Origin of the sequence: Burkholderia sp. BDU5 (genome assembly GCF_001522845.1) — a bacterium.
Classification (GTDB): Bacteria; Pseudomonadota; Gammaproteobacteria; order Burkholderiales; family Burkholderiaceae; genus Burkholderia; species Burkholderia mayonis.
On the sequence record NZ_LOWC01000121.1, the window covers coordinates 1 to 57,671 of the forward strand.

Annotated in this window: 41 protein-coding genes and 1 pseudogene (1 of these 42 running past the window's edge); 7 read left to right on the forward strand and 35 right to left on the reverse strand. The window is 67.4% G+C overall.

What is annotated here, in order from left to right; genetic code table 11:
* Positions 1–67 precede the first annotated feature (67 nt).
* The gene (locus WS69_RS19170; protein ID WP_059472273.1) at positions 68–1,240 is read right to left on the reverse strand and encodes a porin; all 1,173 of its coding nucleotides are present in this window, start codon (positions 1,238–1,240) and stop codon (positions 68–70) included.
* Between the two features lie 156 nt (positions 1,241–1,396).
* On the opposite strand from WS69_RS19170, the gene WS69_RS19175 reads away from it, so the two are divergent.
* Positions 1,397–1,948, forward strand: a complete 552-nt coding sequence (locus WS69_RS19175) for a cupin domain-containing protein (protein WP_059472274.1) — start codon at positions 1,397–1,399, stop codon at positions 1,946–1,948.
* A gap of 234 nt (positions 1,949–2,182) precedes the next feature.
* Here WS69_RS19175 and WS69_RS19180 read toward each other — a convergent pair whose 3' ends face one another.
* The 16 genes and pseudogenes from WS69_RS19180 to WS69_RS19250 all read right to left on the reverse strand — a co-directional run bounded on the left by WS69_RS19180 (position 2,183) and on the right by WS69_RS19250 (position 21,577).
* On the reverse strand, positions 2,183–3,769 hold the full coding sequence (locus tag WS69_RS19180) for an amidase (protein ID WP_059472275.1): 1,587 nt from the start codon (positions 3,767–3,769) through the stop codon (positions 2,183–2,185).
* A gap of 20 nt (positions 3,770–3,789) precedes the next feature.
* Positions 3,790–4,284: a hypothetical protein gene (locus tag WS69_RS34215; RefSeq protein ID WP_197419287.1), complete on the reverse strand. Its 495-nt coding sequence runs from the start codon at positions 4,282–4,284 to the stop codon at positions 3,790–3,792.
* 133 nt (positions 4,285–4,417) lie between these two features.
* Positions 4,418–4,993, reverse strand: a pseudogene (locus tag WS69_RS31500) (efflux RND transporter permease subunit); the annotation flags it as partial.
* Positions 4,994–5,063: 70 nt separating this feature from the next.
* Positions 5,064–6,425, reverse strand: coding sequence for a metallopeptidase TldD-related protein (locus tag WS69_RS19190; RefSeq protein WP_059472276.1), 1,362 nt, complete (start codon positions 6,423–6,425; stop codon positions 5,064–5,066).
* Positions 6,425–7,858 (reverse strand): TldD/PmbA family protein, encoded by a 1,434-nt coding sequence (locus tag WS69_RS19195; protein WP_059472277.1) that lies wholly within the window; start codon positions 7,856–7,858, stop codon positions 6,425–6,427. The genes WS69_RS19190 and WS69_RS19195 overlap by 1 nt, the downstream gene beginning before the upstream one ends.
* Positions 7,851–9,485 (reverse strand): ABC transporter ATP-binding protein, encoded by a 1,635-nt coding sequence (locus WS69_RS19200; protein WP_059472278.1) that lies wholly within the window; start codon positions 9,483–9,485, stop codon positions 7,851–7,853. The genes WS69_RS19195 and WS69_RS19200 overlap by 8 nt, the downstream gene beginning before the upstream one ends.
* Positions 9,482–10,597 (reverse strand): ABC transporter permease, encoded by a 1,116-nt coding sequence (locus WS69_RS19205; protein ID WP_059472279.1) that lies wholly within the window; start codon positions 10,595–10,597, stop codon positions 9,482–9,484. Before WS69_RS19205 ends, WS69_RS19200 begins: the two co-directional genes overlap by 4 nt.
* Positions 10,551–11,603, reverse strand: coding sequence for a microcin C ABC transporter permease YejB (locus tag WS69_RS19210; protein ID WP_059472280.1), 1,053 nt, complete (start codon positions 11,601–11,603; stop codon positions 10,551–10,553). The genes WS69_RS19205 and WS69_RS19210 overlap by 47 nt, the downstream gene beginning before the upstream one ends.
* A gap of 12 nt (positions 11,604–11,615) precedes the next feature.
* Positions 11,616–13,526, reverse strand: a complete 1,911-nt coding sequence (locus WS69_RS19215; protein ID WP_059472281.1) for an extracellular solute-binding protein — start codon at positions 13,524–13,526, stop codon at positions 11,616–11,618.
* Between the two features lie 237 nt (positions 13,527–13,763).
* On the reverse strand, positions 13,764–16,589 hold the full coding sequence (locus tag WS69_RS19220; protein WP_059472282.1) for a TonB-dependent receptor: 2,826 nt from the start codon (positions 16,587–16,589) through the stop codon (positions 13,764–13,766).
* Positions 16,590–16,903: 314 nt separating this feature from the next.
* Positions 16,904–17,479 carry a helix-turn-helix domain-containing protein gene (locus tag WS69_RS19225; RefSeq protein WP_059472312.1) on the reverse strand — a complete coding sequence of 192 codons (576 nt, stop codon included), beginning with the start codon at positions 17,477–17,479 and terminating at the stop codon, positions 16,904–16,906.
* A gap of 340 nt (positions 17,480–17,819) precedes the next feature.
* Entirely contained in the window at positions 17,820–19,019 is a 1,200-nt protein-coding gene (locus tag WS69_RS19230; protein WP_059472283.1) for a tetratricopeptide repeat protein, read from the reverse strand.
* A gap of 16 nt (positions 19,020–19,035) precedes the next feature.
* Positions 19,036–19,461 carry an ExbD/TolR family protein gene (locus tag WS69_RS19235; RefSeq protein WP_059472284.1) on the reverse strand — a complete coding sequence of 142 codons (426 nt, stop codon included), beginning with the start codon at positions 19,459–19,461 and terminating at the stop codon, positions 19,036–19,038.
* 9 nt (positions 19,462–19,470) lie between these two features.
* Complete coding sequence (locus WS69_RS19240; protein WP_059472285.1) at positions 19,471–19,893, reverse strand: ExbD/TolR family protein; 423 nt, start codon at positions 19,891–19,893, stop codon at positions 19,471–19,473.
* Between the two features lie 13 nt (positions 19,894–19,906).
* Positions 19,907–20,806, reverse strand: a complete 900-nt coding sequence (locus WS69_RS19245) for a MotA/TolQ/ExbB proton channel family protein (RefSeq protein WP_059472286.1) — start codon at positions 20,804–20,806, stop codon at positions 19,907–19,909.
* A gap of 72 nt (positions 20,807–20,878) precedes the next feature.
* On the reverse strand, positions 20,879–21,577 hold the full coding sequence (locus WS69_RS19250; RefSeq protein ID WP_059472287.1) for an energy transducer TonB: 699 nt from the start codon (positions 21,575–21,577) through the stop codon (positions 20,879–20,881).
* Between the two features lie 76 nt (positions 21,578–21,653).
* On the opposite strand from WS69_RS19250, the gene WS69_RS33535 reads away from it, so the two are divergent.
* The 3 genes from WS69_RS33535 to WS69_RS19260 all read left to right on the forward strand — a co-directional run bounded on the left by WS69_RS33535 (position 21,654) and on the right by WS69_RS19260 (position 24,752).
* Complete coding sequence (locus WS69_RS33535; protein WP_156438249.1) at positions 21,654–22,013, forward strand: hypothetical protein; 360 nt, start codon at positions 21,654–21,656, stop codon at positions 22,011–22,013.
* Positions 22,014–22,707: 694 nt separating this feature from the next.
* A complete protein-coding gene (locus WS69_RS19255; RefSeq protein ID WP_059472288.1) occupies positions 22,708–24,108 on the forward strand; it encodes a cache domain-containing protein in 1,401 nt (466 codons plus the stop codon).
* Positions 24,105–24,752: a response regulator gene (locus WS69_RS19260; protein WP_059472289.1), complete on the forward strand. Its 648-nt coding sequence runs from the start codon at positions 24,105–24,107 to the stop codon at positions 24,750–24,752. The genes WS69_RS19255 and WS69_RS19260 overlap by 4 nt, the downstream gene beginning before the upstream one ends.
* A gap of 92 nt (positions 24,753–24,844) precedes the next feature.
* Here WS69_RS19260 and WS69_RS19265 read toward each other — a convergent pair whose 3' ends face one another.
* The 3 genes from WS69_RS19265 to WS69_RS19275 all read right to left on the reverse strand — a co-directional run bounded on the left by WS69_RS19265 (position 24,845) and on the right by WS69_RS19275 (position 28,937).
* Positions 24,845–25,441, reverse strand: coding sequence for an MlaC/ttg2D family ABC transporter substrate-binding protein (locus WS69_RS19265; protein ID WP_059472290.1), 597 nt, complete (start codon positions 25,439–25,441; stop codon positions 24,845–24,847).
* Between the two features lie 298 nt (positions 25,442–25,739).
* A complete protein-coding gene (locus WS69_RS19270) occupies positions 25,740–26,480 on the reverse strand; it encodes a TenA family transcriptional regulator (RefSeq protein WP_059472291.1) in 741 nt (246 codons plus the stop codon).
* Positions 26,481–26,513: 33 nt separating this feature from the next.
* Positions 26,514–28,937 carry a putative bifunctional diguanylate cyclase/phosphodiesterase gene (locus tag WS69_RS19275; protein ID WP_059472292.1) on the reverse strand — a complete coding sequence of 808 codons (2,424 nt, stop codon included), beginning with the start codon at positions 28,935–28,937 and terminating at the stop codon, positions 26,514–26,516.
* Here WS69_RS19275 and WS69_RS34910 point away from each other — a divergent pair.
* Positions 28,936–29,169, forward strand: coding sequence for a hypothetical protein (locus WS69_RS34910; protein ID WP_059472293.1), 234 nt, complete (start codon positions 28,936–28,938; stop codon positions 29,167–29,169). The genes WS69_RS19275 and WS69_RS34910 overlap by 2 nt on opposite strands.
* A 99-nt stretch (positions 29,170–29,268) precedes the next feature.
* Here the strand turns inward: WS69_RS34910 and WS69_RS19285 are convergent, their stop codons facing one another.
* The 11 genes from WS69_RS19285 to WS69_RS19335 form a co-directional block, all read right to left on the reverse strand.
* Positions 29,269–30,375, reverse strand: a complete 1,107-nt coding sequence (locus WS69_RS19285) for a triacylglycerol lipase (protein WP_059472294.1) — start codon at positions 30,373–30,375, stop codon at positions 29,269–29,271.
* Between the two features lie 79 nt (positions 30,376–30,454).
* Positions 30,455–31,219, reverse strand: a complete 765-nt coding sequence (locus WS69_RS19290; protein ID WP_059472295.1) for a 4'-phosphopantetheinyl transferase family protein — start codon at positions 31,217–31,219, stop codon at positions 30,455–30,457.
* Positions 31,220–31,290: 71 nt separating this feature from the next.
* On the reverse strand, positions 31,291–31,689 hold the full coding sequence (locus WS69_RS19295) for a DUF4345 domain-containing protein (RefSeq protein WP_059472296.1): 399 nt from the start codon (positions 31,687–31,689) through the stop codon (positions 31,291–31,293).
* Between the two features lie 38 nt (positions 31,690–31,727).
* Positions 31,728–33,038: a hypothetical protein gene (locus WS69_RS19300; protein WP_059472297.1), complete on the reverse strand. Its 1,311-nt coding sequence runs from the start codon at positions 33,036–33,038 to the stop codon at positions 31,728–31,730.
* Positions 33,035–33,817, reverse strand: coding sequence for an outer membrane lipoprotein-sorting protein (locus WS69_RS19305; protein ID WP_059472298.1), 783 nt, complete (start codon positions 33,815–33,817; stop codon positions 33,035–33,037). The genes WS69_RS19300 and WS69_RS19305 overlap by 4 nt, the downstream gene beginning before the upstream one ends.
* A 56-nt stretch (positions 33,818–33,873) precedes the next feature.
* A complete protein-coding gene (locus WS69_RS19310) occupies positions 33,874–35,301 on the reverse strand; it encodes an ABC transporter permease (RefSeq protein ID WP_059472299.1) in 1,428 nt (475 codons plus the stop codon).
* A 5-nt stretch (positions 35,302–35,306) separates the two neighbouring features.
* Positions 35,307–36,002, reverse strand: a complete 696-nt coding sequence (locus WS69_RS19315; protein ID WP_059472300.1) for an ABC transporter ATP-binding protein — start codon at positions 36,000–36,002, stop codon at positions 35,307–35,309.
* On the reverse strand, positions 36,002–37,471 hold the full coding sequence (locus WS69_RS19320; protein WP_059472301.1) for a flavin-containing monooxygenase: 1,470 nt from the start codon (positions 37,469–37,471) through the stop codon (positions 36,002–36,004). The genes WS69_RS19315 and WS69_RS19320 overlap by 1 nt, the downstream gene beginning before the upstream one ends.
* A gap of 32 nt (positions 37,472–37,503) precedes the next feature.
* The gene (locus tag WS69_RS19325; RefSeq protein ID WP_059472302.1) at positions 37,504–41,619 is read right to left on the reverse strand and encodes a cytochrome P450; all 4,116 of its coding nucleotides are present in this window, start codon (positions 41,617–41,619) and stop codon (positions 37,504–37,506) included.
* On the reverse strand, positions 41,616–47,999 hold the full coding sequence (locus WS69_RS19330) for an SDR family oxidoreductase (protein ID WP_059472303.1): 6,384 nt from the start codon (positions 47,997–47,999) through the stop codon (positions 41,616–41,618). Before WS69_RS19330 ends, WS69_RS19325 begins: the two co-directional genes overlap by 4 nt.
* Before the next feature lie 102 nt (positions 48,000–48,101).
* The gene (locus WS69_RS19335) at positions 48,102–49,658 is read right to left on the reverse strand and encodes an acyltransferase domain-containing protein (RefSeq protein ID WP_059472304.1); all 1,557 of its coding nucleotides are present in this window, start codon (positions 49,656–49,658) and stop codon (positions 48,102–48,104) included.
* A 586-nt stretch (positions 49,659–50,244) separates the two neighbouring features.
* Between WS69_RS19335 and WS69_RS19340 the strand changes: the two genes are divergently transcribed.
* Entirely contained in the window at positions 50,245–52,878 is a 2,634-nt protein-coding gene (locus WS69_RS19340) for an MMPL family transporter (protein WP_059472305.1), read from the forward strand.
* 1 nt (position 52,879) lies between these two features.
* Positions 52,880–53,872, forward strand: coding sequence for an MlaA family lipoprotein (locus WS69_RS19345; protein WP_059472306.1), 993 nt, complete (start codon positions 52,880–52,882; stop codon positions 53,870–53,872).
* 117 nt (positions 53,873–53,989) lie between these two features.
* Here the strand turns inward: WS69_RS19345 and WS69_RS19350 are convergent, their stop codons facing one another.
* The 4 genes in view from WS69_RS19350 to glnQ are tightly spaced (at most 42 nt apart) and all read right to left on the reverse strand, a layout consistent with a single transcriptional unit that may run on beyond the window.
* Complete coding sequence (locus tag WS69_RS19350; RefSeq protein WP_059472307.1) at positions 53,990–54,553, reverse strand: carboxymuconolactone decarboxylase family protein; 564 nt, start codon at positions 54,551–54,553, stop codon at positions 53,990–53,992.
* A 42-nt stretch (positions 54,554–54,595) separates the two neighbouring features.
* Positions 54,596–55,942: an aspartate aminotransferase family protein gene (locus WS69_RS19355; RefSeq protein WP_059472308.1), complete on the reverse strand. Its 1,347-nt coding sequence runs from the start codon at positions 55,940–55,942 to the stop codon at positions 54,596–54,598.
* Complete coding sequence (locus WS69_RS19360) at positions 55,939–57,009, reverse strand: C45 family autoproteolytic acyltransferase/hydolase (RefSeq protein WP_059472309.1); 1,071 nt, start codon at positions 57,007–57,009, stop codon at positions 55,939–55,941. Before WS69_RS19360 ends, WS69_RS19355 begins: the two co-directional genes overlap by 4 nt.
* 12 nt (positions 57,010–57,021) lie before the next feature.
* Positions 57,022–57,671, reverse strand: the 3' portion of a protein-coding gene (glnQ, locus tag WS69_RS19365; RefSeq protein ID WP_059472310.1) for a glutamine ABC transporter ATP-binding protein GlnQ. It continues 79 nt past the right edge of the window; only the last 650 of its 729 coding nucleotides appear in the window; the start codon falls outside the window, past its right edge; its stop codon occupies positions 57,022–57,024.

Below are 57,671 nucleotides of genomic sequence, written 5' to 3' on the forward strand. Positions count from 1 at the left end.
TGTGGCTCGCTATACCTTCATCGCAGTGGACTTGCACCACTTACTCCTTGCCGGTCTCCCGGCGCACTCAGAACTTGTGCCGAATCCCGACGATCGCGAGCTCCTGCGAATCGGTGCCCGAGTTCGCGCCATACGAGCCGACGGATGCCTGCGCATCGATCACCGAGCCGTTCGCGCCGAGCGTGCGGCCGCTCGCCTTCTGGTAGCCGAGCAGCGCGTACAGATCGGTGCGCTTCGACAGCGCGTAGCCGGCGCCGAGATTCACCTGGTGATAGTGCGCGGAAGCCGGCCCCGTCAGCGACGTGTAGTTGTAACCCAGGCCCGCGCGCAGCGCCGGCGAGAATTGGTAGTTGAAGAACGCGGAGCCGCTGTTGAACTTCGCGGTCTCGTTGAACGTCGACCGCGAATCGCGGCCGTATTGCGTGTTCGAGTACGCGAGGCCGAACGTCGCCGAGCCGAGCACGTACTGACCGCCGACGCGCACGATCTGAATCGACTTCGCGCTCGCGAAGCCCTGGTTGATCACCGTGTTGAACAGCGTGTCCGAGCTGCCCGTCCACGTGCGCACGCCGTTCGCCGCGGTCGTGCCGCCGTCCGCATACAGATAGCCCGCGCCGAGCGACAACGGTCCGTTCGCGTAGCTCGCCGCGAAGCTATACGTGCGGCCGCTGCCCGTCGCGCCCGCGACGCCGCCGAAGCCGTACAGCGCGGCGAACTGGAAGCCCGACAGCACCGGGCTCGTGTACTTCACCGAGTTGCTGACGCGCAGGCTGTTGTCGTAGTTGTCGAGATCGCCCGGCGTCGCGAACACGCCGCCGAAGTAGTTGTCCTCGGTGAGCCCCTGCACGAGATCGACGACCGGATCGTATTGGCGGCCGAGCGTCACGGCGCCCCACGTGTTGCTCGTCAGGCCGACGATCGCCTTCCGGCCGAACTCGCGATTGCCGTTCTGCACGCCGGTGCCGAGATTGAAGCCGTTTTCGAGCTGGAACAGCGCCGCGAGGCCGCCGCCCAGATCCTCGGCGCCCTTCAGGCCCCAGCGGCTGCCCGACAGATTGCCGCTGCTGAATTTCACGAGCGACGACTGATTGCGGCCGTCGGCTCCCTGGATGTTGTGCACGTATGCGATGCCCGCATCGACGATCCCGTACAGCGTGACGCTGCTTTGCGCATGAGCGCCGGCGGACAGCAGGAGGCCGGCCGGCACGGCGAGTGCCGCAAGACGCTTCGTTTGCTTCATGTGGTGGTGTTCCTCGTAGTCGATTTGTCGTTGGAATCGCTGAACGATACGGACAGGACGACGGATCGAAAACCAATTAATTCTGCGATGTTTATGATGGGCGGCCACGCGGCTGGAATGCGCGGGCGGACCGATCCTCACGACCCGAGGCACCTCATGAAAAAGCAGCCCAAGCATCCGAATGTCGTCAACGTCGACGACGTCGACGAGATCGCACACATGAACGGCGATCATTGGGGCGGCGCGTACAAGCCGCTGACGCCGCTGCTCGATGCGAGTGCGGGGCGGCTCGGCGTCAACCTGTCGCGCGTGCCGCCGGGGCGGACGTCTTGTCCGTTCCACACGCATGCGCGCGAAGACGAAGTCTTTTTCATCGTGTCCGGACGCGGCGTGCTCCGGTACGGAGACGCACTCCGCGAAGTCGGCCCAGGCGATTGCATTTCGTGTCCGGCGAACAGCGGCGTCGGACATCAGCTCGCGAATCCGTTCGATAAAGACCTGATCTACCTCGGCATCGGCATGAACGATCCGCACGAGGTCTGCACCTATCCGGACAGCGGCAAAGTGATGGTGCGCAGCCTGCAGAGCGTGGGACGGCTGACGAAGACGGAGTACATGGACGGCGAACCGGATCTGCCGCGGATCTTCGAGCTCGTGCCGGCGGAGCAAGAGAAGCAATCGAAGAAGAAGGCAAAGCGCGGCAAATAGCGGGACGGCTGGCGCGGACGCTCGCCGCGCATGATGCATGCGTGTATCACGCGTCGGATATCCGGCGATAAGGAGAAACGGTCGGCGTGCGTGTCCGGCATCAGACGTGCGCCGAAAACGGCTGCATCGAATCGACGCCGACTCAGCACGCGTCCCGATTCCCCTTCGTCTTCGACGGAACGGCCGGCTGTTTCGCCTCCGTCGCGGAACGGCAAGCGCGTCGATGCTCTCCCATCACGCATCGACCACCGGAACATTCGACCGCTCGACATATCGCGGCTCGCGCCGCCACCGCGTCGCCTGCTCGAACGCATAGCCGAGCGCGAGCAGCCGCGCCTCGCTCCACGGCGCGCCGACGAACGACACGCCGACCGGCAAGCCGCGCACGTGCCCCGCAGGCACCGTCAAATGCGGAAAGCCCGCGACCGCGGCGGGCGTCGAGAAGCCGCCGCCGGCGCTGTCGCCGTTGATCAGATCGATCAGCCACGCGGTGCCTTCCGTCGGCGCGACGAGCGCATCGAGCCGCTGCTCGCGCAGCACGCGCGCGAGCCCCTCGTCACGCGCACGGCGGCCGCAGCGAGCGAGCGCGTCGCGATAAGCGGCGGCGTCGAGTCCGCCTGCCTCCTGCGCGCGCAACAACAGCTCCTGGCCGAAATACGGCATCTCCCGCGCATGCTGCGCTTCGTTGAACGCGATCACATCGGCGAGCGTGCGCACGCGCGCATGCGGCGCGAACGTGCGCAGCCACACCGGCAAGCCGTGTTTGAACTCGTGCAGCAGCACGGTTTTCTCGTCGTCTTCGTAATCGGGCTTCGGCAGATCGACCGGATCGATCACGACCGCGCCGAGCCGCTTCATCTCCGCGATCGCGCGCTCGATCTGCGCGTCGACTTCGTCATGCCCGGTGAAGTACGCGCGCGCGACGCCGATCCGCGCGCCGCGCAGCGCATTCGCGTCGAGCGCGCCGACGTAGCCGGCAGGCGCCGGCGCGTTCGCCGTCGCGGAATCGTTCGCGTCGCGGCCCGCGAGCGCGCCGAGCAGCAGCGCCGCGTCGCGGACCGTGCGCGCGATCGGCCCCGCCGTATCCTGCGTGTGCGACAGCGGCACGATCCCGTCGCGGCTCACGCGTCCGACCGTCGGCTTCAGCCCGACGCAGCCGTTGATCGCGGCGGGCGATACGATCGAGCCGTCGGTCTCGGTGCCGACCGCCATCGCGACGAGCCCCGCCGCAACCGCCACCGCCGAGCCGGAGCTCGAGCCGCTCGTCGTCCGGTCGAGCGCGTACGGATTGCGCGACAGCCCGCCGCGCGCGCTCCAGCCGCTCGTCGAGCGCGTCGAGCGAAAGTTCGCCCACTCGCTCAGATTGGTCTTCGCGACGATCACCGCGCCCGCGCGCCGCAGCCGCGCGACGAGATGCGCATCGCGCGTCGCGCGCACGCCGTCGAGCGCGAGCGAACCGGCCGTCGTCGCCATCCGGTCGCCCGTCGCGATGTTGTCCTTCAGCGCGACGGTCACGCCGTGTAGCGGACCGCGCACGGTGCCCGCGTCCCGTTCGGCGTCGAGCGCGCGCGCGATCGCTTCGGCGTCCGGATTCAATTCGACGATCGCGTTCAGGCGCGGGCCGTCGCGATCGATGCGCGCGATGCGATCGAGCGTCTCGCGCACCGCCTGCGACGCGCCCGGCCCCTCGTGCAAGGACATCGGCACCGATTCGCCGCTGCGATCGTTGGAAGCCCGCGCTGCCGATGCATGCGTATCCGCGAGAACGGATTGCGCCGAACCCAGCGCGCCGAGCGTATGAAGGAATTGACGTCGTTTCATTCGAGCACGTCCTATTGTCGTTATGCCGCCACGCGAGCGGGGCGGGCGGTGCGATCATCGCGCACCGTCGAACGCACGCGCCGGTGGAGTGTAGGCGAACGGCGATCGATGCGCGCACAACGATTGCCTGACGAGCGAAGCGATGCCGCCGTCTCGTCTCGTCTCGTCTTGTCTCGTCTTGTCTCGCCGCCCGCAGTGAACTTCCGCGACGAATCGCGATCCCTGTATCTCACGCCGTCGCCGCACGACGGCGCATGCGCGTGAGCCGCGCGCGGCCGGCCGGCTTCGACGACAATGCTCGCCGCGTCCGCCCGCAGCCCGCGACCGACCATCGAAGCCTTTGTTTTTAGAAGGACGCCATGAAGAAGATTCTCGCTGTCAACGCTTTTCTCGCCGTCGTCGGCTGGCTCGCCGCGACGACGACCATCCTGCTCGCCCCGACCGCGCAACCGGGCACCGAAGCCTGGTTCGACGCGATCGACAAGCAATTCAACATCACCGACGACGGCGGGCACGGCCCCGATCCGGGCAGCAGCGAATGGCTCGGCGCGGTCGAGCGCAAAGCGAAGCTGCCCGAAAACGACCGTCTGACCGAGCAGCAGCGCTGCGAGGCGATCCAGCGCGAGCTTGCGCAACGCACGTACATCGTGAACCGGCATCTCGGCCTGAAATTCGCACTCTGATCACGCCGCGGGCGCGCGCAGCACCCACGCGCGCGACGTCCGCGAGCCGCACGACGGAGCCGTCCGGTTTCGACTTCAGCACGATCTGGCCGAATTCGGCGGGCGACGCGAGCTGGCCCTTCACGATCACCGACGCGGTCAGCTGCTGGCCGGCGGTGAACGGCGCATCGCCGATCGCGCCCGCCGTCACCGCCGCGTTCTGCGCGGCGACGCCCGCGATCACGTCGTCGACGCCGAGCTCGTACTCGCGCAGCTTCATCGGATCGAGCCAGATCCGCAGCGCCTCGTCTGCGTCCCATAGCTGCGCGGAGCCGACGCCCGGCGCGCGCTTCAGTTCGCGCAGCACGTAGCGGCTCAGGTAATCGCTCAATTGCGCGGAATCGCGCGTGCCGTCGGTCGACGTCAGCGCGACGAGCATCAGGAACGTGTTGGCCGCCTTGAACACGCCGATCCCCTGCTGGACGACCTGCCGCGGCAGGCGCGGCTCGATCTGCCTCAGCCGGTTCTGCACGTCGACGAGCGCGAGGTCCGGATCGGTGCCGGTCAATGCGTGCGCGCCGGCGAGCCGCGCCATGCGCAGCACATCGACCCGTTCGCCGTCGCGGCTCACGTTACAGCGTCAACTCGAACGACCGCGCGAGCAGCCCCGGCAGCCTCGCGCCGCCCGTCGCGCGCTCGCCCCACGACTGATCGTTCAGCAGCAGTTCCGGCTCCGCGCCGAGCTGCTCGAGCTCGTCGCCGAACAGCCGGTACAGGCTGTCGTCGAAGCGCATCGCGTCGACGGGCGCGACGATCCTGCCGCCTTCGACCCAGAACGTCGCGAAGCGCGTCATGCCGGTCATCCGGCAATTCATCTTGTCCGAGAAATTCAGATACCAGAGATTGCCGACGTACAGGCCGGTGTCGAGCGCCGCGAGCACGTCGGCGTCAGCAAGCGCGCCGCCCGCGATCGACAGCGTCTCCGGCACTTCATATGCGGTCGCGCCGTTCGGATTCAGGCCGTGCTCGCGGGCGGTGCGCGCGCTGACGAGCTGCCCGGCGCTGCGCCCATCGACGACGAGCGGCACGCTGTCGCGCCGATAGCCGTCCGCGTTGAACGCCGGAGCGACGCCGAGCGAAAAGTCCTCTGCGATCGTCACGCGCGGATCGAGCGCCGCTTCGCCTGCGTGCAGCCGATGCAGGCTGCTGCGCGCGCTCGCGTTCGCACGCGCGGAAAAACCGTCCCAGCCGAGCAGGCTCACGATCTCCTGCACCGCGGCGGGCGCGAGATACGCGCGATAGCGGCCGGGCGCGAGCGCCTTCGGCGTGCGGCGCAGCACCGGCAGCCGCGCGGCGGCCGCGTCGATCTTGTGCGCGAGCGCCGCGTCGCTCCAGGCGTCGCCCGCGTAGACGGTCTTGATCGCGCGGCCGCTCGGGTCGTACAGCGACCAGCTGAAGTCGAAATTCTCGACCTCGTGCCAGCCGCGGCTGCCCGTCGACGAAGCGAAGCCGCGCACGAGCGCGCCGCCCGCGTAAAAGCCGACGAAATCGAGCCCGCGCGCGGCGTCCGCGACGAGTCGCGCGAGCGCGTCCGGGTCCGGCAGGCGGCCGGTGCGGCGGGTCGACTGCCGCCACGACGACGTGTCGAACAACAGATGCGGATCGTCCGGCGCGTCGCGCAGGCCGTCGCGCAGCGTCGCGAGCGCAGCCGCGAGCGCGGGCAGATCCGTGGCCGGATCGCCGCACACGGTCTGCGTGACGGACGCCTGCCGCGCGCCGCCGACGAGCCGCACGCCGAGCTTGCCCTGCAGCACGCGCCCGGTCTGGCGGATCTTGCCCGCGTTGAAACGGATGAAATCGGACGTCTCGCCGGCGAACCACAGCAACACCGTCTCGCCCGGCTGCTTGAGCCGCTCGGCTTCGTCCGCGAGCCGCGCGAAATGCGCGTGCCAATCGATCGGGGCGGCGCGCCACGGCTTCATGAAGTCGGTCATCACGCGCCTCCGAACACGTCGACGTCCGCGAACACGCAAGCGGGAGACGCGTGGCCGACTCGGATGATCTGCGCGGGCTCGCCCTTGCCGCAGTACGGCGTGCCGTACACGCCGAACGTGCTCGCGTCGCCGACCGCGCGCAGGCTGCGCCAGAAGCCCGCGGAGATGCCGCGATAGTTCGGCCGCTTGACGACCTGCGTCAGCTCGCCATTCTCGATCAGCTGGCCGAACTCGCAGCCGAACTGGAACTTGTTGCGATGATCGTCGATCGACCACGACGTGTTCGTGCGCATCAGGATGCCGCGCTCGATGCCGGCGACGAGCTCGCCGAACGACTGCGAGCCGGGCTCGACGTTCAGGTTCGCCATCCGGTCGATCGGCGGCCGGTTCCAGCTCGACGCGCGCGCGTTCGCGACGCCCGGCAAGCCCGCGCGCGCCTGCGACAGCGCGCCGCCGAGCGGCCGCTCGAGCACGCCGTCGCGGATCAGGTACTGCTTGCGCGCGGCGCTGCCGTCGTCATCGAACGCGTACGACGCCGCCTCGCCGTGCAGCGTGGGATCGAACGTCACGTTCAAGAGCGGCGAGCCGTATCGATACGAGCCGAACATCTCCGGCTTCACGAAACTCCAGCCGGCGAAGTTGCGCTCGTCGCCGAGAATCCGGTCGAGTTCGAGCGGATGGCCGATCGATTCGTGGATCTGCAGCATCATCTGGTCCGGCATCAGCAGCAGGTCGCGGCGGACGGACGGGCAGTTCGGCGCGGCGAGCAATTGCAGCGCCTCGTCCGCGACCCGCGCGCCCGCGCCGTCGAAGCCGTAGCGCGCGAGCACGTCGAGGCCGCCCTGCGCGAGCGTGCCGGCGTTGCCGAGCGTGCGCACCTGCGTGTCGCCGTCCGCATGCGCGACGACGCTCAACTGCGGCATCACGTGGCGAAAGCGCTGGTCGATCCGCACGCCGTCGCTCGTCACGTAGAGTTGATCGGTGTGCACGAGCATCACGCCCGCGGTGCGCTCGACGATCCGCGCATCGACGGCCGCCGCCGCGCATTCGTGCGCGAGGCGCTCGATCCATTCGGCGCGGGACGGCAGCGCGTCGTCCGCGTGCGGCGACACGTAGCTGCCGCTCGCGTCCGGCCGCGCGACCGCGCGATGGTCGATCAGCGACAGCGCAGCGCTCGCCTTCGCGCGCGCGGCGGCCGCATCGAGCGCCGCCTGCAGGCCGGCGGCCGACAGATCGGCCGTCGCCGCGTAGCCGGCGCCCGCGCCGGACCACGCGAGCAGCATCGCGCCGCGATCGCGCACGCTCGCGAGCGGTTGCGCGACGTCGTTGCGCACTGCGTGTTCGTCGATCCGTTCGTCGACGACGCGCAGCGACCAGAACCCGGCGTCGCTGCGCAACTGTCGGGCGGCCTGCGCCCAGCGTTCGTCAATCATCTGCTCTCTCTCGCGGACTGCGCCTTGGCGTCAGCATAGACGACGCCAGCAGCGATTGCGTGTACGGGTGCGACGGCGCGTCCAGCACGTCCAGCGTGTCGCCCGCCTCGACCACGCGCCCTTCCTTCATCACGATCACCCGATGGGCCATCGCCCGCATCACCGCCAGGTCGTGCGTGATGAACAAGTAGCTGAGTTTGTACTTTTTTTGCAGATTCGTCAGCAGATTCAGCACCTGCTTCTGGATCGACACGTCGAGCGCGCTCGTCGGCTCATCGAGCACGAGCAGCTCGGGCTCGACCGCGAGCGCGCGCGCGATCGCGATCCGCTGCCGCTGGCCACCCGAAAATTCGTGCGGATAGCGCAGCATCGCCTCGGCCGGCAAGCCGACTTCCTGCAAGAGCCCCGCGACGCGGGCGCGCTTCGCGTCGCCGGCGATCTCCGGCCGGTGCACGACGAGCCCCTCGCCGACGATCTGCTCGATCGTCATTCGCGGCGACAGCGAGCCGAACGGGTCCTGGAACACGACCTGCATCCGCCGGTACAGGTCGCGACGGCCGCGCGACGACCGCGACGCATCAAGCGGCAGCCCGTCGATGTCGATCTCGCCCGCCGCCGGCCGCTGCAGCCCGAGCACGGCGGAGGCGAGCGTCGACTTGCCCGACCCCGATTCGCCGACGATGCCGATCGTCTCGCCGCGGTGCAGCGTGAACTGCGCGTCGTGCACCGCGCGAAACGTCGTCTTGCCGAACAGCGCGCGCCAGCCTTTCGGCGCGATCCGGTAATCGACCGCGAGCGACTTGACGTCGAGGATCATCCGCGCGGACGGCGCGACCGCCTCGATCGCGCGCTGAGGCCCGCTGTCGAGCAGGCGCTGCGTGTACGGATGCTGCGGATCCGCGAACAGCGCGCCGGTGTCGCCCGTCTCGACGAGCACGCCGTGCTCCATCACCGCGACGCGCTGCGCGAAGCGCCGCACGAGATTCAGGTCGTGCGTGATCAGCAGCACCGCCATCCCGCGCTCGGCCGCCTCCTGCTCCTGCAGCTCGATCAGCAGATCGACGATCTGCTCGCGCACCGTCACGTCGAGCGCGGTCGTCGGCTCGTCGGCGAGCAACAGGCGCGGCCGGCACGCGAGCGCCATCGCGATCATCGCGCGCTGCCGCTGGCCGCCCGACAGTTGATGCGGAAAGCTGTCGATCCTTCGTTCGGGCTCCGGAATGCCGGTGCGCCGCAGCAGCTCGATCCCGCGCAGCCGCGCCTCGCCCGGCCGCAATCCTTCGTGCAGCCGCAGGCTCTCGGCGATCTGCTTGCCGATCGTGTAGAGCGGATTGAGCGCCGTCATCGGCTCCTGGAACACCATCGCGATGTCCGCGCCGCGGATGCCGCGCATCTGCTGCTCGGTCTTCGCCAGCAGGTCTTCGCCGTCGAACAGCATCCGGCCGGACAGCGTCGCGTGCTGGACGAGCCGCAGGATCGACAGCGCGGTGACGCTCTTGCCCGACCCGGATTCGCCGACGAGCGCGACGCGCTCGCCGCGCGCGATCGACAGGCTGAGCTCGTGCACCGCGATCATGCCGCCGAACGCCGCGGAGAAGCGGTCGATTTCGAGCAGCGGCCGGGTCATCGCGGACCTCCGCCGAACGCCGAGCCGCGCGTGCGCGTGTCGAGCGCGTTGCGCAGCGCGTCGCCCATGAACGTCAGCAGCAGCAGCGTAACGACGAGCGCCGCGAACGCCGACATCGAGATCCACCACGCGTCGAGATTGTTCTTGCCTTCCTGCAGCAGCTCGCCGAGGCTCGGCGTCGGCGGCGGCACGCCGAGCCCGAGGAAGTCGAGGCTCGTCAGCGACAGGATCGCCGCGCTCATCCGGAACGGCAGGAACGTGATGACGGGCGTCAGGCTGTTCGGCAGCACGTGCCGCCAGATGATCTGCCCGTTCGTGAGCCCCATCGTGCGCGCGGCCCTCACGTAGTCGAGCGCGCGGTTGCGCAGGAACTCGGCGCGCACGTAGTCGGACAGCACGAGCCAGCCGAACATCGACAGCAGGATGAACAGCAGCCACAGCGACGGCTCGAAGATCGCCGCGAAGATGATCAGCAGATACAGGTCGGGCAGCGCGCTCCAGATCTCGATCAGCCGCTGTCCGATCAGATCGGCGCGGCCGCCGTAGAAGCCCTGCAGCGCGCCCGTCAGCACCCCGATCGCGACGCCCGACACCGTCAGCGCGACCGCCATCAGCACCGACAGCCGGAAGCCGTACAGCAGCCGCGAAAGCACGTCGCGCCCGAACTGATCGGTGCCGAGCCAGTTGCTCGCCGACGGCGGCGCCGGATACGGACGCGACGCGAAATAGTCGATCGTGTCGTAGCGGTAGCGGTTCGGCGGATAGATCGCGAAATTGCCGTTCGACTCGATCTTCGAACGGATGTACGGATCGAGGTAGTTCGCCTTCGCCGGAAAATCGCCGCCGAATTGCGTCTCCGGATAATCCTTCGCGATCGGGAAGTAGTAGCGCCCTTCGTAGCGGACGACGAGCGGCCGGTCGTTGGACAGCACGTCGGCGAACAGGCTGACCGCGAACAGCACGGTGAAGATCACGAGGCTCCAGTAACCGAGCCGCTGGCCGCGAAAGCGCAGCCACGTGCGCCGCCACGGCGACGGCGACGCCGCGCACGCGACGCACGCGGGATCAGTGGTCCACGCGGTGGAATTGGATGCGGGGGTCGACGAGGACATAGCAGACGTCAGCGAAAAGTTTGGTCACGAGACCGATCAGCGTGAACAGGAACAGCGAGCCGAGCACGACCGGATAGTCGCGGCGGATCACCGAGTCGTACGACAGTTGCCCCATGCCGTCGAGCGAGAACAGCGTCTCGATCAGCAGGTTGCCGTTCAGGAACGCGCCGACGAACGCGGCGGGCAGGCCGGTGACGAGCGGAATCGCCGCGTTGCGCAGCACGTGCTTCCACAGCACGTCGCGTTCCGGCACGCCCTTCGCGCGCGCGGTCAGCACGTATTGCCGGCCGATCTCTTCGAGGAACGTGTTCTTCGTCAGGATCGTGACGATCGCGAAGTTGCCGACGACCGACGCGGTGACGGGCAGCACGACGTGCCACAGATAATTGAGCACCTTGCCGAGCGCGGACAGCTCGTCGAAGTTGTCCGACGTGAGGCCGCGCATCGGGAACACCTGCCAGAACGTGCCGCCGCCGAACAGCATCAGCAGCAGCACGCCCAGCACGAAGCCGGGAATCGCATAGCCGGCGAGCACGAGCACGCTCGTCACGGTGTCGAAGCGCGAGCCGTTGCGAACCGCCTTCGCGATGCCGAGCGGCACCGAGATCAGGTACGTGAGGATCACCGTCCACAAGCCGAGCGTGATCGACACCGGCAGCTTCGAGCGGATCACGCTCCACACGCTCGCATGCGCGTAGTACGACTGACCGAGATTGAACGTCGCGTAGCTCTTCAGCATCATCACGTAGCGCGTGAGCGGCGGCTTGTCGAAACCGAACTGCTTCTTGATCTGCTCGATCTGCTGCGGATCGACGCCCTGGCTGCCGTGATACCCGCCCCCGCCGCCGCCCGCCTCGCCGCCGCGCGCGGTGCCGTGGCGCAGTTGCGTCAGCACCTGCTCGACCGGGCCGCCCGGCACGAATTGCGTGACGACGAACGTGATCGTCACGACGCCGACGAGCGTCGGCACCATCAGCAGCAATCGTCTGAGAATGTATGCAAGCATCGTCGCTCCCCGCTACGCGGCCGGGCCCGGCTTCGACGCCGGCGCCGGGCCGGCCGCCGGCTTCTTCCGGTACCAGTAGTCGATGATCCAGTCCTCGTATTGATAGGACGCCGGAATGACGGACGGATGCCCGTACGTCGTCTTGTAGGCGATCCGCGCGTTCGGCAGGTAGTACTGCGGCACGAGGATGTACAGGTTGATCAGCACGCGGTCGAGCGCGTGCGTCGCCGTTTGCAGATCGTCGAGCGTGTCCGCCGCGAGCGCCGCGCGGATCAGCGCGTCGACTGCCTTCGAGCGCACGCCCGGATAGTTCTCCGAACCGACCTCCGACGCCGCCGCGCTGCCGAAGCGGCGCACGAGCTCCGCGCCGGGAATCGTGACGGGCGGATAGATGAGCGTCGTCATGTCGTACTGGAAGTTGTCGAGGCGCTTCTGGTACAGCGCGCTGTCGATCTCGTGCATGTGCGCCTGGATGCCCAGCATCCCGAGCGCCTGGATGTACGGCAGGATCAGTCGATCCATGCCGGGTTCGTCGTCCATGATCTCGATCGTCATCGGCGCGCCGCCCGCGTCGCGCAGCGCGCCGTCGCGATAATGCCAGCCGGCCTGCGCGAGCAGGTCGCGCGCCTGTTTCAGGTTCTCGCGCAACGAGCCGGGCGGCAGCGTCGTCGGCTGCTTGACCATCGGACCGAACACTTCGGGCGGCAGCTCCGCACGATGCGGCTCGAGCAGCGCGAGCTCCCTCTCGCTAGGCATGCCGGACGCGCCGAACGGGCTCGCCTCCCAGAAACTGTTCGTGCGCCGGTATTGACCGTAGAACATCATCCGGTTCATCCAGTCGTAATCGAACGCGAGCGCCAGCGCGTGGCGCACGCGCACGTCCCGGAATTTCGGCTCGCGCATGTTGATGAGAAAACCCTGCATCTGCGCGGGGCCGTCCGGAAACTCGCCCTTCTTCAGCATGCCGTTGCGGAAGTTCTTGCCGACGTAGCGGCGCGCCCACTGCGTCGAGCTGTATTCCATCCGCACGTCGACGTCGCCCGCCTTGAACGCTTCGAGCATCGTGTATTGATCGAGATACAGCTTGAACGACACGCGCGCGAACCGGAACATCCCGCGCCGCGTCGGCAGATCGACCGCCCAGTAATGCGGATTGCGCGCGTAGACGATCTGCTTGTCGTTCTTGCGCTGCTCGATCAGATACGCGCCGCTCGCGATCGGCGGGTCGCTCACGATCTGGTCGAACGGCGGCCGCGTGCCGTCCGGCCGCCTGCCCCATTTCGGCGAGAACACCGGCAGATCGCCCGCGATCAGCGGCGCGGCGCGCTCGGAGCGCTTGAAGTCGAAGCGGATCGTCAGCCGATCGACGACCGTCGCGCGCTTGACGATCGCGAACTGCGCGTTGACGAGCGGCGACGCCTGCGGGCTCGTCAGCATATCGAACGAATACTTGACGTCGGCCGCGGTGATCGGATCGCCATTCGAGAAGCGCGCGGCCGGATCAATGTGGAACGTCGCCGAGCTGCGGTCCGGCGCGACATCGACGGCGTCCGCGATCAACGGATATTCGGACGCGAGCTCGTCCCAGCTCCGCTGCATCAGCGTGTCGAACATCAGGTTCTGGATGTCCGGCGCGGGCGAGCCGCGCACGAGGAACGGATTCAGCGAGTCGTAGCTCTGCGCCTCGTTGTAGTTCTCGAAATTCAGCACGCCGTCGTTCGGCGCGTCGGGGTTCGCATAGTCGAAATGCGTGAAGCTCGGCGGATACTTCGGTTCACCGTATTGTGCGAGCGCCGTGGCGGCGCGCGCGCTCGACGGCGCGATCGCGCACACGATGCATGTTCCGCACGCGACGGCCGCGATCCGCACGGCTGCCCATGCGCGCCTCGCGGAGCGCGCCGCGAACGGCAAACGCAACTTCATTGGTCTCATCGTCACCTGCGTACGATCATATCGGCGTCACGCCGATGCAGAGTCAATTCGAACGTGGCGGATTGACGTGGACGGCTCGCGTCCTGCGCCGCACATCCGGTCCCGTCTCGTCGCTGTTTCGATGCTGCTTCGTCGTCTCCCGGCATCAGGCAAAAAAAGGCCGCTCCAAAGGGGTGGTTAGGGAAGCGGAGCGGCCCGTCGAATGTCGATGGCCGATGCGAAACGGCGTCAGAACTTGTACGTCGCGCCGACCTGAATCACACGGCCGTAGTACATGTAAAGCGACTGGTCATAGCCGTTCTGGTTGAGCGCGTTCTGCCAGACCGGATCGAACGGAGGAGCACGGTCGAAGATGTTGTTGATCCCGCCATACAGCGTCCAGTTCTTGAAGCCGGTGTAGCTCGCGTACAGGTTGAACTGGCTGTACGACCCGACGTGGTCCGCCGCCTGCGTCGGCGCGGCAACGCCGAGCGCCTGCGCGTACGGACCCGTGAACTCCCAGCTCAGCGTCGCGTTCCACTTGCGATACGCCCAGTTCAATGACGTATTGCCCTTCCAGCGCGGGATGCTCGCGCCGAACGGCTGCGTGATCGCGAAGTTGTTGCCCGCCGAATCGACCGTCGCCGCGCCGGGGAAGCCGATGTTGAAGTGATGCACGTACGCCCAGTCGGCCGACAGCGTGAACGTGCCGTACTTCGTCGGCAGCCCCTGACGGAACGTCATCTCGAAGCCGTCGGTCTCGAGCGTGCCGAGATTCTGATACGGCAGCACGACGTACGTGATCTGTCCCGTCGCCGGATCGCGCACGACCTGCGACGGATTGTTCGCCGCGATCACCGAGTTCAGGCTCGCCTGACCGATCACGTTGTCGATGAAGATCTTGTAGAAGTCGAAGCCGAAGTCCGTGTAGCGCGTCGGCGAAGCCTGGAAGCCGATGTTGATGTTGCGCGTGCGCTCGGGCTGCAGGCTGGTGTTGCCGGTCTGCAGCGTGTTGACGAGCGTATTGCCGTAAGTTTGCAGGCCGATGTTCTGCGACGGCGTGTTCTCGACGAACGTCGGCGCGCGGAAGCCGCGATTGTACGAACCGTACATCGTGAATTCCTTGATCGGCTGATAGCGCAGCGCGAAGCGGGGCGAGAACGCGCCGCCGAAGTCGCTGTAATGGTCGTAGCGGCCCGATTGGCTGAACGTCAGGTTCTTGATGATCGGGATGTCGAACTGATAGTAAACCGCCGCGACGTTGCGCGAGCCGTTCACCGATTGCGTCAGCGGATTCAGCACCTGCCCGCTCAGCGCTTCCGAGCCTTGGCCGATGAATTCGCTTTCGTGCAGGAACTGCGCGCCGAGGCCGAAGCCGACGTCGCCCGTGGGCAGCTTGAACAGGTTCGGCGTCGACAGCGTCGCGTCGAGAGCGTCGAGCTTCGATATGCCGAGGTTGCTCGTCGTCATGTACAGGCCGTTGAACGCATTGGGCGTCGCGGACGGATTCGCGAAGTTGAGCGTGCCGTTCTGATAGATGTCGTTGACGACGGACGCGTTCAGCACGTTATGGAACGTATTGGACACGACGCTCTGCGAATGCGTGTAGGCGGTCGACCAGTCCCAGTCGCCATACGGCAGCGCAAACGAACCCTTGACGCCCGTCGCGGCGCGCCAGAAGTTCGAGCTCGTCCGGTCGGACGCCGCCGCCGGGAACGTGTACGCAAGCGGCGTATCGACGCCGAACGGGTTGTACGGATTGCTCGCCGGCACGACCGAATTGAATTGGCTCAGCTTGCCGGTCGTCGGATTGAGAACGAGGCTCGGGGACGTCGGGCTGCCCACCGTGAGCACGCCGTTGTTCTGCACCGTCGTATTGTTGCTTTCCCACAGATCGGCAAACGCGGTCGTCTTGTCGTCGATCTTGAAGTCCGCGTGCACCTTCGCGCTCAGGCGCTCGGTCCATGGCGCGACCGACGTCGTCTCCGCCGAATTGAAGCTGCACACGGTGCCGCCCATGCCGGCGCCCGCGCTCAGATAATTGCTCGCGGCGGGACGCACGGCGCCGCCGAACGGGCAGTTGCTGAGCGCCTGTGCGGTCGCGCCGCCGTTGGTCTGCCAGAACGACGGCGCGAGCAGCGACAGCCCGCCCGCCTGGTTCGTGAAGTCCTGATTCTTCGTCGTGTCGCGATCGGCGATCGTGAAGCCGTTCGATTTGTAGTAGCTCGCGGCCGCCGTGATGTTGAAGCGGTCCGAGTTCAGATCGCCGAAGCCGCCGAGAATGCTGAATTTCGTCGTGCCGTCGCCGCCTTGCGTCGCGCCGGAGTAGCTGCCGTCGAGTTGCAGCCCCTGGAAATTATGCTTCGTGATGATGTTGACGACGCCCGCGATCGCGTCCGAGCCGTACTGCGACACGGCGCCCGTCTTCACGATCTCGATGCGGTCGATGATGTTGAGGGGCAGCGTGTTCAGGTCGAAGAACGTATCGGTGCCATTCGACGCGAACGCGTAAGGCGCGACGCGCTGGCCGTCGACCATCACGAGCGAGTACTTCTCACTCAGGCCGCGCAGCGCGATGCCCGCGCCGCCAGCGGCAAAACCGTTCGTCTGGCCTTCGCTCCAGCTGCTCGCAGAGTTCGCCGACACGCCGCGCAGGAAGTCCGCGACGTTCGTGTAGCCGCTGTCCTGGATGTCCTTCGCGGTGACGGTCTGAACTTGCTGAAAGCCTACCTTGTCGGCGCTGCGGATCAGCGAGCCCGTCACTTCGAAGCGCTTGATCTGCGCGACGCCGCTCTTTGCGACGGGCGCGGCAGACGCGGCGGATGCCGCGCCCGTCGCCTCGGCTGCGCCGGAAGCGGGCGCGGGCGCAGCCGCGGCGGGTGCCGAAACGGCGCCCGCTGCGCTCGCCGCCGCATCCGCTTGCGCGACCGCGATGCTCGAGTTCTGCGCCGACGCCGCGGCGGCGCCGGGTGCCGGCTGGTTCTGTGCGAACGCCGGCGCCGCCAGCGTGGCCGTCAACGCCAACTCGGCCCAGACGATCCGCTTGATCGCCAACGCCAATGCTCTTTGCTTCATTTTTCCCCTCTCACTCGTCAGTAAGACCCCACCCGTTGCGCGCGGCAATCTTTTGAACTCCGCGCCCGACTCGCGGTACTCGCGTACCGCCCCCGCTGCTGCCCGACTGCCCGCCGGACGCCGCCAAACCATCGACGCATGTGCGCCATCACGATTTTTTGCTTCTTTTCAATTTGTTAGGTTGACGAAATTTCAACGGAGCGACGTCCCGCTGCTTCATTTCTTCTCGTTCCGGCTGTCGCGGCCCATCACTGCCCTACGACATCAGGAATCCTACGTTTACCTTCGAAAATCGCCACGCCCGCACGGCCCGCTCAGAACAACCTAGGCACCCCAACCCAGACGATCAGCGCCTCGCTGTCGCCGCCGTTGCGCCACGCATGCGGCGTCGTCGATTCGTAATGCGCGGTGTCGCCCGCCGCCAGCGTGAACGTCACGTCCTCCAGCGTCAGCTCGACCCGGCCGCTCACCACATATAGAAACTCCTCGCCCGCGTGCGTCGTGACTTCCGACAGCGGCTGCGCCGCCGGCATCCGGACGAGGATCGCGTCCAGCTGCCGGCCGTCGACGACGTTCGTCAGGCGCGCGAACGCGTTCGTCGAATTCGCGAGGCTGAAGTACTGAAGTGCTTCGCTGCGGCATACCGAACGCGCTTCAGTCGGCGCATCGACGAAGTACTGCATCGTCACGCCGAGCGCCCGCGCGATTCCGACGAGCGACGTGATCGACGGCGTCGCGCGTCCTCGCTCGACCTGCGACAGAAACGGCTTCGATATGCCGGCCGCTGCCGCGGCCTCGTCGAGCGTGAGCTTGAGTCGCTGACGCAGCGCCCGAATCTTGTTTCCGATCGAGGCTGCGACTACTGCCGATTTGTCGAGTGGCAAAACCATGGCAAGACACAATCCCGCGATCAAGAACCGTTTGTGATGAGGGAGCCTGCTCCGCTGCAAGCGCATCGCACGCGTCGCCGATCCGCGAGCCGGCACGCGCGACGCCGACCGCGCGAACAACGCGGACGTCGCGCGCAAGCAACCCGCGAACGGCCCGGGCACGGATGCGCGGCGCAAGAAGACGCCGTTCGTTTCACCGATCAGCAAAGCCTCTCCTTTCCCGTGTTTCGCCGATAACCGCCGTATTTCGTGCTTCGCGCACGAGTGGCCGCACAATGCCGCACGCCGACGCCAAGGCCGGCCGCGACGCACGCCGAGCCGCGCGCCGCATCCCGTGTCGTTACTTCGCCGCGACGAGCGCCCACAGACGCGCGAGATCCGCCGAGCCATCGCCGCCCTGCACGCCTCGGAAGGTCTGCACGGCGCGCGCCTTGTCGCCCGCGACGTAATACGCTTCGCCGAGCCGCAGCCGCGCCTCGTCGACATGCTCGAGACCGCCCTTCGCGAGCGCCGCCTCCATCGCCGCAATGCCCTGCTTCGTCTGGCCGGCGAACACGAGGTTCATGCCGGCGTCGATCGGCGCGACGGGATTCGCGTTGTCGGCCGGCGACTGCGCGCGCTTCGCCGCAAGCGCCTGCAGCCGCTTCTCGCGATCCGCGCCCGCGTCGCGGCCAAGCGCGCCGGATGCGAAGCCCTGGTCGATCACTTGCTTCGCTTCCGCTGCGGTACCAGCAACGAGCGCGAGCTGCGTCATCTCCATGTACGCGTCGGCGCCGTTCAGCGCCCCCGTCGCGCGCCGAAGCCGATACATGTCGAGATCGAGCGACGACAGATAGCCCGGCTTGTCGCGGATCGAACGGAACAGTTCGTCCCAATACGCGGGATTCGGGTGATACGCGACGAGCTTCTCGAGCGACGCCCGATAGGTCGCGCCGTCCTTCATCTTCTGCGCGCACGTGCCGAGCATCTGCAATTGCGCTTCGTCAGGCGCATGTCCGGCGCGCGCCTGCGCATCGACGCCCGGCTTGAGCTGACCCACCACCGCCGCGCAATCGTTCGACAGGTAGTACGACTGAACCAGCAGCGTGCGCATGTCGGGATCGCCGCCGCCCGCCTTCAGATAGCGCTGCGCGATCCTGATCGCCTGCGGATAGTTCCGCTGCTGGAAATAGACGCCGGCGAGCGCCGCGGTCGTACGCTGTTCGTCGTCCTTCGACAATCGCCCGGAGCCCAGCACCGCCTCGTACGCCTGGATCGCCGCGCCGGTATCGCCCGCCGCCATCGCCGCCGCGCCACGCATCTCTTCGACCATGTAGGTCTCGTACGGCGTCTTGTTCGGCACCGCCGCAGCCTGCGCGATTTTGCCGAGCGCGTCGCGATACTTGTGCGCGCGATACAGATCCTGCGCGGCGCCGAGCGGTCGCGCGACGTCCGGGCGCAGCGCTTCGGCGGCGAGCGCGACGCCGGACGGCACTGCGAGCGCGCAGCAGCCTCCGAGCGCAGCCGCCAATACGGCGCACTTCAACCATCGTTGCATCATGGGATCGCTCGCTTCGTTATTGCATGTACTGCTCGTTGCCGATCAACCCGATCTTCGTCGCGCCGATGCGCTGCGCGGACGCGAGCACCGCGGCGACGTCCTTGTACGGCGCAAGCTTGTTCGGCCGCAGATGGATTTCCGCCTGCACCGGCTCGGCCGCGACCTGCGCGAGCTTCGCTTCGAGCGCCGCGCGGTTCGGGACGGGCGCGCCATTCCATGTCGTCGTGCCGTCGAAATCGATGTCGATCTGCACGATCTCGGGCGGCGTCGCGGGCGGCGGCGGGTTGCCGATCGGCAGGTTCATCTTGATCGAATGCATCTGGATCGGGATCGTGATGATCAACATGATCAGCAGCACCAGCATCACGTCGATGAGCGGCGTCGTGTTGATGTCGACCATCACGCCCGGCTCGCCGCCGCCTGAAGATACGTTCATTCCCATTGTCGCCTCCTAGCCGCCGCGCGCGGGCGGTTCCGTAATGAACGAGACCTTCGCGATGCCGGCCCGCTCGCATGCGGTGATCACGCGGCCGATGAACTCGTAGCGCGTGTTCTGGTCGCCGCGCACGTGCACGTCCGGTTGCGGATTCATCGTCGATACCGTCTTCAGCTTCGAGAGCAGCGTCGACGCATCGACGAGGGTCTCGTTCCAGAAGACGTCACCGTCGCGATTGACCGCGATTTCGACGCTTTTCGGCGTCGTCTGCAGCGGCTGGATCGTTTCCTTCGGCAACTGCAGCTGGATCGTGTGCGTGACGACCGGAATCGTGATCAGGAAGATGATCAGCAGCACCAGCATCACGTCGACGAGCGGCGTCGTGTTGATGTTGGAGATCACCTCGTCGTTATCGTCCTGCCCGACGCTCATGGCCATGGCGCACCTCGCTTCAGCGGACGAGCGACGCGGTCTGCACGTTGTTCGCTCGCGGCAAGCGCTTGCCGCCTGCGAGCAGTACCGTGTGAAGCTGTGCGCCGAAGTTGCGCACGCGCTCCATCACCGACTTGTTGCGACGCACGAGGAAGTTGTAGCCGAGCACGGCGGGCACCGCGACCGCGAGGCCGATCGCTGTCATGATCAGCGCCTCGCCGACCGGGCCCGCGACCTTGTCGATCGACGCCTGGCCCGCGATGCCGATCGCCGTCAGCGCATGATAGATGCCCCACACGGTGCCGAACAGGCCGACGAACGGCGCTGTCGAGCCGACCGTACCGAGGAAGGCGAGCCCGTCTTGCAGGCGATTCGACACGTTCGTGATCGCGCGCTCGACCGACACGTCGATCCACGTATTGCGGTCGACGGCTTCGAGCAGCGCGTTGTCGTGATGCTCGCCCGCCTCGATCGCCGTTTCGGCAATGAAGCGGAACGGCGACGCCTCGTCGAGCCGCTTCGCGCCTTCGGCGAGCGACGGCGCGCTCCACAACTGCTCGTCGGCGACCCTCGCGCGGCGGTTCGCGCGCAGCTGCTCGAGAAACTTGGTGATCATGATGTACCAGCTTCCCATCGACATCACGACGAGCAGCAGCAGCACGAAGCGTGCGACGAAGTCGCCGTTCTTCCACAACGCGCCGAGGCCGTACGGATTCTCGACCGCTTCCGTCGCGGCAGGCGCGGGCGGGGGCGCCGGCTCCGCCGTGGTGTTCGCCGTCTGTGGCGCAGTTGCCGCGGACACCGCGACCGCCGCGTCGCTCGCCTGAGCGAAAGCCTGCTGCGGCGCGACAAGCGCGTCAACCGCAACGACGGAGATCAACATGCTTGCCGCCAGAGCGGCCAGTGAACGCTTGGTCATACCCACTCCAAATTTTTTCGTTAAACTAACTAACAAGATTCGACCCCGATCCTCTCTGGCCCGCATACGGGCTTAGTTCAGGTTGAACGAGAACGGAACCTGCACGCGCACCGACTGCCCTTGCGCCACGCACTTGAACTGCTTGACCGCATTGAACGCCGCACGATCGAGCACCGAATCCGCTGACTGCGCGACGCGCTCGTTCGTGACGTGTCCTTCGGCATCGACGACGAATTCGATCGTCACGTCGCCTGTGATGTTGTTCTCCTGGGCTTCCTTCGGATACTGCATCGAAGCACGGATCTGGTCCGAATTCGGGCACACGACGCCCACTTCGTGGCTGACGGCCTTCGCCGGCGCGGGCGCGGCGGCCACCGGCGCCTGCACGGCGGGCGCGGACGGCACGGGCGCCGCCTGATGCGTGATCGACGGCTGCGTCGGCGCCTGCACCGGCACTTCCGGCGGTGGAACGAACGGCGGGGGCGGCGGCGCGAATTTCGGCGGCGGCAGCTTGATCGTCGGCATCGGCGGCGGAGGCGGCGGCTTCACCGGTTCGATGATGTGCGTCTCGATCGGATGCTGGATGACTTGGACCACTTTCGTCGCTAGACCGTTGAGGAGCGCATAGACCAGCACGATGTGCAGCGCGAGCACGATCGCGAGGCCGCCGAAGCGCCGAGCCGGGTTCTGCTGCCGTTTGCCGAATTCGCGCGGACGACCGAGCCGCGCGAGTCCGTCGTTTGAAACAGCCAAGCCTTCGTCGACTTTCATACCCACTTTCACCCCCAAGCATGATTCGCCCTGCCGTCCAGTTGCGGCTCGATACACTGGATCCGCCATTCGCCCATTGGCTCTCAAGCCTTCAATTTGCTTTGGCATCCAAATTATCAGGCTCGATGCTCGATGCGAATTCAACCGATACAACGCTATTGATTTATTTCCCGCAGGTTCATTGACCGATTTGCCGTTGCAGCAACGCCTTCAGACAGGTTTTCGTCAGGTAGAGGCTCGAACCGCAATCATCAGCCGAAGTGCGCGCCCTTTACTTTCTTCAAGCGCCTGCCTACAAGGCACGCCTTCGGTGCAAACGATAGCAAGGAAAAAATTTTGCCGTCAAACTTTATTTGATGTGCCCACACAAAATTTGGAGCATTTATTCGAAAAACAATTTAGTAAGCATTTTGAATTGAATTTGTCGACAAAGTAATTGATTTGTATGGATCGACGTTTCGGTTATCTGCCAAGCAGCTCGATTAACTTAATTGGTGCACTGCAATTTCGAGATTACGTTTCTGATGCATCTTTGCATTTTCAAAATTTCATGGAGCGTTCGCATCTTCTTAGGCGGTTTCGCTTCGATCTCTTGCTTTGCATATCTAAATAACTTCTCGAAAATCGACGTTGTCGCGGACATGATGCCGCGCGCTCGAATCGCAGGATCGCTCGTCGCGTCGCAGACGGAATTCGCAATCGCCGTCGGCATGGCGGGAACCTCTCGGCATCGCGCGACGTCACGCTTCGCATTATCCGTATCCCGATCGTCTCGCGCTTGAAACGCGAACCGGCGTGCTCGCCGAACATGCATCTCGACGCATCAGCCACACGAGCGAAAAACTTCGGACGACGGCACCGTTTCAGACACGCTCGCCGAACATTCGCCACGCGCGAACTGCGCACCGTCAAATCGACTCGGCGATTCTTCCGCTAGAATGCGCTCGGCGGAACGAGCAGTATCGAACCACAACCACAAGCTGCCCGCCTGCATGAGCCAATCCCGGCGATGGAACCCAGATGAGACTCGCGCGCGACATCATTGAAGGCGGCGCGCCGCCGACCGGACAGACAATCGACGAAGCGTCGCCGCGCGCCGTGCACGCCCCCATGGACGGATACCCGTCGCGATGAAACTGAAATTCAAGATCTTCCTGCTCGCGATCGTCCCCTTCCTCGTGACGATCGCGGCGATCGGCCTCGGCGTGCGCCAGCAGGCGACCGTGCTCGCGCGCACGCAGCACGCGACGATCGAGGCCGCGTATCTGTCGAGCAAGGAAATCGAGCTCGAGCATTACGTCGACCTCGCGACGAGCGCGGTCGAGCCGCTGTACGAGGCGGGCCGCGACAACGCGCGCGACGACGCGCTGCTGCGCCAGCAGGCGCTCGCGATGCTTCAGAAGATGGAATTCGGCCCCGACGGCTACTTCTTCGTCTACGACCTGCACGGCAATTCGCTGATGCATCCGCGCGAGCCCGAACGGGTCGGACACAATTATTGGACGCTGCGCGATCCGCGAGGCTCGCTGACGATTCAGCAACTGATTGCGGCCGCGTCGCGCGGCGGCGGCTACGTGCGCTACGTGTGGCAGCGTCCGTCGACGGGCAAGCTCGCGCCGAAGCTCGGCTACGTCGTCTCGCTGCCGCGCTGGGGCTGGATGGTAGGCACCGGCATCTATCTCGACGACGTCGACACCGCGCTCGCACGGATCGACGAACGCGCATCGGCCAACATCGAGCGCACGATGACGTGGCTCAGCACGATCGCGCTTGCGGGCGCGGCGGTGATCGCACTGTGTGCGCTCGTGCTGAATGTCAGCGAGTCGCGCAGTGCGGACGCGAAGCTCAAACGCCTCGCGCAGCAGGTCGTCGAATCGCAGGAGCAGGAGCGCGCGCGCCTCGCGCGCGAGCTGCACGACGGCATCAGCCAGATGATGGTGTCGGCGAAGCTGATGTTCGAATCGGCGCTCGAACGCTTCGCGCGCTTGCCGGCGCGCGAGGACACGGCGGAAGCCGCGCTGTCGAAAGGCATCGCACGGCTCGGCGACACGCTGCGCGAAGTGCGCCGCATCTCGCACGCGCTGCGCCCGACGATGCTCGACGACCTCGGCCTCGCGGCCGCGCTCGAGCAACTGGTGCGCGAGCTCGGCGCGGAGACGGGCGTCGAGCTCGGCTTCACGCAGGTCGATCACGGCGGCGCGCCGCCGCTGCCCGCGCCCGTGAAGACCGCGCTCTTCCGCATCGCGCAGGAAGCGCTGACGAACATCCTGCGCCACGCGCACGCGACGCGTGCGGCCGTCGCGCTCGACATGTCGTCGCGCGAAGTCGCACTAACGATCGCCGACAACGGCCGCGGCTTCGACGCCGTGCGCGCACAGGCAGACGCGCGCGGCGGCGTCGGCCTGCGCAACATGCGCGAGCGGCTCGACGCACTCGGCGGCACGCTCGCGATCAGCTCGCAACTCGGACACACGGTCGTCGCCGCGCGCGTGCCGTTGTCCGGCGCCGCCCTCACAGGAACCACGCGATGACCACTGCCTCTCCCACGCCCCGCACCGCGCGCCTCTTGCTCGTCGACGACCATCCGCTCGTGCGCGACGGCCTCAAGATGCGCCTCGAAGCGGCGCCCGGCCTCGCCGTCGTCGGCGAAGCGGGCAATGCCGACGAAGCGCTCGCACTCGCCGAATCGCTCGAACCCGATCTCGCGCTAATGGACATCGGCATGCAGGGGATGAACGGGATCGCGCTCGCGGGCGTCTTTCACGAGCGCTTTCCGGCAATCCGCGTGCTGATGCTGTCGATGCACGACAACGTCGAATATGTGATGCAGGCCGTGCGCGCGGGCGCGAGCGGCTATCTGCTGAAGGATTCGCCCGCGACCGAAATCGTTCGCGCGATCGGCGCGGTGCTCGCCGGGCAGACGTTCTTCAGCGAGGGCCTTGCCGCGCGGATGATTCATGCAAGCGCGGAAGCGTCGCCGCTCGATCGGCTGACGCCGCGCGAGCGCGACATCCTCGATGCGCTTGCACAAGGGTTGTCGAGCAAGCAGATCGCGCAACAGAACGGCCTGTCGGTGCGCACGGTCGAGACGCATCGGCTGAATCTCAAACGCAAGCTCGACATCGAGGGCCAGGCGGAGCTGATCAAGTTCGCGGTCGAGCATCACAGGCGCTGAGCGTCAGGCGCCGTGCGCAAGCGCGCGCAACGCAACAAAAAGGGCGCCGCGGCGCCCTTTTTGCATGACGAATGCCGAAACGGCCGGCGCACTCAGTTCGTGCGCGCGTTGTGCTTCGTCAGGAATGCGATCAGACCGTCGATGCCGCCCTGCGTGAGCTGCGCCTTGAACTGGCCCTGGTAGACCTGGATCAGCCACGCGCCCGACATGTCGATGTCGTAAATCTTCCAATCGTTGCCGATCTTGCCGAGCCGGTAGCCGACCGACTGGCTGTCGCCCGGCGTCGTCACCGTCGAGCGCACGAGCGCGTCGGCGCCGCCCGCGCCCGCCGCCTTGAACGAGAACTTCGCGTCCTGGCTGCCGAGCTGTGCGAGCGATGCCGCATACGTGCGCGTCATCAGAATCCGGAACTGCTTGTAAAGCTCTTGCTGTTGCTGCGGCGTCGCCTGCTTCCACGCGTCGCCGACGGCGATGCGCGTCGTGCGCTCGAAGTTCGTCGCGGGCAGGAAGCGCGCTTCGACGATCTGCGTGATCTTCGCCATGTCGCCGCCGCGCGCGGCGGGATCCGCCCTCATCGCGCCGACGGTGCCCTCGACGGCGTTCTTGACCACCTCGACGGGCGCGGTTTGAGCGAATGCCGAAACGGACACGACGGCCGCAGCCACAAAAGCAAACAAATGACGTTTCATGCGTGTATCGAACCTGGAAGGGAAGAAGCCGGACGCGACACGGCGCCGGCGCAGACGAAACAGTATACCGAGCTTGGCGCGCTCGCGCGGCGCCGTGACGGTCTGTTACCGAATAGGCGAAATATTTACGATGCGGCTGGCGATGCGGCGCATATCGCCGTCGAGGGCACCGCCGACGCGCGCGAACATGCGTGCGCGGCCGATCGACGCATGCCGTCGCGACCCGCTCGCGACGCGCGCTCGCCTCGCCGTCGCAGGCCGGGCTTTCCGGCGCCCGCCGCCAGACGACGCGCGGCGCTCACGCGTCGAGGCAGCAAGAGAGGCTCATCTCGAAATAACGGAAGCTGCGCTCGATGCCGGCCGCGACGTCGCGCACCTGCTCGGTGCTCGGCGATTGGCCGAGGATCGTCGCGACGATGTCGAGCGCTTCCCACGGATGCTTGTCATCGTAGCTCGAATGCAGCTTCAGCCAGCGCATCGCGCGTCCGCGCACGCCTTCGGCGAAGCCACGCTCGTAGACGTCCGAGCGGCACAGGTCCGCGCTCCATTCGCCCGTCACGCCTTCGATCGCATAGTTGGTCGCCGCGATGCTCGCCGCGAGCGCATCCGCGCTGCTGCTCTTCCAGCACCAGTGGCTGAGCGCGAGCGCGGCGGGCGGACTGTCGCCGTCGATCAACTGCCGGCGCGGCACGCCGCTCGCTTCCGCCCAGTTGACCCAATGCTCGACGTGGTTCAGCTCGACGCGGATGTTGCGGATCAGGTAGCGGCGCGCCTTCTCGTCGCCCGACGAGCTCGTGCCGTTCGCCTTCAGCAGGTTCATCGACATGTACTTCGGAAACTGCTCGACGACGGGCCAGCCGTTCACGAAGAACGCAGCCAGTTGCCGTGGCGCGAGACGGCCGTCGCGCATCAACGAGAAGACTTCGTGGAAGCGCACCCGGTCGCGCGCTTCCCGCACCGTGCCGACCACGTCCTGTAGCCAGTGTGGATAGCTCCCGATATCCATCAAATCGCCGTCGCGTTCAAAAGGGATATGCAATTTCCTCTCCTTAGATAAAGTCATCGAACCACGTCAATAGCCGCCTTCGCGCCAAGGCGAAGGCTTGGCAAAGAAATATCCCTGGCAGAAGTCGATGCCGAGCTCGCGCAGCATGCCGAGCTCGACGTCGGATTCGACATGCTCTGCGACGGTGTTGCAACACATCGAGTGCGCGACTTCGTTGATCGCGCTGACGACGCCGTAGCTCACCCGGTCCGACATCATGTTCGACACGAACTCGCCGTCGATCTTCAGGTAATCGATCGGCAAGTTGCGCAGATAGCGGAACGACGACATGCCCGCGCCGAAATCGTCCAGCGCGAAGCGACAACCGATCGTGCGCAGCTCGCTCATGAAGCGCGATGCGAGCTCGAGATTCTTCACGGCGATCGTTTCGGTGATCTCGAAGCAGATCACCGAAGGCTCGAGACCGGAGCTCAGCAGCTCGGCGATCACGAATTCGAGAAAGCGCTCGTCGGAGATCGACGCCCCCGACAGGTTCACGTTGTACTCGTGGTACTCGCGCGTCCGCAGCGCGCTCAGCTTGTGGAACACCGTGCGGATCACCCAGCGGTCGATGAGCCCCATCAGCCCGTAGCGCTCGGCGGCAGGCAGGAACGCGGCGGGCGAGATGTCGCGGCCCGCGCCGTCTATCATCCGCAGCAGCACTTCCGCGCGCTCGGGGGTCTGCGAGTCGGGGCGCGTGTGGACGATCGGCTGCACGAACAGCCGGAAGCCGTCGGTTTCGAGCGCGGTCTTGATCCGCCGGCTCCACTGCACATCGCCGACGTGGCGCGCCTGCTGCAGGTCGCTCGGATCCGCGAGCTGGATGCGGTTGCGGCCGCGCTCCTTCGCGATGTAGCACGCGATGTCGGCGAGCTTGACGGCCATCTCGAGATTACGCGGCGCCTTGCAGAGCTCGAGCACGCCGATGCTGACGCTGACCGTGAAGCGCTCGCCTTCCCACAGGAACACGAAATCCTCGAGGCTGCGACGCAGCCGCTCGGCCTTGTTCTTCGACGGCCACGAGCCCGCGCCGTGCGGCAGCAGCACGCCGAACTCGTCGCCGCCGAGCCGCGCGAGCACGTCCTCGTCGTCGAGACAGCTCTGGAAGCGCTGCGTGACTTCGCGCAGCATCGCGTCGCCCGCCGCGTGGCCGCACGTATCGTTGATCTCCTTGAAGCGATCGAGATCGAGCATCAGCAACATCGAGTCCGTGCGATCCTTGCCGGACGTCGCGTCGACGAGCGCGAGTTCGAGACGGCGCTCGAACTCGACGCGGTTCACGAGACCCGTCAGCACGTCGTGCGTCGCCTGCCAGGCGAGGCTTTCGAGGAACTGCTGCTCGCGCGTCATGTTGCGCAGGATCAGCACGTAGCCGATGTGGCCGTGCACGCGGTCGCCCATCTCGGAAATGGTTGTCTGTACAACTATCTTCGAATGATCGCGGCGCAACAGATGCACTTCGCGCTTGATCGGCGTGCGCACGTCGCGCGCCCAGAATTCGTCGACGATGTCGACCGCGAGCCCCGTCTCCTTGTCGAGCAGCATCAGCACGCTCGACACGGGCGCGCCGACGCACGCGGCCGCCGAATAGCCGAGCAGCTGTTCGGCCGCGTTGTTGATGAAGTCGACGTTCTTCGCGAGCCCGACGGTGATCACCGCCTCCGCGACCGAACTCAGCGCGGCCTCGGCGAACGCCTCGCTGCGGTCGAGCGCGTACTGGATCGACAGCCGTTGCAGCGCGGCCTTGCGCGCCCAGACGAGCGCGAGATACATCAGGAACATCGACGCGGCGAAATAGCAGACGAGCAGCAGCGCGACGCTCGAGCGGAACTCGTCGCTGAACGCCTTCGAGAAGCGGTCGGGCAGCCCGGACACGCGCTCGTTGATGTCCCACGCGTGACGCTCGAGCTCCTTCACGCGCGGATCGTCGCGATGGCCGCTGCTGACGAGCGCGTGCAGCTGGCTCGCGACGTTGCGGAATTCCGCCAGCTCGACGTCCGCCTGCATCCAGCACTGCAGCGCATAGTTGATCTTCGCGACCCAGCTGAGCGCGGGCAGCAGCCACGCGGCCGCCGTCGCGTCGGTCGGATCGATGCCGCTCGCGATGATCGCCTCGCGCGCGGTCACGCGATCAGGCGGCTTGCGCTGCAGCGCGGTGCGTGCGAGGCTCAGGCGATACGGCTTGTCGACCGCGGCCTCGTAGAGCTGGTACGCATGCTCGTCGCCCGTCTCCGCGTAGCGGATCAGATAGATGACCGCGTCCTTCTGCGACTTCGACCACGTGCTCTCGCCGCCGATGTAGACCCGCAGGAAGGACACCACCGTGAGACTCACGATCACAACGCACACGAGCACCGACACCATCAGCAGGATCGGCCATACGTCGAGCGCCGGCCTCAGTTCGGCCGTCTGGCCACTCCCGTCATTCAAGCCGAGCGCGCGTTCGCGCATGCTGGAAGTCCCGTTCATCATCCACCTTGCCTCTGCCCCGCCACCGCGCCGCTTCGTCGCGACGGTTTCGTATTCCCCCGGCGCGCGCGAACGCCGGAAACAAACCGGCGGCGACCCGTTGCCGGTTCGCCGCCAGATGCTCGAAGCGTGGCCTGTCCCGCTGTTCCTTGCGGAAGTCTTGCGTAAACTGGCCGTCTTGCGCGCATTCGTCTGCTCGTCGCGTTACATATGACGCGTTTGCTTGAATGCACGTGCGCGGCCGCCCGCGCAAGCGGCCGCGCAAGCGCGGGATAATCATACGATGCGCGGCGCGCCGCCGCTCAACCTTCTTTCAAACACCCTGCATTTTCAAGCGGTTCGCATGCGTGCGCAGCACCGCGACCGGATCGGCCGCGTACGCGCCGCGGATGCCGAGCAACTGGTTGATCTCGTCGAAGTGGTTCCACTTGTAGTCGGTCGAAATCACTGTTCCGTACAGCGAACTGCAGGTCGACGTGAAGCCGTCGTTCGGCCCCGCCTGCTTGAGCGCCATGATGTTGCCGGCCGTCAGGAACACGAGCGTCGACGGATCGAGCACGTTCGCCGGATCGACGACCGGGATCGTGCTCTTGTCGACGGCGCCCGTCGTGAGGCCGAACACCGTGATCGGCTGGTACGCGCTGCCGCTCCACGAATACAGCAAGTGCACGTTCCCGGCGACCGTCTCGCTCGGCGCACCCGGCGCGCACGCGCCCGGCGCGCCCAGGCCCGCGCTCGGGAACTGGTCGTTGAACTGCGTCGCGTACGGTGTGCTGAGCGCGTTCAGCGCGGCGATCGCATCCTGATTCGTGTTGTGCGCGTGGCTCGTCAGGATCCCGAAAATGTTCAGCAGCTCGCCGAAGATCGGCGTCGACAGGCCGGTCGGATCGAGCTTCAGCGCGCCGAGCACGAAGTCGGCGAACTGCGAGCCGCGATGCGGCGTCGCGATCGTCGTCACCGACGCGACGAGATCCGGCGCGACCGCCGCGACGTAGCGCGACGACAGTCCGCCCTGGCTGTGGCCGATCAGGTTGACCTTCTGCGCGCCGGTGACGGCGAGCACTTGCTTCACGTACGCGAGCAGCTGCTCGCCGCGCCCGTTCGGGCCGAGGTCGCTCTGGAATCCCGATAGATCGGCGATGAACACGGTCGCGCCGTGCTGCTGCAGATCGGACTGCATGCCGTACCAGTACGGCAGGATTCCGAAGTAGTCGTCGGTGCCCGTGAGGCCATGGACGAGGATGATCGGATAGCGCGTCGCCGCGTAGTCGTCGACCGCGCCCGCTGCGGTGTCCGCATGTACCGCCGGCGGCGCGGCGACCGCGCAAAACGCGGCGACGATCCCGGCCGCCCACGCTCTCCCCAGTTTTTTCCTCGCGACGCGCGCCGCCGCGGCGACACATTCGAACATCGAATTCATTGTTGATATCCCCTGTTTCAAGCCATACTCGAACGATGCCGCACGCCTGTTCGCCGCAGTCGCGGCGCCGGGCGGCAGCTCACCACCCCAAACAGAATCCGTGCACGTCGGCGCCGCGATTCTCCATCGCGACCGCGGCGCGCCATGCCGCGCCGAGCGCGACGTCGGCGACCGCCCAGCGCACGCCGTCGCTCGCGCATTCGTCACGCGCGGCGGGCAGCGCGGGCCACGGCATCTCCAGCTCGCGCGGATCGCGCCGCAGGCCCGTGCCGTGCGCCTTCAGCAGCGCCTCCTTGCGCGTCCAAAGCTGCAGCAGCAGCCGCTGGCGCGCGCAGGCCGGCGTTTGCGCGAACAGGTCACGCTCGCGTTCGCCAAGGCTGGCGGCCGCGAGCGCATCGACGTCGATCTTTCGATCGAGCGATTCGAGATCGCAACCGACCCGCTGCTTCGCGATCGCCATCAGCACCGCGCCGCTCCCGTGGCTCACGCTGAATTCGAGATCGCGGCCGAACAGCACCGGCTTGCCGCCCGGCTCGACGTCGAACACGAGCCGCGCCGGATCGACGCTCAGGTATTCGCCGAGCACGACCCGCAACATCGCGCGCGAGAACACGAACAGCTCGCGATGCGCGCCGTATTTGAGCCGCGCGGCGCGCTCGTGCTCGCTGAGCGACAGGCAATCGCGCTTCAGATACGATCCCGCCTCGTCGGCGCGTGCACGCCACACGTGCACCTCGCCTCGCATCAACCGCTCCGTCAGCGCAGCCGACGGCCTCGCGACGCTGAACCGCAGCGCCGCCATGTCGTCGTGCAACGTCGCGTGCGGCAATTCTTCCACCATCATTTGTCAGTCAACCTAAGTGTTTCAAACGCGCGCCAGCTGGATCGGCCGCGCTTCCTGCCCCACCTCGTCCGTCAGCCCGCCGTCTCCGCGACGCGAGCCTGCCACCAGACGAACAGCGGCGCACCGACGATCTCGAGTACGGTAAAGCCAATGAACGGCGGAAACGGTGCGCCGAGCGACACGAGCGAGATCAGCCGGCCGATTCCGCCGACGAAGATCATCGTCCACAGCGCACGGAACAGCACGCCGTTGCGCTCGATGTTCGGGATCGTGTAAAACGCGCCGAGCCCAAGCCCGAACCAGACGCCCGCGTAGAAGCGCAGATTGCTGTCGAGCGTCGCATCGGCCGGCAGCGTGACGCCGAGCGACGCATACAGCGGATCGTGGATGCCCATCATGCCGAGCGCGCCAGTGACGACCGGCACGGCCGCGAGAATCGCGGTGGCGATTTGCAGAATGCGTTTGCTCATCGTATGGTGGCCCTCGTTATTGGACGATTGACGACGTCTTATTGATAAAAAATGCCCAGGACCTGAACGCTGCTCGCTTCCGGCATCGCGCCGAAGCGGCTCCACGACGGTCCCGTCTGCCGCAGGAACTGCACGGCGACGTCGAACTTGTCGAAGCGGCGCCGCAGTTCCACCCAGTACTGCTGCCCCGCGCCGAGATCGAGCTGCGCGAAGCCCGTCAGATCGAGGCGGCGCATGAACACGTTGCGCCACGCGGCCATCAGGAACAGCCCATGCCGCGACGGCAGTTCCTGCGCGGCGATCGACGTGCGCACCGCGCGGCCCCACGCATACGGATCGCTCGCTTGCAGCGCGCGCCACTGCGATGCGGACGCGCCGCCGCTGTTGCTCTGCAGCTCCGCCGTCAACGACAGGTCGACCGGCAGCGTCCACGTGAAGCCAACCGCCGAGCGCGTGCGGAACGCACGATCCCGGTTGCCGCCCCCCGTCGCCGCGCCGATCAGCGACGGCCGCCAGCCGCCCGTCCATTCCGCGTACGCGACGACCGCATTGCCGAGCAGCACGCTCAGATTCTGCCCGAACTGCGGCGACTGTCCGCTCTCGCCATACAGCACCCATTGCGGCTGGATCGCCGGCGTGATCCGCTGACTGCCGACGAGCATCCAGCGATCAACGCCGTTCGTGCGCTGCAGGTCCGACGACGCGCGCGGATCGCCCGGCTCGCTGCGGCTCGCGAGCCGCGGCGACAGCATCAGCGCGATCGAGCCCGAGTCCCACACGCGCTGCGCGCGCACGCCGACGCTGCCGAGCCGGTTCGTGTGCCGGCTGTCCGGATCGGGCGGCACGTCCACGCTCACAGCGCCCGCCTTGAAGAAATCGGTCGGGTTGTAGCCGATCGCCGCGCCGATGCGCTCGTTGATCCGGCCCGCATCGATCGCCAGCAACGGCGACGGCTTCCAGCTTGCATACGCCTCCTTCACGAGCATCACGTCGCGGTGCGACGCCGCGCCGGACGACAGCGGATCGAAACGGTCGAACCGCATCGCGAAGTTCACGCTCAGTGTCGGCGTCAATGCCTGCTCGAACTGGCATTCGATCGATAACTGATTACGCCACGATGAAGCAGCATCGCGATCGTCGCTCCAACGCACTGCGTCCTGCACGCTGAACTTCCACGGCCGCGCCGTTTCCGGCGCGGCGACAGGCGTCGCGTCCGCGAGATCGAGCGCCGCGTTCGTCGCGTCGTTCGCCGCGTCCGCGTCGCCGGCGGCCGCGGCGCACGCCGGCATCGCCGCCGACGCGACCGCCGCGACCGCGCAAATCAGGACCGCCAACGATCTGCGCGTCATTGCGCCTGAAAGCGGGCCAGATAATCGCGTTGCAGCCATGCGTCCGGAATATCGCGCCACGCGTATCCGGAAAAACGCATCACAGTCACCCAGTTCGAGTCAAGGCCATCGATGATCACGGTTTCGGTCGGACGCTCGACGCCGAGTTCCGTCGTATAGCGCCGATAGAACGCGCTCTTCAGCAGCCGATCGCTTTCGGAATAGAACTTCGCCTTGACCGGCCGGCTGTTCGACGCGTCGAGCCACATCTCGATCCGATGGTACGTGAGGCCCTGGGCCTTGCCCGTCAGCGACAGCTTGTAGCAATGCCGCGTCTGCCGATCGCCGTCCATCACGTCCTCGGCGCCTTTCAGCTCCGCCTGATAGTCGTGCGCGAGATTGACGGTGACGACGTCGCCGTTCGCCGCCTGCCCGAGCAGACGCTGGTCCGGCGAAATGCGGATGCTCGCCTGGTTCGCCGGATCGTAAAACCACAGGTCGTTGCCGTTCTTCAGCATCAGCTTGCCCTTGTCGCGCGCGGGCGAGACGAAGCGCACCAGCGTGCGGAACGCGCCGCCCGGCGCGTCGGGCTTCGAATAGATCGACAGCGTGTTGCCGTCGACCTGCTTGCCGGAGCGGTATTCGGTCAGCGTCGCGGTCAGCACGAACGACTTCGTCGGCGTCCGGATCGCGTCGCTCTCCGCAAGCAGCTTCTGCGGATCGGGCGGCGTCTGCGCGTGCGCGAGCACAGCCGCGCCGAGACTCAAGCCGATCCACCATGTACGAAACAAGCGACGCACGCTCCACCTCCCGATCGATTCGATCTTTCGTTATTCAAACTGAAAATTGCCGCCGCTCATACGTAGCGCAGCGCGTCGACGATCGACAGCCGCGCCGCGTGGCGCGCGGGCAGCCACGCGGACAGCCCGGCGACGAACGCGAGCCCGACGAACGTCAGTGCGATCAGCCGCCATTCGCCCCAGACGCGCACCGTCAGCGCGACCGAGTCGATCCGCGCGGGCGGCGTCCACGCGAGCCCGCTGTGATTGACCGCGAACGCGAGCCCGAGCGCGACGAGCACGCCGATCGACGCGCCGACGAGGCCAAGCAGCGCGCCTTCGCAGACGAACAGCGCCTGGATGCCGCTGCGGCGCACGCCCATCGAGCGCAGCGTGCCGATCTCGACGGTCCGCTCGAGGATCGCGGTGCTCATCGTGTTGCTGACGACGAACAGCACGATCGCGCCGATCAGCACGAACACGAAGCCGAAGATCATCGAGAACATCCGGTTCGTCTGGTCATAAAACGGATTCAGTGCGGCGAAGTCGAGCACGTCGAGCGGCTGGCCTTCGAAGCGGCCGCCGAACAACTGGTCGATCCGTGCGCGTGCGGCGGGCAGTTGCGTGGTGTGCGCGAGCTGGATCTCGATCGCCGTCACGCGTGGTGCGTCGCCGCCATAGACGAGCCGCTGCGCGCGCGGCAGGTGCATCGCGAGATAGACGTCGTCGAGCTCCTTCACGCCTTGCTGCTCGGCCTTGACGACCGTGAAGCCGCCGACGTTCGGCGCGCCGTACGCGTTCGCCGCGAGCACCTCGATGTGCGTCGCGCTGGCGCGCTCGCCGTTGCCCTCACTCTTTTGCGCGTCCGCTTCGGCCGCCGCGAGCGCGATCACGTCCGCGGGCGCATCGGCTGCGGATGCGCCGGACGCCGCGCTCGCCGCCTCCTTCAAGTTGTCGCCATCGCTGCAGTCGGGCACGTGCAGCGGCGCGCACAGATGCAGCACGCGCGCGACGCCGTGCCCGACGAGCGCCGCATCGGGCACGGTGCCGACGAGCGGATACGGCTTCGGCGCCAGCGGGAAGCCATAGTCGTTCCACTGCTGCATCCGGTTCTGCTCGTCAGCGATCGCACCCTGCGCGAGCACCGTGCGCGACACGCCCGCTTCGAAGTTGCCGGCGATCCCGCCGAACTGCAGCGTCGGCGTGATCACCGCGATCATCGTCGCGAGCACCGGATCATCGCGCAGCTGCGCGATCAGACGCTCATAGCCGCCGATCCCGTACGCGACCGGATTGCCGCTGCCGTACTGGTAATAGCCGTGCCGCTGAATCTGCAAGTGCCCGCTGCGCCGCACGAAATCGGTCTGCAATCCGAACGTGATGTCCTTGCTGAAGCCGCCGAACAGCAGGACCGCGCAAACGCCGGCGATCATCGCGAGCAACGTCGTGATCGAGCGCCGCCGGTTCCGCTGCAGGTTGCGCAGCGCCAACATGAAGGTATGCATCAGCTTTACGCCTCCTGCGCGATGCGGCGACGATCGACGATGCGGCCGTCGCGGATCTGCACGACGTCGTCGGCTGCATCCAGCACCTGCGGATCGTGCGACGACACGATGAACGACACGCCGCTCTCGCGCTGCATCCGGTGCATCAGCGCGATGATCGCCTGGCCCGTGACGCTGTCGAGGTTCGCGGTCGGCTCGTCGGCGAGCACGAGCGACGGCCCCGCCGCAAGCGCGCGCGCGATCGCGACGCGCTGCCGCTGGCCGCCCGACAACTGGCTCGGCCGGTGCGCGTCCTTGCCGTTCAGGCCAACCGCGTCGAGCAGATACGCGACGCGCGACGCGCGTTCGCGCGCGGGCGTGCGCGCCATCAGCAGCGGATATTCGACGTTCTCGTACGCGGACAACACGGGCAGCAGGTTGAACGACTGGAACACGTGGCCAACCTGTCGCGCGCGAAAGTCGGACAGCGCGTCGTCGGACAATGTCGCGGTGTCCTGCCCGGCGACGACGACACGCCCCGCGTCGGGCCGATCGATGCAGCCGATCATGTTGAGCAGCGTCGTCTTGCCGCTGCCGGACGGGCCGCTCAACACGGTGAAGCGGTTCGCGTCGATGTCGACCGACACGCCAGCCAGGCCGGTCACTTTCACGCTGCCGAGCAGATAGGTCTTGCTGATGCTATCGACGGAGACGATCGTCATCACGCCTCTCCCGCTTGCACGCGCACGGCGGAAGGCGTGGCGGGCGTGGCGGACGCCGGCGCCGCGGTCGCGACGGCCACGGGCCGCCCCTGCCGCGCCGCCACGCGCGAATCGGGCAGCGCGCGAATCAGCCGCTTCAGTTGCAGCCGGTAAGCGAAATGCTCGACTTCGATCACGTGCCGCTGCGTGTCGCTGAAATGAATCCCGCCGTTCCAGTTCGAGCGGTCTCGCCGGATCAGCCGATCGATCCGCGCGGCCTTGCGCGGCGCCGCGTCGCGCGCGCGCAGATAGCGCGCGACGAGTTGCGCCTGATAGTCCATCAGCGGCCAGTTGCCGGTCGACGTCTGAAACAGGCCGATGAAGAACAGGTTCGGATGCGCCTGATCGAAGATGTTCAGATACAAGCGCGGCTGCATCTTGTCCCATTGCAGATACGACGGGTCGAGAAACGGAAAGCTGAGCTGGAAGCCCGTTGCGTAGACGATCGCGTCGATCTGCTCTTCGCTGCCGTCCGAGAACGCGACGCGGTCGCTCTTCAGCTCGACGACGTCCGGCTTCGCGACGAGATCGCCGTGTCCGAGGTGATAGAACAGCGTCGAGTTGATGATGAAGTGCGCTTCGAACAGCTTGTGGTCCGGCTTCGGCAGCCCGTAGTCTTCCGGCTGGCCGGCCGTCGTCAGGCGCAGGAGCCGCACGCCGAAGAAGCGCCGCGCCCACAGCGGCAGGCGCAGCTTCAACGGCCACTCGGCCCAGCGATCGGCAGGAATCCCGAATAGAAATTTCGGCCAGTAGTAGTAGCCGCGCCGCGTGCTATGGAACACCGCGCGCGCGTGATGGACCGCCTCGACCGCGATGTCGCAGCCCGAATTGCCCGCGCCGACGACGAGCACCCGCTTGTCCTTCAGCACATCGGGCGTCTTGTACAGCGCCGAATGCAGTTGCAGCCCGTCGAAGCGACCCGGATAGTCGGGCACCTGCGGCTTCGACAGATGGCCGTTGCAGACGAACACGCCCTTGTAGTGGCGCACCTCGTGGCCGTCGAGTTCAACGCGCCACAGCCCGCCGTCCGCGAGCGGCGCGACTTCGAGCACGGTCCGGTTGAACTCCGCGTGCTCGTAGACGCCGAAGCGGCGCGCGTAGTCGCGCAGGTAAGCGAGCGCCTGATCGCCGCGCGCGTACGTCGGATAATCGGCGGGCATCGGGTAGTCCGTGTATTCGGAGAACGCGCGCGAGCTGATCATGTGCACCGACTTGTAGATCGCGCTGCACGGCTTGCCGTAGTACCACGTGCCGCCGATGCCGTCTTCGCGTTCGATCAGATCGAATGCGATGCCATGCTCGCGCAGGTTCTTCGCCGTCGCAATGCCGGCCGCGCCGCCGCCGATGATGCAGTAGCGGTTGCTGCAATCCCGATTCGCCGACGCTGCCGTCGCCGCTGTCGGTTCCGTTGTCGCTTTCGTCGTTGTCATCGTTGTCGTTCTCTCACTTGTGCGGTCGCGTGTCATGCCGTCAGCGGGTCAGCAAGCGCGCCCGCTTCAGGCTGTGTCGCCTGCGCGGCGTCGACGCGCGTGTCGTCGAGGCGCAGCAGCACGTAGCCGCGCGCGTCGATCATCGCGAAGCGGCCGGTCGCATACTCGACGACGCCGTCGGCCGACGATGCCGGCAGCCGTGCGAGCTTCGCGCCGCCGATCCGCCAGACGGCGGGCGCGTCGGATTGCGCCGCACCCCATTCGGCGAGCAGGACGCGCAGCACGTGCTCGACGTGATTGACGGGCAGGCGCAGCTCGAGCGGAAACGGCAGCGTCCACAAGCTCAGCACCGCGGCGGGCGGCACGCGGCCGATCCGCACGATGCCGGCCGACGCGTCGTCGGGCACGCTCCAGTCACCCGCCGGCAGCAGATCGCCGTTCCACGCGGCGTGCGGCGCGCTCGTCAGCCTCGATGGTTCGAGCGTCGCGTCGGGCGGCCGCGCATACGCGGCGCCGATCTGCTCAGGCTCCGTCCGGTAGACGAGCGTCATGCTGAGCAGCTCGGCTTGCGTGCGCGCGTCGCTGCAGCGCACGTCGACGCACCAGGCATCGCCGATCATGTAGCCGGCCGCCTCGCTGCCGATCTCGACGGGCGCGCCGCCGTTCGACACGTCGGGCAGCGCGTCGAGGCGCAGCACGACGTTCGTCATCTCGCTCAGGTCGCGCGGCTCGCCCGTCGGCGGCATCACCCAGTCGCCGACCGCGCACGCATGCTCGAGCACGAGCGATGCGGGAAGCACCGCCCGGCCGTTGAAGCGGAACGCGTGCGCGTATGGCGCGACGGCCGGATCGATCGCATAGCGGCCTTCGAAGCGCTTGAACGGCCGAAAGCGCAGCGGCTCGCCGACGTGATGCCGGCGCGTGACGAGCTCGCCGATGTTCGGCAGCTCGCGAATCGGCAGGAAGCCCTTGATCTGCACGGGCGTCGGCGCGCGACCGACCGCGCCCATGAACATCACTTCGCCGCTGCCCGGCGACGCGAGCTCGCGCAGCCAATGCCGCACGCCCTCGTCGACGTTCATCGGCGTGATGTAGCGCTGCGTGACTGCGAAGTTCGTGATCATTCCGACGCCTTCCCATGTCGGCCACACGAGCGTCTTCACGCCGCACGCGGGCGGAAGCGCATGCTTCGCCGCCCAGAGACCGAGGCGCGCGAGCCCTTCGTTCGCGGCCGCGTAGTCGGTCTCGCCCGTCATTCCGCCCCAGCGGCCCGTCAACGAGCCGACGTTGCAGAACTGCACGAGCCGCGGCCGGGTGCGGACGGCATCGCACAGATTCGCGAAGCCGAGCACCTTCGTGCGGACCGTGCGCGCGAAGTCGTCGGCGCCCTTCTGGATCAGGCGCACCGGTTGGTCGACGCCCGCGTTGTGGATCACCATCCGCAGCGAATCGCCGAGCTCGTCGCACAGCGCGCGCACGGCCGCGCGATCGGTCACGTCGCAGACCCGATAACGAACCGGCAAATCGAGCGCGGCCATCTCGTCGAGCGCCGCCTTCAACTCGCGCCGCCGCTTGAGCCGCTGCAGCATCGCGCGAATCGCCTTCGGCGGATTGTCGGGCGTCGCCGCGCGCAGTTGCTCGAGGCCGTATCGCTTGAAGCCTTCGTCGTCGAGCGCCATCCACGGCTCGCTGCCGTCAGGCGACGCCTCGCGTCCCGTGACGATCACCGTGCAGCCGTGACGCTCGGCGAGCGCACGCGCGCACAACAGGCCGATTCCGCGCGCGCCGCCCGAGAACAGCACGGTGTCGCCCGGCGCGAGCGAAGCGCGCGCGTCCACGGCAAGCGGCGGCAGTTCATTGCGCCGCGCGTGCAGCGTGTAGCGCACGCCCTGCCGGTAGCCGACCTCGAAGAAGCCCCAACGATAGAGCTCGTTGACGACGAGCCGGTCGACGCGGCCCGTCTCGTCGGGCGCGATGTCGAGCACGCGCACGTTGCAGTTCGGCAGCTCCTGCGGCAGCGTCTTTGCGAGTCCCGCCCACAGGCCGCCGAGCGGCTGCGCGCCGGCGGCGGCGTCGCCGTAACCCATCATTCCGTCCATCCACGTGAGCGCGACGTAGAAGAGCCGCGACGTATCGTCCTCCGCCGCCCAGTCGCCATAGCACGCCTTCAGCAGCTCGACCGTGCGGCGCATCGGCGCTTCCCATGCGCTCGCGTCGTCGAGCGTGAACGGCGCTTCGAGCCCGAGATCGACGATGCCGTCGAACGGGCCCGCTTCGTTGACGAACGTCCGCGCGGCCTCCGCGTAATCGGCGTTCACTGCGGGCGCGAACACCGACACCTTCGTGCACGTCCGCGCGAGCGCGGCCGTGATGCGCTCGACCGTGCCGCCGCGCCCGTTGACGAGCGCGATTCGCTTGCCGCTCAACGCGGGCGACGGCGCATCGGGAACCGGATCGACGGGGGCCGGCCGCCACGTGAAGCGCCATGCGGGCACGCCGCGGGCGCTCGCGTCAGCGGCTGCATCACGCGGCGCCGCTGTGCTCGGCGTCGCGAGCGACAGCCTCGCGGCGTCGGCGTGTTGCCGGTTCGCCGCACGCTCGTCGGCCACGGCCGGGCCGCTCGCATGCGCGACATCGAGCGCTTGCGCCGATTCCGCCGCTGCCCCCGCCGCCGCGCTCGCGCCGATCTCGCCCGCCGCCGCCATCGGACACGCGGCGCCCGTCGGCTCGACCGTATCGCCGAGCGGCCGCAGCGCACGTGCAGCCTCGTGCTCGCGCACGCGCGCGAGATGACTCTGCTGACGCTCGCGCGGCTTCACGACCAGACGGATGCCGTGCACCGGCCGCAGCGAGATCGTCGCGCCGAGTTCGATCGGATGGCCGGGCAGCGCGTTCAGATCGAAATGCTGCGCGACCACCGCGACGAGCACGCGCATCTGCAACAGCGCGGTCTGGAAGCCGATGCACTTGCGCATCCCGCCGCCGAACGGGAAATAGACGAAGCGATGGCGAGCTGCCGCCTCGCTCGCGAAGTTCTCCGGATCGAACGCGTCCGGATTCCGCCAGAACGCCGGATGACGATGCGTGACGTACGGCGACATGAACACCGACGAGCGCGCCGGAATCCGATAGCCGCCGATCTCGTCGTCTTCGACGAGATCGCGCGTGAAGCCCCAGATCGGCGGATAGACGCGCAGCACCTCGTCGACGACCTGCGACAGATACGGCAATTGTTCGAAGTCCTGCACGGTCGGCGCGCGCCCGCCGAGGCGCGCGTCGAGCTCGTCGCGTAGCTGGCGCAGCACCGCCGGATGCTGCGCCAGCGCATACAGCGCCCACGCGAGGCCCGCGCCCGTCGTCTCATGGCCCGCGAGGAACACGGTCATCACTTCGTCATGCACTTCCTGCTGCGTCATCGGCGCGCCGGTGTCGGGATCGCGGGCATTCAGCAGCAGCGAAATCACGTCGCTCGGCTCGCAGCGTTCGTCGCGGTGATCGGCGATGATCTTCGCGATGATCGTGTCGATCGCGCGGCGCGCGTGCGCGATCCGGCGATTGAAGCGCGTCGGCGCCCAGCGCGGGATGAAGTCGTTCATGTTGCCCTGCGGCATCATCGCTTCGATCCCGAAGCGCACCGCCGGCCCCACAGCCTCCGCATGCGTCGACACGTCGGTGTTGAACACCATCAGCCCGAGCATCCGCAGGCTCAGGTGCATCATCTCCTCGACGACGTCGATCGACTTGCCGGGCGGCAGCGCGCTCCAGCGATGCGCGAGCGCGAGCGCCGCGTCGCCGACCGCGGCCGTGTGCGCGTCGACCTGCTTCTTGTGAAAGAGCGGCTGCACCGCGCGTCGGTGGCGGCGCCAGAATTCGCCGTCGGTCGTCAGCAGGCCGTCGCCGAAGAACATCTTGAAGTTGTCGTAGAAACGCCCGCGCACGTAGTTGCGATGGTTCTCCTGCAACACGTACTGAACGTGGTCCGGATGCGCGAGCGCATGCGTGACGAACGGTCCGAGCCGGTTGCGCGCAACGTCGCCGTATTGCTGGTGCAAACGCAGCAGCATCGTAATCGGATTGCGCTTGTATGCGGCGAGGTTGCCCATCACGAGGCTGCCGCGCGGCCCCGGCGCCTGGCGGTGCTTGCTCATGCCGTCTCCCGCTCGGTTGCAAGGCGCGCGGCGAGCGCGTCGACCTCGGCCTTCGTCGCGTACGCGCCGGTCGTCCGGTGCACGTAGCCGATCACGACGCCCGACACGCCGCTCATCTCCATCAGCATGCGGCCGTCGGACCGCACCGCGGCGAAGCGGTTGCCGGCGTGCGCGCCGTCGAGCGCGAACTCGCGGGGCGTCGCGTACAGATCGATCCGGTCGTAGCGGCGTGCGAGTTCGCAGTCGTTGCCGCCTTCGTACAGATCGATCCGGCCGATCGACACCGGCGCGGCGAGCGGGATGTAATCGCCCGCGACGTAGTTCAGCACCGCGACGCGCGCGAGGCCGTCGAGCATGATGCTCGGGACGACGAAGCGCGAAAAAACCGGGTCGCCGGGCGCGACGTTCAGTTGGTAGCGCGCGACCTTGCCCGACGCGGTGACGCCCGTATCGGCCGTCGACACGAACATGCCCGTCAGGCGCACGGGTGCCGATTCGAAGTGGTACGGATCGGCGACGGGCGTGCGCGGCTCGTCCGGCCGCATGGGCCAGACGGGCGCGCTCGCGTAGCGCGGCGCGACGAGCGCCTTGATCTCGAAGTGCAGCTTGTCCTGCACGAGCACCTGGCCGTTCGGCGCGAGCACATCCCCCGTGATCCGCACCTGCACGACGGCCGCATCGCCCTCGCGGCCGACGACCTGCGCGTGGATGCGCTTCGTGCTCGGCCGCTGCGCGTCGTACACGCGCAGGAAGTGGCGGAACGCGGCATCGCGGAAGCCGACGACGCGCAGCCCCGGCAGCAGCTTCATCGCCGCCTCGGCCGCGAGCTCCGGCACGAACGTGCCGGGCAGCGTTGCGAAGCGATTCACGACGTGGTGCTGCAGGTATGCATCGGTGCGCAGATCGAAGATGCGCTCGAACGTCACGCTGTCGCTCGTGCGGCGCACTTCGCGGCCGAGATAGAAATCGTGGCTCGGCGGCGGCGCGATACGATCGCGCGGCGGCGTCGGATGCGATGATCGCTGCGCCGGCTGCCCGGCACGCGCGCCCGGCGCGGCTTGCACGTTCGGTGCGTAGCTCCGCGGTTGCACGGACCGTTCCGTCCGCGCGGCCGGCGCGGACTCGGGCGCCTCGAAGAACGCCGGCAGACGCGCCTCGATCGCGCGCCGCTCGGCCGCGCCGAGATGCACGGAACTCGCCGCGCGCTCGGTCAGATTGAGCTCGCGCAGGAAGTGATGAATGCCCTCGTTGGTCCGCATGCTCGTGAAGAGCCCGCTCCTCTCGAGAAACGCGCGCTTGATGGGATTCGCGCCGAGACCGACCGAGCGCCACAGCCCCCAGCCGATCGTGAACTCGTCGCGCGCGAGCGCCGCGCGATGGTAGGCGGCCTGCGTGTTGAGGAAATCGTTGCCCGATGCGTAATCGGTTTCGCCCGCCTGGCCCGTCAGTCCGATGACCGATCCGAAGTTGCACCACGCGCGCGGTTGCGCGGCGCCGAATGCGTCGCGCACGTTCCAGTAGCCGCGAATCTTGATGTCGCGCACCGCGACGAAATCGTCGAACGACTTCCCGTTGATCGCCGCGGGGCCGTTCAGGCCCGCCGCGTTGACGACGAAATCGATCGGCCGGCCCGTCGCGACGATCTTGTCGACCGCCGCGCGCACGCTGCCCGCGTCAAGGACGTCGGCACGCAAATAGAACACCTTGTTCGGGCCGCAGTACGACTTCATCACGTCGATGTTGCTGCGCGCGGCGCGCACGTCGACCTGGTGCTCGAATGCCTTGATGATCGCGGGCACCGGCAGATGCGGATTGAGCGCCTTCTGCTCGCGGATGTAGTCGGGACGACGGCGCGCGAACGCTTCGTCGCTGCCCGCGAACACGTCGGGGCCGTATGCGTCGAGCCCGCTTCTGCCGATCAGATAGATCGTCGGCTGGAAGTGCTCGGCGACCGCTTTCATCAGCTCGGCCGTGATCCCGCGCGCGCCGCCGAATGCGACGACGACCGAATCGGGATCGAGCCGCGCGAAACCGTCGGCGGGCAGCTCGCCCGCGTCGCGCGTCACGCGCGGCGTCAGACGCCGGCCGCCGCATAGCGCGACGACGGGCAGCAGATGCTGCGCGCCGCTCTCGCGCTCGGCCTGTGCGATGCCTTGCCGGATGTCCGCGTCGTCCGTCAGCACGGCGAGCGAGCGCGCATTCGGCAGCTCGATCGCGAGCGCCTTCACGAGGCCCGTGAACATCCCCGCATCCGGATGCAGCACGTCTTCCTTCACAGCGTCGAGCAGCAGCGCGATGAACGAGCCCTGTTGCGCGACGCCGTCGTAGCACTGCTTGAGCGCGAGGAACGCGAGGTCGTGCAGCTTCAGCAGCCCGGGCGACGGTGCGGACAAACGATCCGGCGCGAGCACGCTCGTGTGCAGCGACGTCAGCAGCCGCACGTGGCGCGTGCCCGCGGGAATCAGCCCTCGCAGCGCGGCTTCGCCCAGCGTATCGACGACGGCGAGCCGCGCGCGCGAGAACGTCGTCGCGCGAGTGGACAGCACGAGCAGATCGGCGGGCAGCATGCCGATGCCGTCGAGCAGCTCGGGCGCGTCGGTCACGACGACGCTGCCCGCGGGCAGATACGCGATCGCGCCCGCGCCGGCATGCCACGGCGTTTCCTGCAAATCGATCCGATAGCGGGCGACGCCAAGCGGCTCGCCGTCGGCGGCGACGTCGGTCGCTTTCAGCGTCGCGGGGATCGGCACGCGCTTCTCGGTCGAAGCGGCGGCAACGGGCGGCGCAACGGGTGCCGTCGACTCCGTTCTCACGGTCGGCGCGAGCGGCGCGAGCGGCGCGACGGCATGCACCGTCGATGCCGAAGCCGCAACGGGCGTCGACGACGATATCGAAAAGTGAGAAGAAACGGGAGCCGATGGAGCTGCCGGAGCTGCCGGAGCTGCCGGAGCTGCCGGAGCTGCCGGAGCTGCCGGAGCTGCCGAAGCTGCCGGAGCCGCCGAGGACACGCCGGGCGCATCCACGCCGGGCGCATCCGAAACGGCGTGCGTGCGCGTGCTATCGTCGCCGACCGGCGGCGCGTTGCGATCGACGCGCAAGCCGAAGCGCACCCGATCGCGATCGTTGCCCAACGCGACCGACGCGGCGTCCTCACCGCCGACGAGCGCGCGCAGCACGGCGAGCGCGCCGTCGGCGCCGGCGTACGTGACTTCGCGGCCGTCGGCATCGCGCAGCGCGCATTGCGGCGCGGAAACGTCCGCGAACGCGCGGTCGCTCTCGACCCACGCAAGCACCGGCAGCCCGGCCGCGTCGGCCTGCGCCTTCGTCGTCACCGCGAACAGCACGATCCCTTCGGCGAGCGGCCGATCGAACGCGGGCTGCACTTCGTCGGCCGAGTTGCCGTTGATGCCGCCGACGATCACCATGTCGAGCTCGCCGCTTCTCAGGAAGCGCGACGCGACTTCGAACGCGGCAAGCGTCGACGCGTGCCCGGCGTCGACCGTCATGTTCATCCCGTGCAGATCGTGATAGTTCGCGACGCGCGCGGGAATCACGTTCGGCATCATGCCGGGGAACGCATTTTCGGTCGTCGGCGGCACGAGGCGCTTCGTTTTTTCGGCGACGCGCGCAAGCGCATCGTCGAGCGCCGGGCGCGACGCATCGTCGACGCTCGCGCGCACGGCGGTCGCGATGTCGTCGAGATAGCAGCGGCTCGCGTACAGCGCGGCGTTGCGCGTCGGCCCCATGTGGCCCATCACGATGCCGATCGCGTTCGCATGCGCGCCCCAGTAGTCGCTCAACTGCTCGCGCATGTCGTGCGCGGCGTCGAGCGCCATCAACTGGCAGCGGTCGAGCGCGCGCAGCACCGCAGGCGGCATCCGCACGCGATCGAAGCTCGGCAGCGGATACGTGAGACCGAAGCTCGCGCCGGGCGCGGCGCTCGCGCCGTTCAGCCACGCGGCGATCGCGTCGCGGCCGTCGAGCCCGGGGAATTTCGCGGACCAGCCGACGATCGCGAGCGGCTCGCGATTGACGCGCGCGGCAGGCTTCGACGCACGCAGGTCCGGCCGGTATTCGCCGACGATCAGATGGCCGTTCGTGCCGCCGAAGCCGAAGCCCGACACCGCGGCGACGCGCGCCGCATCGGCCTTGCGCGGCCAGTCGACGGCCCGCGTCGGAATCGTGAAGCCGCTCGCGTCGATGCCGAACTCCTGCGGCGGCTCGGAGAAGCGATGCTGCGGCGGAATGCGGCCGTGCTCGAGCGCGAGCAGCACCTGGATCAGCGACACAACGCCCGCCGCCCAGCCGGTATGGCCGACGAGCGACTTGTTCGACGTCACGTACACCGGCCGGTCGCGCTTCAGCGTGTCGCGCAAGCTCTGGAATTCGGCGAGGTCGCCCGCGGGCGTGCCCGTCGCGTGCGCGACGACCCAGTCGACCGCGTCCTTCGGCACGTCGGTCTGCCGGTACGCGCGATCGATCGCGATGCGCTGGCCGGCCGAATTCGGCGCGTAGATCGCCTTGCCCTTGCCGTCCGACGACGAGCCGAACGCCTTCAGCACGCCGAGCACGCGGTCGCCGTCGGCGAGCGCGCGCTTCAGGCGCTTCAGGATCACGACGCCCGCGCCGTCGGAGAACAGCACGCCGTCGCACGCCTTGTCGAACGGCCGCACTTCGCCGCTCCTCGACAGCCCGTGCAGCTTCGAGAACAGGATCGAGCCGCGCGGCGCGAGCGCGAACGCGCCGCCGCACGCGACGACGTCGTGCTTGCCGGCGAGCAGACTCTTGATGCCGAGGTCGACCGAATAGAGCGACGACGAGCACGCGGTGTCGACCATCATGTATTCGGCGTCGTCGGGCAGCACGCCGCGCATCGCGTTCAGGCCGACGCGATGCGGGAAGAATTCGGACAGCTCGCCCGTGCCGCGCGTATAGCGCGCGCGCAGCACCGCCTCGATCTGCGCGATGCGGCGCTCGCGCTCGCCGGGCGACGCGCCGGCTTCGTCGAGCGCGTCGCGCAACCGCGCGCGCATCGCCGCGAGCACCATCCCTTCTTCGAGGTGCTGACTGCCGTCCGCCGTGTAGCCTGCGAGAAACGACGTGCGGTCGCCCGCGCGAACGCGAACGCCGTCGAGCGCCTGGCGCAGCGAATGGCGCAGCCACAGCGTCGTCAGCTCGTCGGGCGCGGCGGCAGCCTCGATCTCGGCGCGCAGGCGGGCCTCGGGCTCGAAGCGCTCGTTGAACACCGAGCGCGACTGATAGCTCTTGTCCTCCGCTAACGGATCCGGCGAATAGAACGATCTGCATTCCCAACGATCGGGCGGCACGTTGCCGAACAGCTCGGGGCCGTTCAGCAACGCCTGCCAGAACGCTTCCGGGTCGCTCGCGCCGGGCAGCGCGACGCCCATGCCGACGACGGCGATTTCGTCGGCGTCGTCTTCGGACGCGCTTTCGGCGTCGGGCGCGCCGAGGCCCGCATCATACAGGGCGGCCGACGTCGCCGGCGCGGCGCCAGCGCTCGCCCGGCTCGGAAACGCAGTCGACGATGGCGCGACATCGCCATTCGGCAAGGCGGAATCCGCCGCCGCGCGCCACTCGCGCCGCGGCGACAACGTCTCGCTGCACAGCGACAGCCCGCCGTCCGCGACGATCACCTGCCCGGTGATCCAGCGCGCGGCATCCGACGCGAGGAACAACACGACGTCCGCGAGATCCTCGGCCGTCGCGAGGCGGCCGAGCGGCGTCGCCGCGCTGATCACGCGCTTCGTGTTGTCGGGATCGGGAAACTGCGCGGCGACGTCGCCGTCGATCAGCGCCGACGACGCGCCGTTCACGCGAATCCCGAGGCTCGCATACTCGCCGGCCAGATAACGCGTCAGCGATTCGAGCGCGGCCTTCGCGGTGCCGACGACGAGATAGTTCGCCGTCACGAGCGTCGAGCCGACCGACGACACGTTGACGATCGCGCCGCCGCCCGCGCGCGCCATCAGCCGCGCGGCGCGGCGCGCGCACCAGAACGCGCCTTTCAGATTGGTGTCGAGCGCGCGGTCGAAATGCGCGGCGTCGATGTCGTCGACGGGCAGCAGCGCACCGGACGCCGCGTTGTTGACGAGGATGTCGAGCTTGCCGTATTTCGCTTCGATTTCGTCGAACATCCGCTCGACCTGCGCCGGCTGCGCAACCGACGCGCGCACGACGTCGACCGTCGCGCCGAGCGCACGCAGCTCGGCCGCGGTCTCTTTCGACGCGTCGAGCGAATGAAAGAAATTGACGATGACATGCGCGCCTTCCTCGGCAAAGCGGCGGCAGATCGCCTTGCCGACGTTCTTTGCCCCGCCCGTCACCAGAACCCGTTTCCCCTTCAGATAGGAATTCGACATAAATCGCAGTGGTCAGGATTACCAAACATTCGGACGAGACTCTCCGTCTGATCCGGCCCTCTCCTCTCGTTTTTCTCGTGGCGCGCGGTGCGTGCGCGGCGCTCAGCTCATGACGAGCGCCGCCGCCTTGCCCTGGTGTTCATGGACGAAGTCGACGATCTGCCCCATCGCCTTGAAGTCGCCGGCGCGGAAGTTCGCCGGCAGCGGCGGCAGCCCGTAGCGGGCGGTGATCCGCTGGATGATCTCGGTCTGCTTGACCGAATCGATCCCAAGCTCCGCTTCGAGCTCGACCGTCTCGGTGAACACTTCGACCGGATACTCCATCGCTTCCGCGTAGATCGCGACGAGCTCGGTGAAGAGCCGGTCGCGCGGCACGTGCGCGGTCGGGGCCGCGGCGGGCGCGGCCGGTGCTTGCACGATTGGAGCGGCCGGCGCTTGCGCGGCCGGCGAAACGCTCGCCGCAGCCGCATGCGCGGCCGGCGCGAAACCGGCCGCGCCGCCGCGTTCGGTCACGATTTGCGGCGCGGGCGTCGCCTGCAGCCCCCGCGCGTCGAAGTAACGCTTGAGCTCGCCCTTGATCTTCTCGACGATCCCCGGACCACTGTCGCGCCAGAACTCGTCGAAATCGAGTTGCAGATGGCTTGCGCGAATGTCGTCGTTCATGACACTACCCCCATTGAAATATGCGAGAACGTTCTCCAGGCCGCCGAGTTCGCCTCCCACGCTCGACGCGCCCGGAAAGGTCTTGATGGCGCCGGGTCCCAGCGCGCGCACCGCGATCTTGCTGAGCGCATTCAGCGCACCGCACTCGACGAGCGCGCCGACACCCGCGGCTTTCAGTCTTGCGACCCCATCTCCGAACCGGACCGGCAATACGAGATGGCGCGCGAGACACGCGCCGAGATCGTCGGCTGCCGAGTAATAGCGATTCAATATCGGTGAATAAACCGGATATTCGAGCGCTTTATTTCTATAAGCTTTCAGACGTCGCCCGAATTCAATTCGCGCATTTTCCAGATCGTCATGATGAAATGCGTAAGGCGAATTCAATACTTGCGCGGATGTATTATTTCGAATGCAATAAGCCGAGAATTCATCGACGTATTCTTGCGCGCCCGATACGACGGTCTGTGACGCATGATTTTCGACCGCGATCTGCACGCGCCCCTTGCGTTCTTCGGGCGCGCCGCGAAAGCATGCGGCGAGATGCGCGCGCACCGCGTCGGGTGACGCGGACACGGCCGCCATCCGGCCGCCGGCGGGCGCGGCCGCGCGCAGCGCGTCGATCCGGTCGCAGACGATGTCGGCGCCTTCGTCGATCGAGAACGCGCCGCCGCACGTGAGCGCGGCAATCTCGCCGAAGCTGTGTCCGACGAGCACGTCGGGCCGCACCGCACGCGCGCGCAGCGCCTCGAAGTATGAGATGGACGTCGCATAGATCGCGAGTTGCAGCAGATCCGGCGCGTATTGCAGGAGATCCTCGACGCCGACGTGCTCGTCCCACAGCGTCGCGAGCAACGGACGGCGCAGCCGTCGGACGGAAACGGCATCGATGGCTTGCATCGCCCGCTGCACCGCGGGATACGCGCCGCTCAACGCCCGCGCCGCGCCCGCATGGAATGCGCCTTGCCCGGGAAACAGAAATGCAACTTGCACCATGTGATTGCCTTTGCCCACCACCAACGCCGAACGGCCCGATGTCGATCGGTCTAGAATTCGTCCCCTCAGCCTCCTGCTGAATATTTATTCGATTACGCATCGCGCCGACGATATGCAATCCTTAAATCCAATAATGTATTGGCGTAAAGTAACATACACGCTTACACACCTATGTTCGCCAAACCACATATCTTCTGTGCGCATTTACACGTCGAATAGGCATGCCGTCGCACCGCGCCGATCCGAACCAAAAGGCAATTTCGCGGCGCCGTTTGTTAAAAATGTTGAATTAAACGGCTGAAAATCGATATTCACGCGCGGCGGCGCCGATTGGCGGCCGCCGCGAACGAATCGGCGCGCGCCGGCGGGCGGCCGCGCGCGCAATAGTCCCGCCGCAACGCCGCATCGTTCCCCAAGCCCTGCACCCGCCTTCGTGCCGCCTCCCTGTCGCTTTCCGTCACATTCCAACCCTATTTCGTAACAATCCGGCGAGATTCACATGCGCCGGAACCTTGCCGACTCTGAAACCCGCGCGCCGGTATACTTGGACACTTTGCCTTTCCGCAGCCCCCCAACCCGCCGCCTCATGCTGACTTCCGTCCTCGTCCGACTCGTCGCCTGGTCGGTGCGGCGCCCTATCTGGGTCGTCGTGCTGTCGCTCGTCGTCGCCGCGCTCAGCAGCGTCTATGTCGCACACCATTTCAAGATCAACACCGACATCAGCAAGCTCGTCGAGAACGACCCGCAATGGGCCGCGCTCGGCGATGCGATCGATGACGCGTTCCCGCAGCGCAGTCAGACGATCCTCGCGGTCGTCGAGGCGCCCGCGCCCGAATTCGCGACCGCCGCGGCCGATGCGCTCGCCGACGGCCTGCGCCGCGAAACCGAAGCGGGCCGCATCGGCCAGGTGTCCGAGCCCGGCGGCGGCCCGCTCTTCGAGCACAACGGCCTGCTGTTCCTGCCCCAACAAGACGTCGCGACAACGACCGCGCAGCTCGCGAGCGCGCGGCCGCTCATCAACGTGCTCGCGAAGGATCCGAGCATCGCCGGCCTCGCGACGACGCTGTCGACGACGCTCGGCGTGCCGTTGCAGTCGGGCCAGGTCAAGCTGTCCGGGATGGCGAAGCTGCTGTCGCGCAGCGCGGCGACCGTCGACGACGTGCTGGCCGGCAAGCCGGCCGCGTTCTCGTGGCGCGCGCTCGTCGACACCGACGCGGCCCGCGAGCCCGCGCGCACGTTCGTGACCGTGCAGCCCGTCGTCAACTACGGCGCACTGAAGGCGGGCGAGCAGACGTCCCGGACGATCCGCGCGACCGCGCAGGCGTTGCAGCTCGACAAGCGCTTCGGCGCCGTCGTGCGGCTGACGGGCGAGCAGCCGCTCGCCGACGAAGAGTTCGCATCGGTCGAAGACGGCGCGGCCGTCAACGGCATCGCGACGCTCGTGATCGTGCTCGTGATCCTGTGGATCGCGCTGCGCTCGAAGCGGATGATCGCGTCGGTGTTCGTCACGCTGTTCGTCGGCCTCGTCGTCACCGCCGCGCTCGGGCTGATGATGGTCGGCTCGTTGAACATGATCTCGGTCGCGTTCATGGTGCTGTTCGTCGGCCTCGGCGTCGATTTCGCGATCCAGTACGGCGTCAAGTACCGCGAGGAGCGCCACCGCGCGCCGAATCTCGAGCACGCGCTCGTCGGCGCCGCGCACGCGATGGGCATGCCGCTCACGCTCGCGACGGCGGCCGTCGCCGCGAGCTTCTTCTCGTTCCTGCCGACCGCGTATCGCGGCGTGTCGGAGCTCGGCCTGATCGCGGGCGTCGGGATGTTCGTCGCGCTCTTCACGACGATGACGCTGCTGCCCGCGCTCATCAAGCTGTTCGCGCCGCCCGGCGAGCGCAAGCCGCCCGGCTTTCCGCGCCTCGCGCCCGTCGACGACTATCTCGACCACCATCGCAAGCCGATCCTGATCGGCACGCTTGCCGTCGTGATCGGCGCGCTGCCGCTCCTCACGCACCTGCGCTTCGACTTCAACCCGCTGCACCTGAAGGACCCGGGCAGCGAATCGATGGCGACGCTGCTCGCGCTGAAGGATTCGCCGGAAGCGTCGGTCAACGACGTGTCGATGCTCGCGCCGTCGCTCGCGGCCGCCGACGCCGCCGCGAAGCGTCTCGAAGCGCTGCCGGAAGTCGGCCGCACGACGACGCTGTCGACGTTCATCCCCGACGCGCAGCCGCCGAAGCTCGCGACGATCGCCGCGGCCGCGCGCGATCTGCTGCCCGCGCTCACGCAACCGGCCGCCGCGCCCGTGTCGGACGCGCAGCGCGTCGCGGCATTGAAGCGCGCGTCGAATCTGCTCGAATACGCGTCCGAGGATTACCCGGGCCCGGGCGCCGCGGCCGCGAAGCATCTGTCCGAATCGCTCGCGAAGCTCGCCGCCGCCGACAGTGCGACGCGCGACCGCGCGGAAAACGCGTTCTCCGCGCCGCTGAAGATCGCGCTGAATCAGCTCGCGATGCTGTTGCAGCCGTCGGAGATCACGCGCGAGAACCTGCCGCCGCAGATCGCGCGCGACTGGATCGCGCCGGACGGCCGCGCGCTCGTGCAGATTTCGCCGAAGGTGCCGAAGGGCGTCGATCCCGGCGACGATGCGATGCTGCGCCGCTTCGCGAAGGCCGTGAAGGCGGCGGAGCCAGGCGCGATCGGCGGTCCGATCTCGATCCTGCACTCGGCCGACACGATCATCCGCGCGTTCCTGCAAGCGGCCGCGCTGTCGGTCGTGTCGATCACGGTGCTGCTGTGGATCACGCTGCGCCGCTTCGGCGACGTGCTGCGCACGCTCGTGCCGCTCCTCGTGTCGGGCGTCGTGACGCTCGAGCTGTGCGTGCTGTTCGGGATGCCGCTCAACTTCGCGAACATCATCGCGCTGCCGCTGATGCTCGGCGTCGGCGTCGCGTTCAAGGTGTATTTCGTGATGGCATGGCGCGCGGGCCAGACGGGCCTGCTGCAGTCGAGTCTCACGCACGCGGTGCTGTTCAGCGCCGCGACGACGGCCACTGCGTTCGGCAGCCTGTGGCTGTCGCATCATCCGGGCACGGCGAGCATGGGGCGCCTCCTCGCACTCGCGCTGTCGTGCACGCTGATCGGCGCCGTCGTGTTCCAGCCCGTGCTGATGGGCAAGCCGCGCACGAAGCGCGTGACGAATCAATTGCAAGGAATCGATGAATAAGATGCGAATTACCGCGTCGGCGCTCGCCGCCTGCCTGCTCGCGAGCGGCTGCGCGACCGGCCCCAACCGCCACCCCGGCGATCCGCTCGAACCGATGAACCGTGCGGTCTTCAAGTTCAACGACGCGGTCGACCAGACAATCGCCGTGCCGATCGCGAAGGGCTATCAGAAGGTGACGCCGACGCCGCTGCGCACGGCGATCAGCAACTTCTTCTCGAACCTCGGCGATCTCGGCAACATCGCGAACAACCTGCTGCAGCTCCGGATCACCGACGCGACGCAGGACGTGATGCGCGTCGCGATGAACTCGGTGTTCGGCGTCGCCGGGCTGATCGACGTCGCGACGCTCGCCGGGCTGCCGAAGCACCACCAGGATTTCGGGCTTACGCTCGCGCGCTGGGGCGTGCCGGCGGGCCCGTATCTGGTGCTGCCGGTCTTCGGGCCGAGCTCGTTCCGCGACGGCGTCGGCCGCGCAGTCGACGTCCGCTTCAATCTGCTGAACTACATCGAACCCGCCGCACGCAATCCGATGTACATCGCGCAATTCATCAGCGCGCGTTCGGATCTGCTCGGCGCGAGCGACCTGCTGCAGCAGGCCGCGCTCGACAAGTACTCGTTCGTTCGCGACGCGTACGTGCAGCAGCGCCGCTCGCTCACGTATCACGGCAGGAGCGAGGAGGAATCGCTGCCGAACTACAACGAGCCCGACGGCGCGCCGGCGGACGGCAAGGGCGGCAGCGCGCCGGGCGGCTTGCCGCAGTATCAGGATCCGGGCGAGGGCGCGGGCGGCGGCGCTGAAGGCGGCGGGCGCGAGCCGGCCGGGCTGCCGCAGTATCAGGATCCCGGCAATGCCGGCGCGAGCGGCGGCGCAGCGGCGGAGCCGGCTGCAGCGTCCGCGCCGGCGCCCGCATCGGCGTCCGCGCCCGCATCGGCGGCTTCCGCCGCAGCGCCGGCATCCGCGCCGGATGCGAAGGCCCCGTCGACGACGAACTGACGCACACTCCGCTCATCGGCACGGCGGCCGTTTCGAGTCCGAAACTGCCGCCGTTGTCTTGTGCGGACGCGACGAACGCGCGCCGCCCGCCTCATCGTTCCTTCATTTTTCCTCCGGCTATTCGGCGAACGGCAGCGCCGTCTGCCCGTCGGCGCGCATCTCGAACACGTTCAACGTCATCGCGACGAGCGCGTAATAGCCGAGCAGCGCGACGAGACTCACGATCACCTGGCGCCCGAAGCGCGCGACCGACGCGTCGTACGTCGCGTCGGATACGCGCTTCGTCTCGTACAGCTCGGTCGCGAAGCGGAAGATCAGCGCATCGTCGGCGTCGTCGAACGCCGGGGCCGTGCCGGTTCGGATCGCTTCGGCGACCGCGGCGGGCACGCCTGCATCGAGCGCGATCGGATGATGGATGTGCCATTCCGCCTGCGAGCGCCAGCGCGCCGACGTCACGAGGATCGCGAGCTCCGACAGCCGCAATGGCAGCCCGGTGCGATACCGGCAGAACGCGCCGAGCCGCTGCGCGTGCTGCGCGAGCTCGGGACTCGCGATCCAGCCGAGAAACGGCCCGTTCAGATTGCCGCGCGGCCCGCTCAGGATTTCGTCGAGCACCGCCTTCTGCTCGTCGGTCGCGGTCTCGCGCTGGAATTCAGGAAGCCTCTTCTTTGTTTTCGTCATGTCGGTTCACCGGAGCAAAGGGTGCGCATGGGCGGCCGCGCATCAACGCACGGCTGCCGCGCCGATCGATGCGAGCGCCGCCTCGATCGCGCCCGCGAGCCGCTCGACGATCGCGCCGATCTGCTGCGCGGTGCAGATGAACGGCGGCGCGAGCAGGATATGATCGCCCGAATCGCCGTCGGCGGTGCCGCCCATCGGATACACCATCAGCCCGCGCCGCATCGCTTCGCGCTTGACGATCGCGTTGAGCTTCAGTTGCGGCTCGAACGGCGCCTTCGTGTCGCGCTCGCGCACGAGCTCGACGCCGACGAACAGCCCGCGGCCGCGCACGTCGCCGACGTGCGGATGATCGGCATAGCGCTCGCGCAGCAGCGCACGCAGTTGCTCGCCGCGCGCCTTCACGTTGTCGAGCAGCCGATCCTCGGCGATCACGCGCTGCACTTCGAGCGCGGCCGCGCATGCGGTCGCGTGGCCGATATACGTGTGGCCGTGCTGAAAGAAGCCCGAACCGCCGACGATGGTCCGGTAGATCTCGTCGCTGACGAGCGTCGCGCCGATCGGCTGATAGCCGGCACCGAGCCCTTTCGCGATCGCCAGGAGGTCGGGTGCGACGCCGTCCTCTTCGCATGCGAACAGATGGCCGGTGCGCCCCATCCCCGACATGATCTCGTCGAGGATCAACAGGACACCGTACTTGTCGCACACCGCGCGGATCTTGCGGAAATACTCGCGCACGGGCGGCACCGCGCCCGCCGTCGCGCCGACGACCGTCTCCGCGACGAACGCCGCGACCGTATCCGGCCCGAGCGCGAGAATCTTGCTTTCGAGTTCGTCGGCAAGACGTTGCGCGAACGCCGCTTCGCTTTCGTCCGCGCGCTGCTCGCGATATGCGTAGCACGGGCTCACGTGATGGGCTTCGATCAGAAGCGGAAGGAACGGCGCGCGCCGCCACGCGTTGCCACCGATGGCGAGCGCGCCGAGCGTGTTGCCGTGATAGCTCTGCCGGCGCGCGACGAAATGCCGGCGCGCAGGCTCGCCCTTTTCGACGAAGTACTGACGCGCGAGCTTCAGCGCGGCTTCGATCGCTTCCGATCCGCCCGACACGAAGTACACGTGCTCGAGCCCCGCCGGCGCGGCGGCGGCGAGCCGGTCCGCGAGCGCTTCGGCCGGCTGCGTCGTGAAGAACGAAGTGTGCGCGTACGGCAGTTGCTGCGCCTGCCGCTTGATCGCATCGATCACGCGCTGATTGCTGTGCCCGAGGCACGATACGGCTGCGCCGCCGCACGCGTCGATGTAGCGCTTGCCGGTCGAATCGATGATCTCGATGCCGTCGCCCGCGACCGCGACCGGCAGGTTCGCGCGCGGCGCGCGATGAAATACGGTGGTCATGCGTGTCCTTCTTCGTGTCGAAGCGCCGGCGGACGCTGCGCGTCCGCCGGCACGAATTGCTGAAAGCGCACCGAGCCTTGCTCGCGCACCTCGAACGCGACGCCGTCGTCGCCGATCGAGAAGAGCGCGGTCGCAAGCGTGTTCTCGTCGTCGGGATCGTTCGGATCGTCGCGATAGATCGGCAGGCCGTCGCCCGCGCGGTCGGCGAGCACGCGCCACAGCGCGGACGCGTCGACCGTCCCTTCGAGCGGCGGCAGAAGCTGCGCGAGGCGCGCTTGCCGATCGGCGGACGACGCGGTGACGATCTGCGCTTCGGTGTCGCCCCCCGGATGAATCAGATGGTTCGCGTGGCCGGACACGCCGTCGATGTCGAGCACCGACGTGCGCGCGACGCTCGCCTCGACGCTGACGACGCGCCGCTCGCCCGCGCAGCCGAGCGTGTGATGGAAGCCGCTCGCGCGCGGCGTGTCGCACAGCATGCGCAGCGCGTCGCCGAGCGACAGCGCGTCGAGCACCGCGCGCGCGAGGATCATCCGCGGCACACCCGCGGCCGGACGGCGAATGCGGACATTATTGATCGCCTGCACGAGCCCCGCGCGATTCACCGCAAACGTATGGCCCGGCAGCGATCCCGGATAGTAGAAACTGACGAAGCCCGGCTTGCCGTCGGGCCGCACGTCGACGAGCGCGCACTTGCCGCGCAGATGCGGATCGCCATCCTCGTTGTGCGCGATCATCCGATCGCGCGGCGTGCGCAACGCGAGCGTCGTGCAGCCGTCCGGCGCGTTGTGGATCAGCTCGCCGCGGCAGTTCCAGACGAACACGTCTTCCGCATGCCAGCCGAGGCCGGCCGCGAGCCCGTCGAGCTCGGCGACGAGCGCCGGAAACGCCGTCTCGGCCGCGCGACGCAGCTCGGCGACGAACGGATGGCCGCGCCAGCGCGCGACCGCGCGCCACGCGCTGCTCTGCGCGACGTACGCATCCATCACCGGCCGGGCAAGCTCGCCGAGCTGCCGGCCGATGTCATGCGGCGAACCCGCCACGCCGACGGGCTTGAGAAACTTCATCTGTTGTCCTGATCACGAAACGTGTTTGAGAAAATCTTTCAGGCGCGGCGTCGGCGGATGATCGATCAACGATCTCGGATCACCGTCCTCGGCGATGCCGCCCTGGTCCATGAACAAAAGCCGCGTGCCGACCTGCTTCGCAAAGCCGATCTCGTGCGTGACGACGATCATCGTCATCCCTTCGTTCGCGAGATCGCGCATCACCTTCAGCACTTCGTGGCGCAGCTCGGGGTCGAGCGCCGATGTCGGCTCGTCGAACAGCATCAGCTTCGGCTTGATCGCGAGCGCGCGCGCGATCGCGACGCGCTGCTGCTGGCCGCCCGACAGCTCGGACGGATAGTGGTTCGCGCGTGCCTCGAGGCCCACTTTGTCGAGCAGCGCCATCGCCTGATCGCGCGCCTGCGCGCGCGACGCGCCGCGCACCTGGATCGGCCCGAACATCACGTTCTCGAGCGTGGTCATCTGCGGAAACAGATTGAACTGCTGGAACACCATCCCGGCTTCGAGCCGGATGTTGTGGATCACCGCGGCCTTGCCCTTCACGCTCTGCCCGTCGACGAGCAGATCGCCGCCCGTGATCTTCTCGAGCGCGTTGATGCAGCGGAGCATCGTCGACTTGCCCGAGCCCGACGGCCCGACGACGACCACGACCTCGCCCGCGT

Bases quoted from the DNA above. Each gene is read 5' to 3' on its own strand.
- WS69_RS19170 (WP_059472273.1), bottom strand. From the start codon at position 1,240: ATGAAGCAAACGAAGCGTCTTGCGGCACTCGCCGTGCCGGCCGGCCTC.
- WS69_RS19175 (WP_059472274.1), top strand. From the start codon at position 1,397: ATGAAAAAGCAGCCCAAGCATCCGAATGTCGTCAACGTCGACGACGTC.
- WS69_RS19180 (WP_059472275.1), bottom strand. From the start codon at position 3,769: ATGAAACGACGTCAATTCCTTCATACGCTCGGCGCGCTGGGTTCGGCG.
- WS69_RS19190 (WP_059472276.1), bottom strand. From the start codon at position 6,425: ATGACCGACTTCATGAAGCCGTGGCGCGCCGCCCCGATCGATTGGCAC.
- WS69_RS19195 (WP_059472277.1), bottom strand. From the start codon at position 7,858: ATGATTGACGAACGCTGGGCGCAGGCCGCCCGACAGTTGCGCAGCGAC.
- WS69_RS19200 (WP_059472278.1), bottom strand. From the start codon at position 9,485: ATGACCCGGCCGCTGCTCGAAATCGACCGCTTCTCCGCGGCGTTCGGC.
- WS69_RS19205 (WP_059472279.1), bottom strand. From the start codon at position 10,597: ATGTCCTCGTCGACCCCCGCATCCAATTCCACCGCGTGGACCACTGAT.
- WS69_RS19210 (WP_059472280.1), bottom strand. From the start codon at position 11,603: ATGCTTGCATACATTCTCAGACGATTGCTGCTGATGGTGCCGACGCTC.
- WS69_RS19215 (WP_059472281.1), bottom strand. From the start codon at position 13,526: ATGAAGTTGCGTTTGCCGTTCGCGGCGCGCTCCGCGAGGCGCGCATGG.
- WS69_RS19220 (WP_059472282.1), bottom strand. From the start codon at position 16,589: ATGAAGCAAAGAGCATTGGCGTTGGCGATCAAGCGGATCGTCTGGGCC.
- WS69_RS19225 (WP_059472312.1), bottom strand. From the start codon at position 17,479: ATGGTTTTGCCACTCGACAAATCGGCAGTAGTCGCAGCCTCGATCGGA.
- WS69_RS19230 (WP_059472283.1), bottom strand. From the start codon at position 19,019: ATGATGCAACGATGGTTGAAGTGCGCCGTATTGGCGGCTGCGCTCGGA.
- WS69_RS19235 (WP_059472284.1), bottom strand. From the start codon at position 19,461: ATGGGAATGAACGTATCTTCAGGCGGCGGCGAGCCGGGCGTGATGGTC.
- WS69_RS19240 (WP_059472285.1), bottom strand. From the start codon at position 19,893: ATGGCCATGAGCGTCGGGCAGGACGATAACGACGAGGTGATCTCCAAC.
- WS69_RS19245 (WP_059472286.1), bottom strand. From the start codon at position 20,806: ATGACCAAGCGTTCACTGGCCGCTCTGGCGGCAAGCATGTTGATCTCC.
- WS69_RS19250 (WP_059472287.1), bottom strand. From the start codon at position 21,577: ATGAAAGTCGACGAAGGCTTGGCTGTTTCAAACGACGGACTCGCGCGG.
- WS69_RS19255 (WP_059472288.1), top strand. From the start codon at position 22,708: ATGAAACTGAAATTCAAGATCTTCCTGCTCGCGATCGTCCCCTTCCTC.
- WS69_RS19260 (WP_059472289.1), top strand. From the start codon at position 24,105: ATGACCACTGCCTCTCCCACGCCCCGCACCGCGCGCCTCTTGCTCGTC.
- WS69_RS19265 (WP_059472290.1), bottom strand. From the start codon at position 25,441: ATGAAACGTCATTTGTTTGCTTTTGTGGCTGCGGCCGTCGTGTCCGTT.
- WS69_RS34910 (WP_059472293.1), top strand. From the start codon at position 28,936: ATGCTGGAAGTCCCGTTCATCATCCACCTTGCCTCTGCCCCGCCACCG.
- WS69_RS19275 (WP_059472292.1), bottom strand. From the start codon at position 28,937: ATGCGCGAACGCGCGCTCGGCTTGAATGACGGGAGTGGCCAGACGGCC.
- WS69_RS19285 (WP_059472294.1), bottom strand. From the start codon at position 30,375: ATGAATTCGATGTTCGAATGTGTCGCCGCGGCGGCGCGCGTCGCGAGG.
- WS69_RS19290 (WP_059472295.1), bottom strand. From the start codon at position 31,219: ATGATGGTGGAAGAATTGCCGCACGCGACGTTGCACGACGACATGGCG.
- WS69_RS19295 (WP_059472296.1), bottom strand. From the start codon at position 31,689: ATGAGCAAACGCATTCTGCAAATCGCCACCGCGATTCTCGCGGCCGTG.
- WS69_RS19300 (WP_059472297.1), bottom strand. From the start codon at position 33,038: ATGACGCGCAGATCGTTGGCGGTCCTGATTTGCGCGGTCGCGGCGGTC.
- WS69_RS19310 (WP_059472299.1), bottom strand. From the start codon at position 35,301: ATGCATACCTTCATGTTGGCGCTGCGCAACCTGCAGCGGAACCGGCGG.
- WS69_RS19315 (WP_059472300.1), bottom strand. From the start codon at position 36,002: ATGACGATCGTCTCCGTCGATAGCATCAGCAAGACCTATCTGCTCGGC.
- WS69_RS19320 (WP_059472301.1), bottom strand. From the start codon at position 37,471: ATGACAACGACGAAAGCGACAACGGAACCGACAGCGGCGACGGCAGCG.
- WS69_RS19325 (WP_059472302.1), bottom strand. From the start codon at position 41,619: ATGAGCAAGCACCGCCAGGCGCCGGGGCCGCGCGGCAGCCTCGTGATG.
- WS69_RS19330 (WP_059472303.1), bottom strand. From the start codon at position 47,999: ATGTCGAATTCCTATCTGAAGGGGAAACGGGTTCTGGTGACGGGCGGG.
- WS69_RS19335 (WP_059472304.1), bottom strand. From the start codon at position 49,658: ATGGTGCAAGTTGCATTTCTGTTTCCCGGGCAAGGCGCATTCCATGCG.
- WS69_RS19340 (WP_059472305.1), top strand. From the start codon at position 50,245: ATGCTGACTTCCGTCCTCGTCCGACTCGTCGCCTGGTCGGTGCGGCGC.
- WS69_RS19345 (WP_059472306.1), top strand. From the start codon at position 52,880: ATGCGAATTACCGCGTCGGCGCTCGCCGCCTGCCTGCTCGCGAGCGGC.
- WS69_RS19350 (WP_059472307.1), bottom strand. From the start codon at position 54,553: ATGACGAAAACAAAGAAGAGGCTTCCTGAATTCCAGCGCGAGACCGCG.
- WS69_RS19355 (WP_059472308.1), bottom strand. From the start codon at position 55,942: ATGACCACCGTATTTCATCGCGCGCCGCGCGCGAACCTGCCGGTCGCG.
- WS69_RS19360 (WP_059472309.1), bottom strand. From the start codon at position 57,009: ATGAAGTTTCTCAAGCCCGTCGGCGTGGCGGGTTCGCCGCATGACATC.